The sequence below is a fragment of the Prochlorococcus marinus str. MIT 9201 genome, assembly GCF_000759955.1.
Lineage (GTDB): Bacteria > Cyanobacteriota > Cyanobacteriia > PCC-6307 > Cyanobiaceae > Prochlorococcus_A > Prochlorococcus_A marinus_G.
The window spans coordinates 1-57671 of record NZ_JNAL01000005.1 but is presented as its reverse complement, the minus strand read 5'-3'; the positions used below and the strand labels follow the sequence as shown (position 1 = coordinate 57671).

At 28.9% G+C, this 57671-nt stretch carries 59 protein-coding genes, 2 tRNA genes and 1 pseudogene (1 of these 62 running past the window's edge); 41 read left to right on the top strand and 21 right to left on the bottom strand.

Annotation, left to right across the window (positions count from 1 at the left end; all coding sequences use genetic code 11):
* From htpG to EU95_RS07815, 4 genes are all read right to left on the bottom strand, one after another.
* A protein-coding gene (htpG, locus tag EU95_RS07800; protein WP_032521435.1) for a molecular chaperone HtpG crosses the window boundary here: on the bottom strand, positions 1 to 1218 show its 5' portion. Its footprint begins 687 nt before the window's first position; 1218 of the gene's 1905 nt are visible here — the first part of the coding sequence; it begins with the start codon at positions 1216 to 1218; the stop codon falls past the left edge of the window.
* A 116-nt stretch (positions 1219 to 1334) separates the two neighbouring features.
* Entirely contained in the window at positions 1335 to 2486 is a 1152-nt protein-coding gene (locus EU95_RS07805) for an ATP phosphoribosyltransferase regulatory subunit (RefSeq protein ID WP_032521434.1), read from the bottom strand.
* An 18-nt stretch (positions 2487 to 2504) separates the two neighbouring features.
* On the bottom strand, positions 2505 to 3353 hold the full coding sequence (locus EU95_RS07810) for an inositol monophosphatase family protein (RefSeq protein ID WP_032521433.1): 849 nt from the start codon (positions 3351 to 3353) through the stop codon (positions 2505 to 2507).
* A 5-nt stretch (positions 3354 to 3358) separates the two neighbouring features.
* On the bottom strand, positions 3359 to 3733 hold the full coding sequence (locus EU95_RS07815; protein ID WP_032521432.1) for a 2Fe-2S iron-sulfur cluster-binding protein: 375 nt from the start codon (positions 3731 to 3733) through the stop codon (positions 3359 to 3361).
* Between the two features lie 49 nt (positions 3734 to 3782).
* Here EU95_RS07815 and EU95_RS07820 point away from each other — a divergent pair.
* The 5 genes from EU95_RS07820 (at position 3783) to EU95_RS07840 (ending at position 7879) form a co-directional block, all read left to right on the top strand.
* A tRNA-Ser gene (locus EU95_RS07820) sits at positions 3783 to 3869 on the top strand.
* Between the two features lie 212 nt (positions 3870 to 4081).
* On the top strand, positions 4082 to 6079 hold the full coding sequence (gene dnaK / locus EU95_RS07825; protein ID WP_032521431.1) for a molecular chaperone DnaK: 1998 nt from the start codon (positions 4082 to 4084) through the stop codon (positions 6077 to 6079).
* On the top strand, positions 6030 to 6989 hold the full coding sequence (locus EU95_RS07830) for a DnaJ C-terminal domain-containing protein (RefSeq protein WP_032521430.1): 960 nt from the start codon (positions 6030 to 6032) through the stop codon (positions 6987 to 6989). Before dnaK ends, EU95_RS07830 begins: the two co-directional genes overlap by 50 nt.
* Positions 6990 to 7022: 33 nt before the next feature.
* The gene (locus tag EU95_RS07835) at positions 7023 to 7406 is read left to right on the top strand and encodes a DUF3110 domain-containing protein (RefSeq protein WP_032521429.1); all 384 of its coding nucleotides are present in this window, start codon (positions 7023 to 7025) and stop codon (positions 7404 to 7406) included.
* Between the two features lie 35 nt (positions 7407 to 7441).
* A complete protein-coding gene (locus tag EU95_RS07840; RefSeq protein WP_032521427.1) occupies positions 7442 to 7879 on the top strand; it encodes a peptidylprolyl isomerase in 438 nt (145 codons plus the stop codon).
* Positions 7880 to 7883: 4 nt separating this feature from the next.
* On the opposite strand, the gene ribBA is transcribed toward EU95_RS07840, so the two are convergent.
* Positions 7884 to 9608, bottom strand: a complete 1725-nt coding sequence (ribBA, locus tag EU95_RS07845) for a bifunctional 3,4-dihydroxy-2-butanone-4-phosphate synthase/GTP cyclohydrolase II (RefSeq protein ID WP_032521426.1) — start codon at positions 9606 to 9608, stop codon at positions 7884 to 7886.
* Positions 9609 to 9696: 88 nt separating this feature from the next.
* On the opposite strand from ribBA, the gene argC reads away from it, so the two are divergent.
* Positions 9697 to 10752: an N-acetyl-gamma-glutamyl-phosphate reductase gene (gene argC / locus EU95_RS07850; RefSeq protein ID WP_032521424.1), complete on the top strand. Its 1056-nt coding sequence runs from the start codon at positions 9697 to 9699 to the stop codon at positions 10750 to 10752.
* On the opposite strand, the gene purN is transcribed toward argC, so the two are convergent.
* A complete protein-coding gene (gene purN / locus EU95_RS07855; RefSeq protein WP_032521422.1) occupies positions 10736 to 11392 on the bottom strand; it encodes a phosphoribosylglycinamide formyltransferase in 657 nt (218 codons plus the stop codon). The genes argC and purN overlap by 17 nt on opposite strands.
* A 177-nt stretch (positions 11393 to 11569) precedes the next feature.
* On the opposite strand from purN, the gene EU95_RS07860 reads away from it, so the two are divergent.
* Positions 11570 to 13153, top strand: coding sequence for a glucose-6-phosphate isomerase (locus EU95_RS07860; RefSeq protein WP_032521421.1), 1584 nt, complete (start codon positions 11570 to 11572; stop codon positions 13151 to 13153).
* On the opposite strand, the gene leuS is transcribed toward EU95_RS07860, so the two are convergent.
* The gene (gene leuS / locus EU95_RS07865; RefSeq protein ID WP_032521420.1) at positions 13150 to 15720 is read right to left on the bottom strand and encodes a leucine--tRNA ligase; all 2571 of its coding nucleotides are present in this window, start codon (positions 15718 to 15720) and stop codon (positions 13150 to 13152) included. The two genes, EU95_RS07860 and leuS, sit on opposite strands and share 4 nt — an antisense overlap.
* Before the next feature lie 107 nt (positions 15721 to 15827).
* On the opposite strand from leuS, the gene dapF reads away from it, so the two are divergent.
* From dapF to EU95_RS07885, 4 genes are read left to right on the top strand one after another with little or no spacing between them, the layout of a single operon-like run.
* The gene (gene dapF, locus EU95_RS07870; RefSeq protein WP_032521419.1) at positions 15828 to 16688 is read left to right on the top strand and encodes a diaminopimelate epimerase; all 861 of its coding nucleotides are present in this window, start codon (positions 15828 to 15830) and stop codon (positions 16686 to 16688) included.
* A complete protein-coding gene (locus tag EU95_RS07875) occupies positions 16688 to 17860 on the top strand; it encodes a cysteine desulfurase family protein (RefSeq protein ID WP_032521418.1) in 1173 nt (390 codons plus the stop codon). The genes dapF and EU95_RS07875 overlap by 1 nt, the downstream gene beginning before the upstream one ends.
* Positions 17860 to 18486, top strand: a complete 627-nt coding sequence (locus EU95_RS07880) for a DUF1995 family protein (protein ID WP_032521540.1) — start codon at positions 17860 to 17862, stop codon at positions 18484 to 18486. Before EU95_RS07875 ends, EU95_RS07880 begins: the two co-directional genes overlap by 1 nt.
* A gap of 7 nt (positions 18487 to 18493) precedes the next feature.
* A complete protein-coding gene (locus tag EU95_RS07885; protein WP_032521539.1) occupies positions 18494 to 19717 on the top strand; it encodes a D-alanyl-D-alanine carboxypeptidase in 1224 nt (407 codons plus the stop codon).
* A gap of 5 nt (positions 19718 to 19722) precedes the next feature.
* Here EU95_RS07885 and coaD read toward each other — a convergent pair whose 3' ends face one another.
* Positions 19723 to 20196 carry a pantetheine-phosphate adenylyltransferase gene (gene coaD / locus EU95_RS07890; protein WP_032521417.1) on the bottom strand — a complete coding sequence of 158 codons (474 nt, stop codon included), beginning with the start codon at positions 20194 to 20196 and terminating at the stop codon, positions 19723 to 19725.
* A 59-nt stretch (positions 20197 to 20255) separates the two neighbouring features.
* On the opposite strand from coaD, the gene EU95_RS07895 reads away from it, so the two are divergent.
* The 4 genes from EU95_RS07895 to EU95_RS07910 all read left to right on the top strand — a co-directional run bounded on the left by EU95_RS07895 (position 20256) and on the right by EU95_RS07910 (position 23976).
* Entirely contained in the window at positions 20256 to 20744 is a 489-nt protein-coding gene (locus EU95_RS07895) for a flavin reductase family protein (RefSeq protein ID WP_032521416.1), read from the top strand.
* A gap of 9 nt (positions 20745 to 20753) precedes the next feature.
* The gene (uvrC, locus tag EU95_RS07900) at positions 20754 to 22688 is read left to right on the top strand and encodes an excinuclease ABC subunit UvrC (protein ID WP_032521415.1); all 1935 of its coding nucleotides are present in this window, start codon (positions 20754 to 20756) and stop codon (positions 22686 to 22688) included.
* Positions 22689 to 22780: 92 nt separating this feature from the next.
* Positions 22781 to 23317: a menaquinone-dependent protoporphyrinogen IX dehydrogenase gene (gene hemG, locus EU95_RS07905; protein ID WP_032521414.1), complete on the top strand. Its 537-nt coding sequence runs from the start codon at positions 22781 to 22783 to the stop codon at positions 23315 to 23317.
* Between the two features lie 11 nt (positions 23318 to 23328).
* Complete coding sequence (locus EU95_RS07910) at positions 23329 to 23976, top strand: PHP domain-containing protein (RefSeq protein ID WP_032521413.1); 648 nt, start codon at positions 23329 to 23331, stop codon at positions 23974 to 23976.
* Position 23977: 1 nt separating this feature from the next.
* Here EU95_RS07910 and cobN read toward each other — a convergent pair whose 3' ends face one another.
* Positions 23978 to 27715 carry a cobaltochelatase subunit CobN gene (gene cobN / locus EU95_RS07915; RefSeq protein ID WP_032521412.1) on the bottom strand — a complete coding sequence of 1246 codons (3738 nt, stop codon included), beginning with the start codon at positions 27713 to 27715 and terminating at the stop codon, positions 23978 to 23980.
* 72 nt (positions 27716 to 27787) lie between these two features.
* On the opposite strand from cobN, the gene EU95_RS07920 reads away from it, so the two are divergent.
* Complete coding sequence (locus tag EU95_RS07920; RefSeq protein ID WP_032521411.1) at positions 27788 to 28702, top strand: branched-chain amino acid transaminase; 915 nt, start codon at positions 27788 to 27790, stop codon at positions 28700 to 28702.
* 19 nt (positions 28703 to 28721) lie between these two features.
* Complete coding sequence (metH, locus tag EU95_RS07925; RefSeq protein ID WP_032521410.1) at positions 28722 to 32288, top strand: methionine synthase; 3567 nt, start codon at positions 28722 to 28724, stop codon at positions 32286 to 32288.
* Positions 32289 to 32297: 9 nt separating this feature from the next.
* Here metH and EU95_RS07930 read toward each other — a convergent pair whose 3' ends face one another.
* Positions 32298 to 32516: a hypothetical protein gene (locus EU95_RS07930; RefSeq protein WP_025888346.1), complete on the bottom strand. Its 219-nt coding sequence runs from the start codon at positions 32514 to 32516 to the stop codon at positions 32298 to 32300.
* 99 nt (positions 32517 to 32615) lie between these two features.
* On the opposite strand from EU95_RS07930, the gene EU95_RS07935 reads away from it, so the two are divergent.
* The 3 genes from EU95_RS07935 to EU95_RS07950 all read left to right on the top strand — a co-directional run bounded on the left by EU95_RS07935 (position 32616) and on the right by EU95_RS07950 (position 35214).
* Positions 32616 to 32999: a DUF2237 family protein gene (locus EU95_RS07935; protein ID WP_032521409.1), complete on the top strand. Its 384-nt coding sequence runs from the start codon at positions 32616 to 32618 to the stop codon at positions 32997 to 32999.
* A 48-nt stretch (positions 33000 to 33047) separates the two neighbouring features.
* Positions 33048 to 33878, top strand: coding sequence for a DUF4922 domain-containing protein (locus EU95_RS07940; protein WP_032521408.1), 831 nt, complete (start codon positions 33048 to 33050; stop codon positions 33876 to 33878).
* Between the two features lie 325 nt (positions 33879 to 34203).
* Positions 34204 to 35214: a DnaJ domain-containing protein gene (locus EU95_RS07950; RefSeq protein WP_032521406.1), complete on the top strand. Its 1011-nt coding sequence runs from the start codon at positions 34204 to 34206 to the stop codon at positions 35212 to 35214.
* 422 nt (positions 35215 to 35636) lie between these two features.
* Here EU95_RS07950 and EU95_RS07955 read toward each other — a convergent pair whose 3' ends face one another.
* Both EU95_RS07955 and pheT read right to left on the bottom strand, forming a co-directional pair.
* The gene (locus EU95_RS07955; RefSeq protein WP_032521405.1) at positions 35637 to 35885 is read right to left on the bottom strand and encodes a hypothetical protein; all 249 of its coding nucleotides are present in this window, start codon (positions 35883 to 35885) and stop codon (positions 35637 to 35639) included.
* 105 nt (positions 35886 to 35990) lie between these two features.
* A complete protein-coding gene (gene pheT / locus EU95_RS07960; protein WP_032521404.1) occupies positions 35991 to 38435 on the bottom strand; it encodes a phenylalanine--tRNA ligase subunit beta in 2445 nt (814 codons plus the stop codon).
* A gap of 100 nt (positions 38436 to 38535) precedes the next feature.
* On the opposite strand from pheT, the gene rpmG reads away from it, so the two are divergent.
* The 5 genes from rpmG (at position 38536) to lptC (ending at position 42445) form a co-directional block, all read left to right on the top strand.
* A complete protein-coding gene (gene rpmG, locus EU95_RS07965) occupies positions 38536 to 38730 on the top strand; it encodes a 50S ribosomal protein L33 (protein ID WP_002805540.1) in 195 nt (64 codons plus the stop codon).
* Between the two features lie 47 nt (positions 38731 to 38777).
* A complete protein-coding gene (gene rpsR / locus EU95_RS07970; RefSeq protein ID WP_002806014.1) occupies positions 38778 to 38999 on the top strand; it encodes a 30S ribosomal protein S18 in 222 nt (73 codons plus the stop codon).
* A 44-nt stretch (positions 39000 to 39043) separates the two neighbouring features.
* Entirely contained in the window at positions 39044 to 40228 is a 1185-nt protein-coding gene (locus EU95_RS07975; RefSeq protein WP_032521403.1) for a ribonuclease catalytic domain-containing protein, read from the top strand.
* Between the two features lie 68 nt (positions 40229 to 40296).
* Entirely contained in the window at positions 40297 to 41832 is a 1536-nt protein-coding gene (metG, locus tag EU95_RS07980; protein WP_032521402.1) for a methionine--tRNA ligase, read from the top strand.
* Positions 41825 to 42445 carry an LPS export ABC transporter periplasmic protein LptC gene (gene lptC / locus EU95_RS07985; RefSeq protein ID WP_052046849.1) on the top strand — a complete coding sequence of 207 codons (621 nt, stop codon included), beginning with the start codon at positions 41825 to 41827 and terminating at the stop codon, positions 42443 to 42445. The genes metG and lptC overlap by 8 nt, the downstream gene beginning before the upstream one ends.
* Here the strand turns inward: lptC and EU95_RS07990 are convergent.
* A complete protein-coding gene (locus tag EU95_RS07990) occupies positions 42442 to 43068 on the bottom strand; it encodes a cofactor assembly of complex C subunit B (RefSeq protein WP_032521401.1) in 627 nt (208 codons plus the stop codon). The two genes, lptC and EU95_RS07990, sit on opposite strands and share 4 nt — an antisense overlap.
* A 111-nt stretch (positions 43069 to 43179) precedes the next feature.
* On the opposite strand from EU95_RS07990, the gene EU95_RS07995 reads away from it, so the two are divergent.
* From EU95_RS07995 to clpS, 5 genes are all read left to right on the top strand, one after another.
* Complete coding sequence (locus EU95_RS07995; protein WP_032521400.1) at positions 43180 to 43491, top strand: hypothetical protein; 312 nt, start codon at positions 43180 to 43182, stop codon at positions 43489 to 43491.
* Positions 43492 to 43501: 10 nt separating this feature from the next.
* Entirely contained in the window at positions 43502 to 44062 is a 561-nt protein-coding gene (locus tag EU95_RS08000) for a bifunctional adenosylcobinamide kinase/adenosylcobinamide-phosphate guanylyltransferase (protein ID WP_032521399.1), read from the top strand.
* A 1-nt stretch (position 44063) separates the two neighbouring features.
* Complete coding sequence (locus tag EU95_RS08005) at positions 44064 to 44546, top strand: tRNA (cytidine(34)-2'-O)-methyltransferase (RefSeq protein ID WP_032521398.1); 483 nt, start codon at positions 44064 to 44066, stop codon at positions 44544 to 44546.
* A 29-nt stretch (positions 44547 to 44575) separates the two neighbouring features.
* A tRNA-Met gene (locus EU95_RS08010) sits at positions 44576 to 44649 on the top strand.
* Positions 44650 to 44716: 67 nt separating this feature from the next.
* Positions 44717 to 45004 (top strand): ATP-dependent Clp protease adapter ClpS, encoded by a 288-nt coding sequence (gene clpS / locus EU95_RS08015; protein ID WP_032521397.1) that lies wholly within the window; start codon positions 44717 to 44719, stop codon positions 45002 to 45004.
* 318 nt (positions 45005 to 45322) lie between these two features.
* Here clpS and EU95_RS08020 read toward each other — a convergent pair whose 3' ends face one another.
* Entirely contained in the window at positions 45323 to 45721 is a 399-nt protein-coding gene (locus EU95_RS08020; RefSeq protein ID WP_032521396.1) for a hypothetical protein, read from the bottom strand.
* A 494-nt stretch (positions 45722 to 46215) separates the two neighbouring features.
* Positions 46216 to 46581: a hypothetical protein gene (locus EU95_RS08025; RefSeq protein ID WP_032521395.1), complete on the bottom strand. Its 366-nt coding sequence runs from the start codon at positions 46579 to 46581 to the stop codon at positions 46216 to 46218.
* Positions 46582 to 46656: 75 nt separating this feature from the next.
* Between EU95_RS08025 and EU95_RS09700 the strand changes: the two genes are divergently transcribed.
* Entirely contained in the window at positions 46657 to 46815 is a 159-nt protein-coding gene (locus EU95_RS09700) for a hypothetical protein (protein WP_193742423.1), read from the top strand.
* Here the strand turns inward: EU95_RS09700 and EU95_RS09695 are convergent.
* Positions 46812 to 46985 carry a hypothetical protein gene (locus EU95_RS09695; protein ID WP_193742422.1) on the bottom strand — a complete coding sequence of 58 codons (174 nt, stop codon included), beginning with the start codon at positions 46983 to 46985 and terminating at the stop codon, positions 46812 to 46814. The genes EU95_RS09700 and EU95_RS09695 overlap by 4 nt on opposite strands.
* Before the next feature lie 456 nt (positions 46986 to 47441).
* Positions 47442 to 47609 carry a hypothetical protein gene (locus EU95_RS09690; RefSeq protein WP_193742421.1) on the bottom strand — a complete coding sequence of 56 codons (168 nt, stop codon included), beginning with the start codon at positions 47607 to 47609 and terminating at the stop codon, positions 47442 to 47444.
* Positions 47610 to 47808: 199 nt separating this feature from the next.
* Between EU95_RS09690 and EU95_RS09685 the strand changes: the two genes are divergently transcribed.
* From EU95_RS09685 to EU95_RS08035, 3 genes are all read left to right on the top strand, one after another.
* Complete coding sequence (locus EU95_RS09685; protein ID WP_011818447.1) at positions 47809 to 47979, top strand: hypothetical protein; 171 nt, start codon at positions 47809 to 47811, stop codon at positions 47977 to 47979.
* Between the two features lie 63 nt (positions 47980 to 48042).
* Positions 48043 to 48264 carry a hypothetical protein gene (locus tag EU95_RS08030; protein WP_032521393.1) on the top strand — a complete coding sequence of 74 codons (222 nt, stop codon included), beginning with the start codon at positions 48043 to 48045 and terminating at the stop codon, positions 48262 to 48264.
* A 465-nt stretch (positions 48265 to 48729) separates the two neighbouring features.
* Positions 48730 to 49314, top strand: coding sequence for a peroxiredoxin (locus tag EU95_RS08035; RefSeq protein WP_032521392.1), 585 nt, complete (start codon positions 48730 to 48732; stop codon positions 49312 to 49314).
* 803 nt (positions 49315 to 50117) lie between these two features.
* On the opposite strand, the gene ftsH is transcribed toward EU95_RS08035, so the two are convergent.
* On the bottom strand, positions 50118 to 51872 hold the full coding sequence (gene ftsH / locus EU95_RS08045; protein ID WP_032521389.1) for an ATP-dependent zinc metalloprotease FtsH: 1755 nt from the start codon (positions 51870 to 51872) through the stop codon (positions 50118 to 50120).
* Between the two features lie 131 nt (positions 51873 to 52003).
* Here ftsH and rpmF point away from each other — a divergent pair, with 131 nt between their 5' ends.
* Complete coding sequence (rpmF, locus tag EU95_RS08050; RefSeq protein ID WP_032521388.1) at positions 52004 to 52174, top strand: 50S ribosomal protein L32; 171 nt, start codon at positions 52004 to 52006, stop codon at positions 52172 to 52174.
* A 3-nt stretch (positions 52175 to 52177) separates the two neighbouring features.
* Here the strand turns inward: rpmF and EU95_RS08055 are convergent, their stop codons facing one another.
* From EU95_RS08055 to psb30, 3 genes are read right to left on the bottom strand one after another with little or no spacing between them, the layout of a single operon-like run.
* Entirely contained in the window at positions 52178 to 52504 is a 327-nt protein-coding gene (locus EU95_RS08055; RefSeq protein WP_032521387.1) for a DUF565 domain-containing protein, read from the bottom strand.
* Complete coding sequence (locus tag EU95_RS08060; RefSeq protein WP_032521386.1) at positions 52491 to 53252, bottom strand: HAD-IA family hydrolase; 762 nt, start codon at positions 53250 to 53252, stop codon at positions 52491 to 52493. The genes EU95_RS08055 and EU95_RS08060 overlap by 14 nt, the downstream gene beginning before the upstream one ends.
* A gap of 15 nt (positions 53253 to 53267) precedes the next feature.
* The gene (psb30, locus tag EU95_RS10315; RefSeq protein WP_158462193.1) at positions 53268 to 53345 is read right to left on the bottom strand and encodes a photosystem II reaction center protein Ycf12/Psb30; all 78 of its coding nucleotides are present in this window, start codon (positions 53343 to 53345) and stop codon (positions 53268 to 53270) included.
* A gap of 82 nt (positions 53346 to 53427) precedes the next feature.
* On the opposite strand from psb30, the gene EU95_RS08065 reads away from it, so the two are divergent.
* The 6 genes and pseudogenes from EU95_RS08065 to EU95_RS0108675 form a co-directional block, all read left to right on the top strand.
* On the top strand, positions 53428 to 53775 hold the full coding sequence (locus tag EU95_RS08065) for a YkgJ family cysteine cluster protein (protein WP_032521385.1): 348 nt from the start codon (positions 53428 to 53430) through the stop codon (positions 53773 to 53775).
* The gene (locus EU95_RS08070) at positions 53772 to 54098 is read left to right on the top strand and encodes a TMEM165/GDT1 family protein (RefSeq protein WP_032521384.1); all 327 of its coding nucleotides are present in this window, start codon (positions 53772 to 53774) and stop codon (positions 54096 to 54098) included. Before EU95_RS08065 ends, EU95_RS08070 begins: the two co-directional genes overlap by 4 nt.
* Entirely contained in the window at positions 54099 to 54410 is a 312-nt protein-coding gene (locus tag EU95_RS09375; protein ID WP_072014825.1) for a TMEM165/GDT1 family protein, read from the top strand.
* Between the two features lie 71 nt (positions 54411 to 54481).
* The gene (locus EU95_RS08075; RefSeq protein ID WP_032521382.1) at positions 54482 to 56704 is read left to right on the top strand and encodes a S1 RNA-binding domain-containing protein; all 2223 of its coding nucleotides are present in this window, start codon (positions 54482 to 54484) and stop codon (positions 56702 to 56704) included.
* Between the two features lie 103 nt (positions 56705 to 56807).
* Positions 56808 to 57212 (top strand): hypothetical protein, encoded by a 405-nt coding sequence (locus EU95_RS08080; protein ID WP_342665513.1) that lies wholly within the window; start codon positions 56808 to 56810, stop codon positions 57210 to 57212.
* Between the two features lie 69 nt (positions 57213 to 57281).
* Positions 57282 to 57671 (top strand): annotated as a pseudogene (locus EU95_RS0108675) (DUF2996 domain-containing protein); the annotation flags it as partial.

Genomic DNA, 57671 nt, shown 5'->3' with positions numbered 1-57671 from the left:
TGTGAAATATTTATCATTTGATTTAATAAGTGATTTATTTTCTATATCTTTAGCTACGTCTTTTTCTGAATTTATGATTGTTTCAAAAATAATATTGTCATTAACTAAATCAGCAAATTTCTCATCTTCGATAGCACCAATTTTAATAAAAGCGGAAATAGAATCCCAAATTTCTGCATAAAATTCTGGAGAATTTTTTATCAAATCCTTTAATTTATTGGCAATTTTTTTTGATATAAATGATGATATAGACCTTACTTTTCTATCTGTTTGTAATGCACTTCTACTAACATTTAATGGTATGTCTGTAGAGTCAATAACTCCTCTAAGAGGTAAAAGGTATTTAGGTACTATCTCTTTAATTGAATCGCTTACAAATACTTGATTGCAGAATAGTTTTATTTCTCCCTTTTCCCAATCAGCTCGACCAGATAACTTAGGAAAATATAGTATACCTTGTATATCGTATGGATAATCTGTATTTAGATGAATCCATAGCAGTGGATCTCCTTGAAAAGGGTAAAGGTATTTATATAATTCAATGTAATCTTCATCTTTTAATTCACTAGGTTGTTTTCTCCATGGTGGATTTTTTTTATTAATTGTCTCACCTTCTAATAAGACATCTATTGGCATAAAATCACAATATTTCTTTATTAATGATTTAATCCTTTCAGGCTCAATAAACTCTTTTTCTTCTTCAAGTAGGTGAAGTATCACATCGGTACCAATTGTCTCTCTTTCTGATTTCTCTAAAGTAAAATTTGGAGATCCATCGCATGACCATTTGAAAGCATTTGATTCCCCAATGGCTGATTTTGTTAATATATCAACCTTATCTGCCACCATGAAACTTGAATAAAAACCAAGTCCAAAATGACCTATGAATTCATCGTTATCCTTTTTGTATTTTGTTAGGAATTCTTCTGCGCTCGAAAATGCTACTTGATTTATGTACTTCTTTATTTCTTCATCATTCATTCCGATTCCATTATCGGAAATTGTTAGGGTATTTTTATCACGATCAATTGTGATTTTTACTTGAGCCTCCTCAGTGCTATCACAATCACCAGCCATTGAAGCCATTCTTCTTTTACTTATTGCGTCTACACCATTACTTACAAGTTCTCTTAAAAAGATTTCATGGTCAGAATATACCGCCTTCTTAATAATTGGGAAAATATTTTCGGTATTGATACGAATTTCGCCTTTTTCCATTAAAAAAAAAATTAAACACTTAAATCCTATTTCTTAAAAACTAGTTAATCAAGTTTTATTAGGAGTATTGTCCGAACAATATATTAATTTAAAACTTAAATTGATTTTTAAGGATGTTATTTAACCCAAACAATCTCAGTACAATTATTTTCTTTCATTATTTGGTTGGCCTTAGCTATGTCATCACATGGATTTAGATGCAAGATCGCTATATTTCCACTTTTCTGGAGTTCTTTTTGTTCATTCATACCTTTTTCTAGAAAATAAGAATCTTTAAATATTAATAAAATTTTTTTTCTATCTGTCTTCTCTTCCTCAATAAAATTTCTTAAGATGTCTATTGAAATTGTAAATCCAATCCCATTTAGGATTTTCTCATTAGGACTAAAGTATCTTACTAATTCATCATATCTTCCACCTTTTGCAATAACACTTTTATTTTTTCCATCATCACCTATTAGTTGAAAAACTATTCCTTCATATAAATTCAAATGTGGTTGAAAAGTGGGATCAAGTTGTAATTTAACACCATATTTATTTGATATTTTTGATAATGTATCAAATAAAAAATTTAAGTCATCTAAAGTTTTACTTCTACCATATGTAGTTTTCAATTTTTTTAATATTGCAACTGGTTCTCCTCTTGTGAATAAGATATCTTTAAGAATATTCTTATCATTTTCATCAATTACTAATTTAGATAAATTATCTTGATCAAAATTAACCAGACTTTTCTTAATTTCTTCAAAATTATTATTCTTATATTTATTTAGGATTAAATCCATTATTTTTGTGGTGCTTACAAGTAGAAATAAATTACATCCATCCTTTAAATTTATATTATCGATTGCATCAAACAAAGTATTAATAACTTCAATTTCTGGGTATTTTGTGTCATATCCAATTAATTCAATTCCACTATGAAGTTTTTCTTGTAACTTAAATGAGTTTTGATTATTTTGTTTTTTATCAAAGACCATTCCATTGGTGAATAATCTTATAGGTCTATTTTTATTTATTAATCTAGTAGATGACAATTTGACAATAGATGTTGTCATTTCTGGCCTAAGACATAAAGAATCATTACTAACTATGCCAACAACCTGATTTTCTTCAATAACTCCACGTCCTTTTATCGTATCTAAAGTATTTATGAATGATGGTGAAACCTCTTCATAACCCCATAGTTTATAAATACTATTCAAATTATTTATGATATTAGAGTTATTTTTTACATCGACTAATTTAATTTCTTTTATATCTGTCATTTTAAAATTTAACGAATTTTAGGTATAGAGATTTTTTTTAAATGGGGAAACTTTATCTAGTTCATTTTTTAATTCTTTTTCAAGGATGGGAGAACAAGCTAAAATTCTTCCAGAACTTAAATTAAATTTGCCTGATGGATAATCAGAAATAATTCCGCCAGCCTCTTTTACAATGATAGCACCGGCCGCTAGGTCCCACACCTCCAATCCTCTTTCCCAGTATCCATCAACCTTACCTGAAGCTACAAATGCTAGATCAACTGCTGCTGCCCCACCTCTTCTTACACCTCTAGTTTTATGTGTTAAGTAACAAAATTCAGCATAATTATTATCCTCTGTCTCAAATCTGTCATAAGAAAAACCAGTTACAAGTAAACTATCAGAAAGTTTAGAGGGACTAGATACTTTAAGTTCGTTATCATTGCAGAATGATCCTAAACCGAGACAGGCTGAATATAATTCATTTAAATAAGGTACAGATATAGCACCTATAATTGGCTTGTTTTTATATACAAGGCCAATAGAAGTCCCAAAAAAAGGATATCCATGAGAATAATTTGTCGTACCGTCCAAGGGGTCTATACACCATGTTAAGTCTGAGGATTTATTTAATTTGCCCGATTCCTCTGCGTTAATAGATATATTTGGGGTCTCTTCTAATAAATATTCTTTTATTTTATTTTCAACTTCCAAATCTACATTGGTTACTAGATCACCTTTTCTACCTTTTGATGTTATTTTCTGAATTCTATTGTAATTAATATTTAGAATTTCATTGCCAATTTGAGCAGAGTTCTTCGCAATTTCATACAAACTGGATAAGTTTAATTGATTTGAAAGTTCCTCTATTTCATTTAATTCAAACATGATGATTAATCTTCCTCAAATTCCCAAGGTGGTGCAACTCTTGTATTTCCCCTCCCAAAATATTGTCCAAATTGTAAATCGTAAACTTCATCTTCATACGTAGTTTCCACCTCAAGATCTGAAGTTGCTTTAGCGACACAAAGAAGTGCATAACCTTTATCTCTTAAGGCTTTAGATACACCCATGGCTTCTGGTTGTCGCAAAGTACCAGAAATAATCTTAACCGCACAACTTGTACAGCAACCGTTTCTACATGAAAATGCAAGTTTGAAACCTTTCTTTTCAAATTCCTTAAGTATATACTCATCACTATTAACCTGCTCTTGATAGACCCTTCCGGTTTCCTTATTTTTTATCGTGACTGTGAAAGTATTTTTCAAATAACTTTACTCTAAAATGGGATGATTAAGGGTTAAAATAGAAATCTTGGGAGAGGTGGCCGAGTGGTTGAAGGCGCAGCACTGGAAATGCTGTATAGGGGCAACTTTATCGAGGGTTCGAATCCCTCTCTCTCCGTTTTATATTAGTTTATTTTGGTTAACTACATCAATACCTTTGTCTGTAAAGAATATTTAAAAAAGATAGTATTTTTTTTGACAAGTTATAAATAATCTTATTTATTTAAATTAAGTTGAAAATATTTGATTTTTACTATTATATGTAGATATCTAAGATAAAAATTAATTAAATTATTAGTAAATTTTGCTTTAATTTAGCGATCTAAAATCATGGGGCAAATAGTTGGAATTGATTTAGGAACTACTAACTCTGTTGTCGGAGTTATAGAAGCTGGTCGTCCAATTGTTATTGCAAATTCTGAGGGTTCCAGGACGACACCCTCAATAGTTGGATTTACAAAAGACAAGGAAATAGTAATAGGAGACCAAGCGAGAAGACAACTTGTTCTAAATCCTAAAAATACCTTTTATAACTTAAAAAGATTTATTGGTAGCGACTGGGATGAATTAGATGAGAATAGTATTTCTGTTCCTTATAACGTAAAGGCTAATACAAATGGAAGTGTTAGAGTTCTTAGTCCAAATACAGAAAGAGAGTATGCACCAGAAGAGTTAGTGAGCTCATTGATTAGAAAATTAATTAATGATGCTGAAACATATCTTGGAGATACTGTTGATTCTGCAGTTATTACTGTCCCTGCTTACTTTAATGAATCTCAAAGGCAAGCTACAAAGGATTCTGCAATATTAGCTGGTATTAAAGTAGATAGAATTCTAAATGAACCTACTGCTGCTGCCCTAGCTTATGGATTTGAAAAAAGTTCTTCTAATAATGTTTTAGTTTTTGATTTAGGAGGAGGAACGTTTGATGTTTCATTATTAAAAATTTCAAATGGTGTATTTGATGTTAAAGCCACTTGTGGTGATACACAGCTAGGAGGAAATAATTTTGATTCAAAAATAGTTGATTGGCTTGCAGAAAAATTTCTTGCTAAACATGATATTGATCTAAGAAGGGATAGACAAGCTTTACAGAGATTAACCGAGGCTGCTGAAAAAGCTAAATGTGAATTGTCAGGATTGCAAAAAACAAAAATATCTCTCCCATTTATCACAACAAGTAAAGAGGGGCCATTACATATTGAAGAAACCTTAAATAGAAAAATATTTGAATCATTATCACAAGATTTACTAGATAGATTATTAGAGCCAGTACAAATAGCTTTAGATGATTCTGGATGGAACGCAGAAGATATTGATGAAGTAGTTCTTGTAGGTGGCAGCACAAGAATTCCAATGGTTCAACAATTAGTAAAGACTCTTGTTCCAAATGATCCTTGTCAATCTGTTAATCCTGATGAAGTCGTAGCAGTTGGAGCTGCGATACAATCTGGAATTATTAGTGGTGATTTAAAAGATTTACTCCTAAATGACGTCACTCCCTTATCTCTAGGTTTAGAAACTATTGGTGGTCTTATGAAGGTACTTATTCCTCGTAATACGCCAATACCGGTTAGACAATCTGATGTTTTTAGTACTTCCGAAGCTAATCAATCATCAGTTGTTGTTCAAGTACGACAGGGAGAAAGGCCTTTAGCCTCAGAAAATAAATCACTTGGTAAATTTAGACTATCTGGAATACCTCCAGCTCCAAGAGGAATACCTCAAGTCCAAGTAGCATTCGATATTGATGCAAATGGTCTTTTAGAAGTAAGTGCAACTGATAGAACTACCGGAAGAAAGCAAACAGTAACAATTTCTGGAGGTTCTAATTTAAACGAACAAGAAATAAATTCGATAATCGAAGAAGCCAAAGAAAAAGCTAATGAAGATAGGAAGAGAAGATCTGTAATTGATAGAAAAAATAGCGCTTTAACTCTTATTGCGCAAGCTGAGAGAAGACTTAGGGATGCTACATTAGAATTTGGCCCTTATGGCGCCGAAAGGCAACAACGAGCTGTTGAATTAGCTATTCAGGATGTTGAAGAGTATATAGATGACGATGATCCTCAAGAATTAGAAATTTCAGTAAGTTCTCTGCAAGAAGCATTATTCGGCTTAAACAGAAAATTTGCAGCAGAAAAGAAAACTGATAATAATCCCTTGCAAAGCATTAAGAATACTTTTGGATCATTAAAAGATGAACTCTTTTCAGATGATTATTGGGATGATGATCCTTGGGATAATCAAATGAATAGAAATTACAGAAATTCGAGGTATGGTAATTCTAGGGACGATGATCCATGGGACAATGACTACTTCCTCTAAAAAAGACTATTTGTCGATCTTGGGTTTATCACCTGATTTCGATGATAAAGAACTTAAAAAGGCCTTTCGAAGGGAAGCAAGGAAATGGCATCCAGATTTAAATAAGAATGATCTTAATGCAGAAGAAAGATTTAAATTAATTAACGAAGCATACGAATATTTAAGTAATCCTAATATTAGTAAAAATCATTCGGATAAAAATATTCATGATGATTACGAAAATAATAATTTCAGGACAGGTTTTCCTGAATTTGAAGATTATCTTGATTCATTATTTGGATATGAATACTCACCAAAGAATTACGAGGAATATCATAATGAATCATTTGAGAATCAATCGATAGATACAAATAATAATGAATTTAGTAATCATGAATACCCTACAACCTCTCCAGAAGAACCGCCACCAGTTAAACTCCACCAAGATATTGAAACAGTTATTGAATTAACTCCAGATGAGGCCTTAAATGGAGCTTCTATTTTAATAGAGCTTGAAGATGAAACCGTTGTAGAAGTTGATACTCCTCCTTTCGCTGGAGATGGATGGCGATTAAGACTAGAAAATATTGCAAGAGGAGGTAAGGATCATTACCTACAGTTAAAAGTTCAAACGGAAAGTGGTCTAAGAATTGATGGTTTAAGAGTTCTTTACAAATTAGAGTTATTTCCTCATGATGCTCTTCTTGGTTGTGCAGTAGAGGTTCCAACTCTTGATGGAAATGTAACACTTCAAGTGCCTCCAAAATCATCCACGGGAAGAATGTTGCGTTTGAAAGGTAGGGGTTTAACTTTCGATGATAATGTAGGTGATCAATATGTTGAAATCTTGGTAGTGATACCTGCTGATATTAATGATGAAGAAATCGCTTTATATACAAGATTACAAGAATTATCACTTTCTGATTCTTAATCAAATATTATATATACAGGAAATTCTATACCTATGAATATATTTGTTCTTCTATACAATTCAGGAACAGATATGGAAGGAATCCATTCAATTGAACTTAAAGGAAGGACCATTGTTCTTATGTTTGAAGATAAGGATGATGCGATTAGATATTGTGGTCTACTGGAGGCTCAAGATTTTCCTTTGCCAACAGTTGAAATGATAAACATAGAGGAAATAAAAGATTTCTGCATTAAATTAGATTATGAATGCAAATTAGTAGAAAAAAATTTTGTACCTAAAACCGCAGAAGATAGGTTATTAATTTCACCACCTCAGAAAAACCTGGAAGTTGAAAAGTGGGAGGAAGACAAAAATAACAATAAAGATAACATTGATATAAATACCATTAAGGAAAACCTTGAAAAGTTGCTTTAGCTATTAAAATTAAAAAATAATCAAACGTATAGATCATGGCAACTGCATTATTTGAGACGGAAGTTGGAAACATTAATATTGAATTTTTCTCTGACGACGCGCCTAATACAGTTAAAAACTTCAAAAAATTGATTAGTGATGGTTTTTATGATGGTCTAGCATTTCACAGAGTTATTCCTGGATTTATGGCACAGGGTGGATGTCCAAATACCCGTGATGGAGCATCTGGTATGCCTGGTACTGGAGGTCCTGGATATAATATTAATTGTGAAATCAATTCCAATAAACATCTAAAAGGTTCACTTTCTATGGCTCATGCAGGAAGGAATACAGGCGGTAGTCAATTTTTTATAGTTTATGAACCACAGCCTCATCTCGATGGGGTACATACTGTTTTTGGTAAGACAGATGATATGGATGTAGTTCTAAAGCTTACTAATGGTTCAAAAATTCTAAAAGCAACATTAAAATAGTAATTTAGCTTTCAAAGACAATACTAAATGTCTCTTTATCTAGATTAAATTTTCTTGTAGATGAATATAAGATTTCATTATTGATTGTAAATTTAGTATTGATTAATTTTATGCTGCTTTTTGGGTGTAATGCTTGTTCAATGTTTCTAGAAACAATAATTCCGATTTTTGAACTGTTTTTATAGTTGGATAAAAACTGAATAAATAATTCTATATTCTTTATTTCTTCATCTGTAATGTTGGAATTGGTTCTATTCTGATCATGTAAAATTCGCCAAACTAATTTTGGTCGATTCCAAAAAGCCAATAATCTTGGAGTACTTTCCAGTTTAATATTAATTTTCTGATCAGAACAGAATTTAATAACGTTATTTTTTATTGGAACTAGATCAATAGATTTATATTTTCCGTCAAGAAAAATTGAAATAAATGGATCGATATTTCTGGAATTAGGATTATCTTCATCAAACATGTGCCCTAGCTTCGTTTTTTTTACGCTCAAATATTCTGCATTATTATCGTTTGGACAAATTACTAATGGAACTCTCTCTATAACCTCTATTCCATAACCACCTAATCCAGCAATCTTTCTAGGATTGTTTGTGAGCAATTTTAGTTTTTTTATCCCTAGATCGGTTAATATCTGTGCTCCGACTCCATAATTTCTGAGATCAGCTGGAAAACCTAATTTTTCATTAGCTTCTACTGTGTCTAATCCACCATCCTGTAAGCTATAAGCTTTTAATTTATTTATTAGACCAATTCCTCTGCCTTCTTGTCTTAAGTAAACAACAACTCCCTCTTCCTCCTTTTCTATCCTTGATAAAGCAGCCTCTAACTGAGGTCTACAATCACAACGTAATGATCCAAAAGCATCGCCAGTTAAGCATTCTGAATGCATTCTTACCAGTACAGGTTCGCTTAATTTTGATGATTTTTGTTTAACTAATGCGACGTGCTCTGAACCATCAAGTTCATTAATATATCCGTAAGCTTTGAAATTACCAAAAATACTTGGAAGAACAGCGTCTGATTTTCTAAATACAAATCTCTCAGTTTGAAACCTATAACTTATTAAATCAGCTATAGATATTAATTTCATTCCCCACTGTTTTGCATACTCTTTAAGTTGTGGAAGTCTTGACATAGAACCATCAGGATTTTGTATTTCACAAATCACTCCAGCGGGATAAAGACCTGACATTGCTGCAATATCTACAGCTGCTTCCGTATGACCTGCCCTTTTTAAAACTCCTCCTTTTTTAGCTCTTAATGGGAATATATGACCTGGCCTTCTTAAATCTTCGGGCTTTGTATTGGGATTTATAGCAACTTGAATTGTCTTGGCTCTGTCTTCAGCTGAAATTCCAGTAGTAACATTATTTTCAGGTCCTGCATCAATTGATATTGTAAAAGCTGTTTGATTTTCATCAGTGTTTCTATCAACCATTAATGGTAGATCTAAAGAGTCAAGTTTTTCGCCTTGCATAGCTAAGCATATAAGACCTCTTCCCTCAGTCGCCATAAAATTAATTTGTTGAGGTGTTGCAAACTGGGCAGCACAAATTAAATCCCCTTCATTTTCTCTTCTTTCATCATCAACAACAATTATGCATTCACCATTCCTTATCGCAGCTAATGCATCGCTGATGGGGTCGAATTCAATTTTAAATGATTCATTTATATCCAAAATTGTTCCATTATTTGATTTGGGACTTGTTTCTTTCATTATTCCTATCAATATAGAAAAATAGTGTTTTAGTTACCTTAAATTCAACACTTTATAATCCTATCTCAAAGTCTGCCAATTCAAAAAAATGAATGTTGCAATAGTAGGTGCTACTGGTTACGGCGGTATTCAAGCGGTAAATCTTTTAAAGAACAATAAAAATTACAAAATTTCATTTTTAGGTGGTAATAAAACATCTGGTTCAAAATGGAATGATCATTTTCCTTTTATTTTTCTAGATAATGATCCTTATATAGAAGAAATTTCTGTTGATAATATTTCAAATAATGCAGATGTTGTTTTGCTTTGCTTACCAAATGGCCTATCTTCCACATTGACAAGGAAATTATTAGATAGGGAAATTAAAGTTATTGATTTATCTGCTGATTACAGATATAAGTCCTTAGTTGAATGGGAAAAAGTATATTCCAAAGAAGCTGCTATTTATAAAAGGAATGATGATGATTTATGTAAAGAGGCAGTCTATGGACTTCCTGAAATAAATAAAGAAGCTATTTCAAAAGGAAGATTAATTGCATGTCCAGGATGTTATCCAACATCTTCTCTTATTCCACTCGCTCCTTTTCTTTCTCAAGGAATTATTGAAAATGAAGGTATAGTTATTGATTCTAAAAGCGGAACCTCTGGAGGTGGTCGGGAACCTAACCAAAAGCTACTCTTATCAGAATGTGGTGAAGGGCTATCAGCATATGGATTGATAAACCATAGACATACTTCAGAGATTGAGCAAGTAGCATCTTTAATTTCAGGAAATAAAATTGAACTACTTTTTACTCCTCATTTAGCTCCAATTTCAAGGGGTATGCATTCGACTATATATGGGAGATTAAGAGATCCAGGATTAACTTCTGATGATTGCAGAATTCTTTTGGATAATTATTATAGAAATTTCAAAAATATTAAAGTCTTACCTGTAGATATATTCCCATCAACAAAATGGGTTAAGAATACAAACCAAATTTACCTTTCTGTTAAGGTTGATATTCGAAATGGAAGGATTATTATTTTATCCGTAATAGATAATTTATTAAAAGGACAGACCGGGCAAGCAATTCAAAATTTAAATATTATGAGTGGATTTTCAATGGATGATGGTCTTGAGTTAACTAATAATTTTCCATAAAATCACTTCTTATCAAAAAACCAGCATGAGAGATAGAGTGAGGTAGTATTTTATGCTCAAGCATATGTATTCTTTTGGAAAGTGATTCAGCATCATCATCATCTCTAATTGATAATGCAGCTTGCATTATCAAAGATCCGCTATCTATCTCCTCATCAACAAAATGTACTGAACAACCAGTTATTTTTGAACCATTTAGTATAGAGTCACTTATCGCAGTACCTCCCTTATATGCAGGAAGTAATGATGGGTGAATATTAATAATTTTATTCCTAAACTTATTGATAAAGAAGGGCGTGACAATTTTCATCCAGCCAGCCATTACAATAAGTTCAACATTGTAATTATTTAATGTATTTATAATTTCTAATTCAAATAGCTCTTTTTGCGAAAAATCATTACCTCTTATTATTTTGTGAGGTATTTTTGCACTTTCAGCTCTTTTTATACAACCTGCATCATCTTTGTTAGTTATAAGAACTTTTATATCTATATCTAATTCTCCTTTATGTGAAAGATTAATTAACTCCTGAAAATTTGTTCCTTTCCCAGAAGCAAGTACACCTATCTTTAATTTTGGTGAAAATTTTCTAAATTCAGATATTTCAGGAGAAATTATGTAATTAAATGATTTATCCAAAGTTTTTTAACTAATAATAAATTCAAATGAAATAAAAAAAAACCTCAAGGATAAATATTTATATTCAAGAACATATTTATTTGAAGATAAAAATTTAAACAAATTTAAATGATTCAAATCTATGTAGTATTCGTATAGATATAATTAAATAATAAACAAAAGAAACAAATATATAAAATGAATGGCGATTTAAAATCTTGGGATAAATTTTGTAATTATCTTTGGTTTGATAAAAAATTAAATATTTGGTTAGACATAAGCAAGATTAATTTTACAAATAATGATATAAAAAATTTAGAGGATCAATTTATAGATGTTTTTTCATCAATAAAAGATTTAGAAAATGGTGCAATCTCTAATATTGATGAAAATAGACAAGTTGGGCATTATTGGCTTAGAAATCCATCAATTTCACCCTCTGCAAAAATTGAACAGGAAATTACCGCAGATATTAATGCAATCTCTGAATTTGGGAAACAAATTTTAAATGGAGATATTAAGAATAAGAATAATCAGCAGTATACTGATGTTTTATGGATAGGAATTGGTGGAAGTGGTTTAGGACCATTACTTATTACAGAGTCACTGCAGAAGTGCTCAAGAGGCTTAAGTTTTTCTTATATCGATAATGTTGATCCTTTTTTAATTAGCGAAAAGTTAGAAGAGTTATCTGAAAAATTATCAACAACATTATTTGTAGTAGTAAGCAAATCAGGTGGTACTCCTGAACCTAGAATTGCTATGGAAATTATTAAAAGTCACTGCGAAAAAAATTCTCTTGAATGGAATTCTAATGCTATAGCTATAACTATGAAAGATAGTAAGTTATTTAAAAAAGCCACTTCTGAAAATTGGTTAAAAATATTTAATTTACAAGATTGGGTTGGAGGTAGAACAAGTATTACAAGCTCTGTGGGATTACTTCCATTAGCTCTTATTAATGAAAATATTTTTGAGTTTATTAGAGGTGCATCAATAATGGATGAGGCTACTCGTATAAGTGATTTTAAAAATAATCCCGCAGCATTATTATCATCTGCGTGGTACTTAACTGGGGATGGCGTAGGAAGGAGAGATATGGTCGTATTACCGTATAGAGATAGGTTACAGGTATTTAGTAAATATCTCCAGCAATTAGTAATGGAATCATTGGGTAAGAAATTTAATAGGAATGGTGAAGTAGTTAATCAAGGTATTTCCGTTTTTGGTAATAAAGGATCTACAGATCAACATGCTTATGTTCAGCAACTGAGAGATGGTATTGATAATTTCTTTTGTATTTTTATTGAATTATTAGATTCTCCATCTACTAATATTTTTGATGAAGAGGAGAATCCTAAAGAATATCTTTCTGGTTTTTTGCAAGGAACCAGATCAGCACTATCTAGTGAAAACAGACAAAGTATCACTATCACATTAGAAAAATTAAATTGTTATTCACTTGGTGCCTTAATCGCTTTATTTGAGAGAGCTGTATCTTTCTACGCTGAATTAGTTAATATAAATGCATACGATCAACCTGGAGTTGAAGCTGGAAAGAAAGCAGCCGCTAATATTATTGAGTATCAACAAAAAGTAAGTGATTTATTAGACGAGGGAGGAGAATATTCTATAAATGACATAACATCATTATTTGATAATTCAGTAAGTGAACCTATATTTTTCATACTCCGTGAAATGTGTTTCGGTAATGATAATTATTTAGTTAAGGGCGATTGGTCAAATCCAAATTCATTAGTTATTCAAAAAATAAATTCTTAAACAACAATATTCATAATTTTTCCTTTAACAATAATTATTTTTTTTATTTCCTTATTATTTGTCCATTTTAATATGTTAGGTCTTTTAAGAGCCAATTCTTGAATTTGATCTTCACTCATATCATTATTAATATTTACTTTATCTCTAACTTTTCCATTCACTTGTATTACAAGTTCATATGAATCTTCCTTTAGTGCCTCGGCATTAAAGGAAGGCCAGTGTTCTAAATGCACAGATTTTTTAAATCCTAAAAGATGCCATGTTTCTTCTGCAATATGAGGAGCAAATGGAGCCAACAAAATACAAAATGTTTTTAAAGCCTCAATTTTTAAATTATTGTTTACGTAATTAATTGAAATTGATAATGAATTATAAAACTTCATCAGTTCTGAAATCGCAGTATTAAATTGGTTATTTAATATGTCATTCGAAATTTCTTTTATGGCTATATTCATTGACTTTATTAAACTTCTTTCTTTATCTGGATAGGGATTAGATTTATTATTTATATCGTTTGCAAAATTTATATAGAGCTTCCAAATCCTGCTTAAAAATCTAAATTGACCTTCAACATCTGTATCTCCCCATTCCAAATCTTTTTCTGGCGGTGCTTTAAATAATATAAACATTCTTGCGGTATCTGCTCCATATTTTTTAATTACTGATTCAGGATCTATTCCATTATATTTTGACTTAGACATCTTCTCGAAAAGAACATCGAGTTTGGTATTGTCAATTGGATCTGTTGGATTTGATAGGTCATTAATATCGGAAGGAGAAACATATTTACCCGTTTTATTGTTTTTATATGCTGCAGCCTGAACCATTCCTTGCGTTAATAGTTTTTTAAATGGTTCATCAATTTCAAATAGTTTATTATCCCGCAAAGCTTTAGTGAAAAATCTTGCATATAACAAATGCAATATTGCATGCTCTACTCCACCAACATACTGATCTACAGGCAACCACTTATTAATTTCAATCTTTTCAAATGGCTTATTTGAACATTTTGAAGATGGATATCTTAAAAAATACCATGATGAACACATAAAAGTGTCCATAGTATCAGTTTCTTTTTTTGCAGCTATTCCACATTTTGGACATGTTGTATTTATCCAATTATTACTATCACCTAAAGCATTAATCTTATTAGCCGAGATCTCTATATCTTTTGGTAATGAAACAGGTAAATCTGATTGTTGTAAAGGAACAGATCCACATTTTTTGCAATTAACGATGGGAATCGGACATCCCCAATATCTTTGTCTAGATATTAACCAATCTCTTAAACGAAATTGAATATTATTTTCAGCCCATGCATTATTTACGCCCTCCTCTGAAATTTTTAATTTAGCAATAGTATTTGCCATACCATTGTACTGATTTGAATTAATAAGATATCCATTTTCCACATAAGCTTGATCAAGCTCTTTAGTTTGTTCAATTTGATCCTTTATTATTACCTGTTTAATAACAATATTATTTTTCTTAGCAAATTCAAAATCTCTTTGATCATGAGCAGGAACGCCCATAACAGCGCCTGTTCCGTATTCATCGAGAACATAACTAGCAACCCAAATTGGAATAGGTTCAGAATTAACTGGATTTATAGCTATTAAGCTAGTTTTTATTCCAATTTTTTCAAGTTCATTATTTTTATTATTTTTCAAATATTCTTTAAGATTTTCAATATCTTGAATGGTCTCATTATCAGAAATATTTTTAATTAGTGAATGATTAACAGAAATTGCTAAATAAGTAACTCCAAATAAAGTATCTGGCCTTGTTGTAAATACAGTTATTTTGTTGTCTGGATTGGTGTTGATATTGAAATTAATATTTGTACCAATTGACTTTCCAATCCAATTATCTTGCATTATTTTTACTCTTTCTGGCCAGTTATCTAATTTTTCTAAATCCTTCAATAACTCATCCGCATAATTTGTAATCCTTAAAAACCATTGCTTTAATAATTTTTTTTCAACTACTGCTCCAGATCTCCAAGATTTACCCTCTGAGTCAACTTGTTCATTTGCTAAGACTGTATTATCTATAGGATCCCAATTAACTTCTGATTCCTTTTGATATACAAGACCCGCCTTGTATAACTCTAGAAATAGGTATTGTGTCCAAATATAATAATTTTCATCACAAGTTGCAAATTCTCTATCCCAATCAACCGATAGTCCCAAAAGCTTTAATTGTGACTTCATATGAGAAATATTTTTTTTAGTCCAAACACTTGGACTAATTCCTCTTTCAATCGCTGCATTCTCAGCAGGCAAACCAAAAGCGTCCCAACCCATTGGATGTAAAACAGATTTGCCCTTAAACCTTTGGAACCGAGCTATTAAGTCTGTAATAACATAATTCCTAACATGTCCCATATGAAGATTACCGGAAGGGTAAGGAAACATTGATAAGGCATAAAATTTATCGCTATTCTCAGTTAATTCATCTGTCTTGTATAAATTTTCATCTGTCCATATTGACTGCCATTTTTTTTCTATTTCAGAGGGATTATATAAATTGGTATCAGTATCATATTGTTTATCGGGAAAAATCACTTAATTTTTATTTGTTAAATTATTATTTTAATATCCATTGTATAAAATAGAAATACTTTGTTAAAAGGAATAATTTATAATTAAAATTTAAAATATATTATCTACAAATGAAAAATATAACTTTTGAAAAATATCAAGGTAACGGAAATGATTTCATAGTAATCGATTCTAGAGGAAATGATTTATTTAAAAATTACAAGACAAATAACATATTTGATATAAAAAAAATTTGCAACAGGCAATTTGGTATTGGAGCAGATGGTGTGATTTTCATAGAAGAACCTAATGAAGATAATTATGCAAAAATGATAATCTTTAATTCTGATGGTTCTGAAGCTCAAATGTGTGGAAACGGAATTAGGTGTTTAGTTGAGTATCTCCATGTAAATGATTCAATTAATAATAAAAATATAGAATATAAAATTGAGACTAAAGCAGGTTTAAAAATTGCAAAATATATAAATGATGAAATTACAGTAAAAATGGGAGTTCCAATTTTAGAAAGTCAAAATATTCCAACAACAATTGAAAAAAAAATCAATTCAATTCCTTCTCATGAATTTAATGAGAAAAATTTTAATAATATAGGTTATGCAGTAGGAATGGGAAATCCTCATTTAATATTTTTTTTACAAGACATAGAGTCAATTGTTATTTCTAGACTTGGTCCTATATTTGAAAAAAATGAATTATTTCCAGAAAAAACTAATGTGCATTTTTGTCAAATCTTAAATAGAGATAATATCAATGTAAAAGTATGGGAAAGAGGCGCAGGACCAACCTTAGCCTGTGGAACAGGTGCCTGTGCTATTCATGTAGCTGCTTATAAATTAGGCCTTTGTAATTCACAAACCATTGTAAATTTACCAGGAGGTAATCTTAAAATTGATTGGTCAAAAGACGATTGTGAAGTCATGATGACTGGTAATGCTAAAAAGGTATTCTCAGGATCAATGTTAGTAAATTAATGGAAAATAATTTTATATATTTAGATAATGCATCAACAACTCCATTATCTGAGAATGTTTTAAAAATAATAAATTCAACTTATAGAAATTATTGGCATAATCCTTCATCAACATATGAGCTAGGCATAAAATGCTCTATATATCTTGAAAAAATTAGATCCAAAATTGCTTATATATTTGAAGCAGATCCAGAGGATATAATTTTTACATCTGGTTCTTCTGAATCAATAAATATTGTATTTAATAATATTTATGAGAACTTTAAAAATGGTAGAATTGTTATTACAAATGTTGAACATCAAGCAACAACTATTTGTGCTAATAAACTAAGAAAACAAAATTGGGATATTTACGAATGGAGGGTAAATAATGATGGAATTTTAAATATTACTAATATCGATAGAATTTTGACAAATGAAACTAAGCTCGTATCAATTATTTGGGGACAAAGTGAAATTGGGACAATACAACCTGTTCAATTTATAGGTTCCAAATGTGAAGAATTAAATATATTGTTTCATTTAGATGGAACTCAAATATTAAGTAATGGAATTTTCAGTTGGAAAGATCTTAAATGTGATTTTTTAAGTTTATCTGCTCATAAATTTGGAGGTCCAAAAGGTATCGGTATTCTTTTAACAAAGGAAAAGTCTAGACAAATTTTAAAAAATAAAGACATATCACTTTCTCAGGAATTTTCAATTAGACAAGGGACACAAGCTTTGCCATTAATTGCTGGAATGTATGAATCATTAAAGAATATTAAAGGAAAAATAAATTTATATGATTACATAACTGAATTTCCTTCTAATAAAATTGATAAACTGAAAAAATATTTTTTTCAAAAAATTAAGGACAATAATCATATAAAAATTACGGGTAGTATTAACCATAGACTTCCCAATCATATTTCGTTTCTACTATTAAATAAACTATTTGAGCCTATAAGGGCCTATAAAATTGTTAATTTCATGTCAGAAAATAGAATAGCCATAAGTAGTGGAAGTGCATGTTCAAGCTCATCTGGGAAACCTAGCTCAACACTTAAAAATATTGGTTTAAAAGATGATGAACTATATTCAAATATTCGTGTTACCTTAGGTTCAATGAACAATAAGTCAGAAATAGATAAATTTTTAGAACTTATTCAAATATGCATTGGCAAATTTTAATGGAAACTAATTACAGACTACCTAAAGATTTAAATGAATCTCTTATGAATATGGAGGATGCAATTATTCCAAGTTTATTAGATTCAAATAAAAGATTTACTATAGAATTTAATTTTGAAGGATTGAAGTTTAATAGAATTGGAATAACTATCTACAAGATATTGTCTAAAAATAATAATGTATTCATAACATTTGCTGATCAAGGCGCTGTGGCCTTGGCTCAAAGAGACTATCCAGATATCAAAGATAAAATCTTTACTTTTAAATCATTTAATGAATCAAATAATATAAATAATATTAATAGTGCAATGATATCGATACTACCTCAGCCGTATGATTTCGATTCATTTGAACCTATGTCTGATAATTATCAAGGAACGCATTATTCATTAAATCCAAAATTTGAAGATGCCAATATTGGTATAGGAAGTGTTATTAGAGAGAGGCGTAAAAATTTTGTCAAAACTTGGAAAAATATTTATTTTCTTCAGCCTTTAAATAAAGCTGCTCTTATGCATATTTATCCAAACAACTGGTTACTTTTCAAAGAAGAAAACAAAAAATATTATTTTAAAAAAGAATTTGAAATTAAACCTGACAACGAATCTATTTTTGTAAATTTATAGATTGAATGTGATAAAAAAAATATATTCATTTTTCTTTATTATTCTTCTACTAGTAGCATCTCCTATCTTAATAAGATATTTACTAGCAAATCAGAAAATAACCATTTTAAATAGTATTTATTTTAATTTCCCTGGAATAATTACTAAAAATAAAAAATGTCCTACTTATGATGCTTTATTGAATCAAACCCTTGATGAATCTTTTAGTGTATCGATTATTAATAATAAAGGAGAAATAATTAGTTCCTATAATGATGAAGTTCCAAGATTGCCAGCATCAAATCAAAAATTATTCTCTTCAGCTTATGTTTTAAGTAAATATAAATTAAATGATAATTTAAAAACTTCCTTATTTAAAAAAAATAAAAACAATTATTATTTGCACGGTCAAGGTGATCCAGATCTGAATTACGAAAATATTATCGAACTAATTTCAAATATTAAAGAAAGTAAAATTATTAACTTTAATATTGTAGAAATTAATTCAAAATTATATTGGCCAAATGGTTGGACAAATACGGATAAACATTATGAATATGGATCTCCAATTACATCTCTTGCAATTGAAAGTAATCACAATAAATATGAAGACATTTATGCCTTAAAAAATTTTATTAAGAACTATTTAAAAAATAAATTTCCTAATTCCAAAGTATATATAAATTTTTTTGATTCAGAAAAAACATTTTATTTAAAAGATATTAAAGAGATAAATAAAATATATTCAACTCCAATTCTTTCATTATTAACTTTAACAAATTCTGAAAGCCATAATTTTACCGCTGAATCTCTCTTTAAAAATGCCTCAAATACATGGAAAGATAATAACTATACAAAATTGAAAAAATGGATAGAAAATAAGGGCCTCCCTGTAACTAATACATACTTTGCAGATGCTAGTGGGTTGTCTAGAAAAAATAAAATTACGACAAAGTTAGTTGCATTGTTTTTAGATAAAATGAGATATTCTAATAATTTTCAAGCTTTTCAATCTACACTTTCAATTATGGGAGTAAGAGGAACATTAGCTAAAAGATTTGTAAATAGTGAATTAAGTGGAAAGTTTTTTGGAAAAACTGGTACTCTTTCAAATGTCTTTGCATTATCTGGCTTTTTATATAAAAATGAAAAGCCTATAATTATAAGCATTATCCAAAATTCTAATAATATTAATAAAGAAAAAGCTTTTAAATTATTAAGTGATGTTTATTACTTAAAATCTTGTAAATAAAAATATTATTTAAAATATTCTTTTAAATCCTTTTCAACAGAGGGGGGTACCATATGATTAATTGAACCCCCAAATTTTGCAACTTCTTTTACTAAAGAACTACTGAGAAAACTATAATTTGTATTGGTTGATAAGAATATAGTTTCAATTTCATTATTAAGAGATTTATTTGTATGAGCAATCTGGAGTTCATACTCAAAATCACTCATTGCTCTTAAGCCTCTTAAAATAAGATTAGCTTTTAGATCATTTGCACAATCAACAGTGAGTCCGGAATAAGAAATAACTTCAATATTTGGTAAATGAGAAAGAGAATTTTTTATTTGTAAAATTCTTCTTTGAATATTAAATGTTGGAGTTTTGGAAGTATTTTCCAAAACAGCAACAACTAGATTGCCAAATATTTTTTCAGCTCTTTCTATTAAATCAATATGCCCGTTCGTTAAAGGATCAAATGTACCAGGATAAAGAATTTTCATGAATTTATTATGATCGAATAAGAAATTTAGTTAAAATAAGTTTATTAGATATATCAATTATGACATTAAATCTAGAAGCAAAAAAAATCTTATTAAGAAAAATACCTCACGGATTATTCATTTGTGGAGTTAGAGACGAAGATAAAAATGAAGTGAATGGATTTACTGCTAGTTGGGTCACTCAAGGTTCCTTCACCCCCCCATTAATAGTAATGGCAGTTAGAGCAGAAGGTTCTAGTCATGAAATAATAAAATCTACCAATAAGTTCTCATTAAATGTACTCAAAAGTGATCAAAAGGATCTAGCAGCTGTTTTCTTTAAACCCCAAAAAGCATTAGGAGGCAGATTTGAATCCGTTGAATTTAATTTAGGTGAACTTGGATTGCCTATTTTAGTTGATAGTGTTGGTGGAGTTGAATGTTATGTTGTTGGAAGTGTTACTTATGGTGACCATACCGTTTTTGTAGGAGAAGTTCAATCTGCTTATTTGAATAATGACGTTGACTCACTAAATTTATCTTCAACTGGTTGGAATTATGGAGGTTAGTCATTATAAATGAGTAATTCCTCTATAGAAACAATAGATAACAAATATAATTTTAAAATTGAATATAAATTAATTAATAATAAGGACCTACTAAAGTCAAGACTATCTGAAATTCCAAAATCTTCTGGTTGTTATCTTTTTAAAGATATTGACAATAATTTACTTTATATTGGCAAATCTAAAAAACTACGTAGTAGAGTAAGTAGTTATTTCAATAATTTTGCAGATTTAACTCCAAGATTAAGCTTGATGGTTCGACAAATAACTGAAATAGAAATTATACTTACAGATAGCGAATATGAAGCACTAAATTTAGAATCAAATTTAATAAAATCAAACAAACCATATTTTAATATTCTTTTAAAGGATGATAAGAAATATCCCTATCTTTGCATAACTTGGAGTGAGGAATATCCCCGAATATTTATTACTAGAAAAAGAAGAAATAGAAATAATTTAGATAGATATTATGGACCATACGTTGATGTAGGTCTTTTAAGAAATACCTTATTTTTAATTAAGAAAATATTTCCTTTAAGACATAGTAAATTATCAAAATCGTTTTATAGAGAAATTACTGGCGTTGATCTCGAAAAAATTTCATCAGAGGAATATAAGAAAATTGTAAAACAAGCTTCAATGGTTTTTCAAGGAAGAAATGATGATCTAATTAAAATTTTAGAGAATAAAATGTCTTACTTCTCTAATGACTTACAGTACGAAAAAGCGGCAAAAATAAGAGATCAAATTAGCGGACTTAAATTATTAACAGAATCTCAAAAAATATCAGTACCAGACTCTTCGATAAATAGAGATATATTTGGAATTGTTTCGGAGAAAAATATGGCAAGTATTCAAATATTTCAAATGCGATCTGGTAAATTAATAGGAAGAATTGGATATAGTCAAAAATTAGAAGGTATTAGCGAAAGTGAGATTCTGCAAAGAGTTTTTGAAGAACACTATATAAATGTTGACGGCATAGAAATACCATCTGAAATTTTAGTTCAATACGAATTCACAAACAAACAAACACTTGAAGAATGGCTTTCTCAACTAAAACAAAAAAAAGTAAAAATTTTAAATCCAAAAAGAAGTAATAAATTAAAAACCATAGAAATGGTTCAAAAAAATGCCAGCTTAGAATTAAATAGAATTTTAAATGGAATTCAAGATAATGAATCTGCTATTGAGGACTTATCTCAAATACTCGAATTAAATACTCATCCAAAAAGAATAGAGGGATATGATATTAGTCATATTCAAGGTTCCGATCCAGTAGCTTCTCAAGTTGTTTTTATTGATGGAATACCATCAAAACAAAACTATAGAAAATATAAAATTAAAGATAATAATGTTTATATTGGTCATAGTGATGATTATGCATCAATATATGAGGTTATTTATAGAAGATTTAAGAAATGGTCAAGATATAAGAAAGATGGAGGAGATCTCAGTTATCTTATGAATTCAAAAAATAATATTATTAATAATGAACTTTTTTCAGATTGGCCTGATTTAGTAATGATAGATGGTGGGAAAGGACAACTAAATTCTGCCATCAAAGCATTAGAAGATCTTAATCTAGATAAAGATGTAATTTTATGTTCATTAGCAAAAAAGAAAGAAGAAATATATGTTCCAGGATTATCAAAACCTCTTAATACAGATATGAATCAAAAAGGAGTTATGCTTCTTAGAAGATTAAGAGATGAGGCTCATAGATTTGCACTTTCATTTCATCGAAACAAAAGATCTAAAAGAATGAATAGATCACAATTAACACAGATACCTGGATTAGGTTCTTCAAGGATAAAAGATTTATTGGAGCATTTTAATTCTGTAGATGCCATTAGGATTGCTAGTAAGGATGATCTTATGAAAGTAAAGGGTCTTGGAGCTAACACTGCCAATGACATTTATAATTTTTTTAATAATGATTAAAAAGAATTTATGTTAAGTATTCATAGAAGTTGATATTGTGGATTATTGTGATAATTAGAATTAAAATAAGTTTTAAATAATTTGCTTTTATAGTGTTCTGGAGAAAATCAAAACTTCTTATTTTATATTCCACCGTTGATGGTCATACTAAAGATATTTGCAATTACATTTATAAAAAATTAAAAGGAAGAAAAAAAGCAATTATTATTTCAGTTGAAGATTCAGCTAATTTCAATTTAAGCGACTTTGATGAAATAGTTATTGGTGCAAGCGTAAGGTATGGATATCATAGAAAAAATGTTTACAAATTTATTCAACAAAATATAGAAAAATTAGACCATGTAAAAACTGCTTTCTTTTCATTAAACTTAACAGCAAGAAAACCTGAAAAATCAACTCCTGAAACAAATCCATATGTTATAAAATTTTTAAAAAAAGTCAAATGGGAACCTACAATCAAAGAGGTTTTTGCAGGGAGATTAGATTATCCAAGCTTAGATACTCTAAATAAATTAGCAATTTTATTTATTATGTTTATAACTAATGGTCCAAAAGATACTTCAAAAACTTATGAACTAACAGATTGGAAAAAAGTTGATAATTTAATAAAGTCAATATCTAAATTCTAAACTTTTTCTTCATGGATAAAGAAGAGTTAATAGATTTAACCTCAAAAATAGATAAATATAGTTGTCCTCATATAATAAATTTTCACTGTCATACAAATTTTAGTGATGGAAGTATGAGTCCTGAAGATTTATTAGATCAAGCATTTCGTAATAAACTTAAATTCTTATCAATAACAGATCATCATTCAATATTGGCTCATAAATATATATCTGATAACGATTTATTAAAAAAATATCCAATAAATTCATTCACATTGATTCCTGGCATTGAAATTAATTGTTTACTTAAGGGATGTTTAGTTCATGTTTTAGGCTTGGGAATTGATATAAATAGTGAGTCTCTTTCTCCCTATATTTTAGGTGAATCCCCAATAGGAAACGACTTACAAATAAATTCTGTCACCAAAGCAATTGAAATTGCTGGTGGTTTATCATTTCTAGCTCATCCTGCAAGATATAGAATCCCATTTGACATCTTAATTCCAGAAGCCTATAAAAATAAAGTTAATGGGATTGAAGTTTGGTATGACTATAACCTTAATCAAATATGGCAAGCTAGTAATTTTGTTTGTGAGAAAATCGATAAATTAACTGAAAGATATTCAATGCTGAAATCATGTGGTACAGATAGTCATGGATTTTCACTATTAGGCAGATAATTCAGAATTCATTCTTTTCAATTATTGAATCAGTATTAATTATTATGTCCTTTAAATTTTCAATAACGTCAGAAGAACAATTATTCCACATTTTTCTATTGATAATTTCAATAAATCTTTGTGCAATATCTCTTAAAGCCCATGGATTATTTTCTAGAAAGAAATTCTTAAGATCCTGATCACATAACCATGTTTTATAAACCTCCTCATAACACCAATTTGATACTAATTCAGTAGTTCCATCAAAAGCATATAAGTAATCTAGGGTTGCTGAAAATTCAAACGCTCCTTTATAACCATTATCTTTCATTCCATTTATCCATTTAGGGTTAAGAATTCTTGATATAACAACTTTATTAATTTCATCTTGTAATTTTGAAATTTTAGATAATCCAAATTTAGATAAATCACCATGATACATTTCAGGTGATTTACCACTTATTTTCTTTATCGCTGAATATAAACCGCCCTGGAACTGATAATAGTCATCAGAATCTAAAATATCATGTTCCTTATTATCTTGGTTATGAACAACTAACTGCACATTTTTAAGAGCATTTTCTAATGATTTTTTATCCTCTACAGGTTCAAGATTATCACTATAAATCCACTTACTCCAATTAAGAAAAGATTCTCCAAAATCATCAATATTTTCCCAATTAGAATTTGAAATTAGTTCTTGTAGACCAGCTCCATATGAACCTGGAGCTGAACCAAATATACGATTAATAGGATCACCAGCCTTTAAAGCTAGAGCAAGAGGGTTAAATTTATCATTCTCATTAAGATTAGAAATAAGATTTATTGCTTTAGAAGTTAATTTAACTAACTGAGGAAATGCATCTCTAAACATTCCAGAGATCCTTAATGTAACATCAACTCTTGGCCTATCTAGAACAGATAAAGGGATGATTTCTAAATCGATTACTCTTCTTGAAGGTCCATCCCAGACAGGTTGTACTCCTAATAAATATAGTATTTGACAAATATCTTCTCCTCCATTTCTCATTGTGGATGTTGCCCATACAGATATTGCTATATTTTTTAAATCTTCTCCATTTTCTTGTTTGTATAAATCAATAATTTGAGAAGCAGATTTACAGCCAACACTCCATGCTGATTCAGTTGGCAGTCCTCTCGCATCAACTGAAAAGAAATTTTTACCAGTCGGTAAAGCTTCAGTCTTGCCTCTCGTAGGGGCTCCAGATGGACCACTTTTTACATATTTGCCATTTAATGAATTAATAAATGATAATTTTTCATTATATGAAGAACTAATGATTGGAATTAAGATCTCATTTTTTAATAATAAAAAATAATTATTATGTTTTTTATCATTAAAGAAATAGTCTATTATTTTATGATTTTTATATTTTTCTAGATATTTTATTTTGGTTTTCTTTTTATAAAAACGCAAATATATTAGATATTTTGCTTGTTGTTCCAAAAACTCAATAGCCATTCTAAAGTTTAAAATTTTTTTGTTTGAAAATCTCAATAATATTTTTTTATCCTTTTCAGATAACATTTGATCATATTTATTTGTCCAAGGATTCAAATCTAGTTTTAAATTTTTTGCTATATATTGAACAAGACCAATTCGGTTGGCATTTGGTACTCTAGAAATACACAAGAATAAATTTATTTCATTAATGTCATTCTGCCTATCCCCAAAAACATGCAAACCTGTTCTAATTTGAGATTCTTTAATTTGGCAAAGAAAGGAATCAATTTCTTCTATTTGATTATTTTTATTGTTTAAAATAATTTCACTAAAATCTTTTTTAATTAATTCAAAAATGGATTTTTCTATTATTTCAATACGATTAGAATTTAATAATTTTGCTTCAAAATATTCGTCTAGATAATTTTCTAATATTGAATATTTTCCATATAATTCTGACCTATCTAAAGGAGGGGTTAAATGATCAATAATAGTTGCAGCAGTTCTTCTCTTAGCTTGGGATCCTTCGCCAGGATCATTTACGATAAAGGGATATATGTTAGGTATAGCTGGACAAATAATATTTGGGAAACATTTATTGCTGAGACCTATAGATTTGCCAGGTAACCATTCAACAGTCCCATGTTTACCAATATGGCATATAGCATTTGCATTAAATACTTTTTCAATCCAAAAATATTGTGCTAAATATCTATGGGGAGGTGGAAGATCAGGCGAATGAATATCTCTATCACTGTAAGCGTCATAACCTCGTTGAGGTTGAATCAATAATGTTATTTTCCCAAATCTAAGTCCATTTATCGAGAAGCCTTTATTATCAAGATCGATCGCTTCAGATGGTTTGCCCCAACGATTTACAATAATATTTTTTGGTTCAAGTTCTAGTAAATTCCAATATTGTAAATATTCACTAAGGGGTAAGTAATCTAATGGTTTATTATTTTGAGATTCAATATCATTAGTTCTAGTTTTTATAAGTATTGACATTAATTCCGAAGAATTTTGAGGGTAATTACAAGATCCAAGATCATAACCTTCTTCTTTTAACCAGTTAAGAATATTTATTATCGAAGATGGTGTATTAAGACCAACACCATTACCGATTCTTCCATTCTTTACTGGATAATTACTTATTACCAAACAAATTTTTTTATCAAAATTATTAAGTTTTTGAAGTTTCACATAATTTGTTACAAATTTAGAAATCCACTTGATACCTACTTGATCAACTTTATAACTAGTTATTTCACTGTAGAGTGTATTTTTTTCAGAAATTATTTCTTTAAATGCTGAAGGACAGGTAGTAATTCTTCCATCAAATTCAGGAATAATTATTTGCATTAATAAATCAGATGAATTCATTCCAATAGATGAATTTAACCAATTTTTTCTCGATCTATTAGAAGAAAGAAGCTGTAAAATTGGAATTTTAAGAGAAGTAAAAATATTTGTAGAATTTTCAATTAAATCGTTATTTTTGATTTGAGATGAAGAAAATGAAGTTGTGGTAATTATTAGTTTAATATCTTCTTTTTTAAAAATGTCTATCAATTTCTTTTGAATAATATGATCTTTTAGTGTTGAGATAAAAAATGTTTTAGGCGATAGACCACTTTTTCTTAACTGCAAGTTAAGCTTATCGTTTACTTCAATTTCATTAGCCAAAAAAAGCGATTTATAGGATATTATTCCTATTTTTTCTCCTTTTTCAATTTTCCAATCATACAAATAAGGATCTGCATAAAAAGAGATCTTCAAAAACTCATTAGGAATTAATGTTTCATCTTCTTTTAGGTAATTTAAACAATTAAGAAATTTTCTATAATTATCCAGTCCTCCAGATCTTAGTAATTTAGAAATATTTAATGCGACATCATTATCAATACTACTAATTTCACATAAGGAAACTTCCTGATCAAGGGTACCTGATAGGATTACTAACTTCCTATTTTTATCAATGGCTTGCCAATTTAATAGTTGTTCAATTCCATAGTTCCATGTACCTTTATCTCCAAATAGTCGTAGTACGACAACTTTTGCATGATTAATTGTTTTTAATATATAATTATCTATTTGAGCTGAGGAATTTAAATTAGAAATTTCTAACGCTCTAATATTATTTTTTAATGAAGCAAATTCTTTTTCTAATAATAAGTTTGATAAAAGATTTAAATCAGCTTTGACACTTGTTATAAAAATAAAATCTGCAACTGGCTGCTCTATTAAATCATCCTTATTCTTTTCATTTCCTGCTATATTCAATATCCTGTGCATTTTTATATATAAATAGGGTTTAGAATAAGTAAGTAGGATAAAACAAGTTTACCTTAATTAAATAAATTAAATATGCATGAATTTCTTCCATACGCCTGGTTCGAAGGTAAATGTATTCCATTTAAAGAAGCAAAAATATCAATAGCTACTCATGCACTACATTACGGTACTGCTGCATTTGGAGGAATGCGAGCAATACCTAACCCTAAAAATAAAGAAGAATTCCTTTTATTTAGAACTGATAAACACATAAAAAGATTATCTCAAAGTGCAAAATTTCTCTTAACTGATATTTCTGAAGAATATATTTATAAAGCCTTAGAGGAAGTTATAAAAAGAAATAAGCCAGAAAAACCTATTTATATTAGACCATTCGTATATACAAGTGATTTAGGTATAGCTCCAAGATTACACGATATTGAAACAGATTTCTTTATTTATTGTATTGAACTAGGAGATTATCTATCCCCAGATGGAGTTTCTTGTAGAATGAGTAGTTGGACTAGACAAGAAGATAGATCTCTCCCATTGAGAGGAAAAATAAGTGGAGCTTATATTACTAGTTCATTAGCTAAAACAGAAGCTAGTTTATCGGGTTTTGATGAAGCCTTGCTATTAAATTCAAGTGGTAAGGTAAGCGAAGCTAGTGGTATGAATTTATTTATTGTAAGAAATGGAGATTTAATCACTCCTGGTGTTGATCAAGATATCCTTGAGGGGATTACTAGAGCTAGTGTTATTGAATTAGCAAAATCATTTGGTATAAATGTAATTGAAAGGCCTGTTGATAAAACAGAATTACTAATAGCAGATGAAGTTTTTCTAACTGGTACAGCGGCAAAAATTACACCTGTTAAAAAAATTGAATCAAGTGAATTAAATAGTGAAAGACCAATAATGAATAAATTAAAAAGTAAGCTTATAGAAATAACAGAAGGTCGTTCTCAAGACTATGATAATTGGGTAACAAGAATTTCTCTAAAATAAATTAATTTTTACCTAAAAAATGGAATCTTTCAAAACCTATTTAAATAGAGATGAAAAGCCATTAATAATTTTTGACGGAGGTACTGGAACATCTTTTCAGAACTTAAATCTTACTGCAGACGACTTTGGAGGCAAAGAATTAGAGGGTTGTAATGAAAACCTTGTTTTATCATCACCAAAGGTAGTTGAAAAGGTACATAATTCATTTTTAGAAGCAGGTTGTCATGTTATAGAAACTAATACTTTTGGAGCGTCATCAATAGTTCTTGATGAATATGATATTGCGGATAAGGCATATGAGATAAATAAAAATGCTGCATTAATAGCGAAAAATGCTGCTGCCAAATATGCATCAGTAGATAAGCCTAGGTTTGTTGCTGGCTCAATTGGCCCAACTACTAAATTACCCACATTAGGACATATAGATTTTGATGAATTAAAGCAATCATATAAAGAACAAATATATGGTCTTACTGATGGAGGAGTTGATCTTCTTTTAATTGAAACTTGTCAAGATGTATTACAAATTAAATCTGCCTTATCAGCGTCTAAAGAAGTACTTGATAGTAAAAATATAGATATACCTATAATGGTATCTATAACAATGGAAACAACAGGTACTATGCTTGTTGGATCTGACATCGCCTCTGCATTAACAATATTAGAGCCCTTTAATATAGATATCCTTGGACTGAATTGTGCAACTGGTCCAGAACAGATGAAAGAACATATTAAATATTTATCTGAAAATTCTCCTTTCGCTATAAGCTGTATTCCCAATGCAGGACTTCCTGAAAATATTGGTGGTGTAGCTCACTACAGATTAAAGCCAATAGAATTAAAGATGCAGTTAATGAATTTTATATATGACTTTAATGTTCAATTAATAGGTGGATGTTGTGGTACAACACCTGAACATATTAAATATCTTTCTTCAATAATTGATGAAATTACTTATATCGAAAGGTCTAACAAAAATGGTAATAACAATTTAAGTGGTTATATTCCTTCTGCATCATCAATATATAATTCTGTACCGTACAAACAAGACAATTCTATCTTGATTGTAGGAGAAAGATTAAATGCAAGTGGATCTAAAAAGGTAAGGGAGTTATTAAATAACGAAGATTGGGATGGACTTGTTTCAATTGCCAAGCAACAACAAAAAGAAAATGCACACGTTCTTGATGTGAATGTTGATTATGTGGGGAGAGACGGTGTGAAAGATATGAAGGAAATAACTTCAAGACTAGTTACCAATACAAATTTGCCATTAATGATTGACTCTACAGATGCTGACAAAATGGAAAGTGGATTAAAGTCAGCTGGTGGTAAATGTATTATAAATTCAACCAATTACGAAGACGGCAATGAAAGATTTGATCAAGTACTAAATTTAGCCTTAGGGTATGGTTCAGGTCTTGTTGTAGGAACTATTGATGAAGATGGAATGGCCAGGAATGCAGATAAAAAATATAACATTGTAAAACGAGCGCTAAATAGAACTAGAGAATGTGGCTTGTCAGATTATGAGCTATTTTTTGATCCATTAGCTCTGCCAATATCTACTGGTATAGAAGAAGATAGATTAAACGCTAAAGAAACAATTACTGCTATATCAAAAATTCGTGAAAATTTCCCAGATATTCATATCATACTGGGGATATCAAACATTAGTTTTGGTCTTTCACCATTATCAAGAATTAATCTAAATTCAATATTTTTAGATGAATGCATTAAAGCAGGATTGGATTCTGCTATCATCGCACCAAATAAAATTTTGCCATTATCAAAAATTTCTGAAGAAACTAAAAAGCTTTGCTTAGATTTGATATATGACAAAAGAGAATTTGAAGATGATATTTGTATTTATGATCCATTAGTAGAATTAACAAAGGCTTTTCAAGATTTATCTATTCAAGATTTCAAAAAAGCATCCTCAGAAAATAAAAACCTAACTCTGGAAGAAATTCTAAAAAATCATATAATTGATGGAGAAAAAATAGGTTTAGAGGATCAATTAAATAAAGCTTTAAAAAAATATAAACCTCTTGAAATAATTAATACTTTTTTACTTGATGGGATGAAAGTTGTAGGAGATTTATTTGGTTCAGGTCAAATGCAATTGCCATTTGTACTCCAATCAGCAGAAACAATGAAATTTGCTGTTTCAATTTTAGAACCATATATGGAAACAGTAGATGAAAATATATCAAATGGAAAACTCTTAATTGCAACTGTAAAAGGTGATGTTCATGATATTGGAAAAAATTTGGTTGATATAATACTTACAAATAATGGTTATGACGTTATAAATCTTGGAATAAAGCAAGATGTTTCAGCAATTATAGATGCACAAAAAAAGCACAATGCAGATTGCATCGCTATGAGCGGATTACTTGTTAAATCAACTGCTTTTATGAAAGATAATTTAGAGGCTTTTAACAATGAAGATATTAATGTACCAGTAATATTAGGAGGCGCAGCCTTAACCCCAAAATTTGTAAATGAGGACTGCAGCAAAATATATAACGGGAAAATATTGTACGGAAAAGATGCGTTCACTGATCTTAAATTTATGAATGAATATATGGATAATAAAAAAAAGGGTAATTGGTCAAATACAGAGGGGTTTATTAACAATGAAGGTATAAATATTAATTTAGCCTCATCAAAATCCAACTCTCAAGCTGTTAAAAAATCAATATCTATAGATATAGAGACTTCTAAATTAAATTTAAAAGAAAATTTTATAAGATCTAAATTTATAAATGAAGAAGAGCCAATTCAAGCCCCTTTCTTGGGAACGAAAGTCTTGAACGACGTTGATATAGATTTAAATAAGTTAATTTTTTATTTAGATAAAAAAGCTCTTTTTAGCGGACAATGGCAAATAAAAAAAGGAAAAAATCAAAGCGTAGATGAATACAATATCTATTTAGATTCATACGCTAAACCATTGTTAGATAAATGGATAGATATAATTATAGAAAAAAAGCTTATCTCACCTAAAGCAGTTTATGGATATTTTAGATGTGGGAGAAAAGACAATAGTATCCTCTTATATGATGAGAAATCATTAAATAAAATTTCCCAATTTAATTTTCCAAGACAAAAATCTGGGAATAATTTATGTATAGCTGATTTCTATTGTGATTTAAAAAATGATAAACCGATAGATATATTTCCTATGCAGGCAGTAACGATGGGGGATATTGCTAGTGAATATTCTCAAAAATTATTTAAAGAAGATAGATATAGCGATTATTTAATATTCCATGGACTTACAGTGCAATTAGCAGAAGCTCTAGCTGAGTATGTCCATGCATTAATTCGAATTGAATGTGGTTTTAGGACTGAAGAACCAGACAAAAATAGAGAAATACTAGCTCAAAAATATAGAGGTGCTAGATATTCTTTTGGTTATCCTGCATGTCCAAAAGTATCTGATTCAAACATACAATTATCATTGTTGGATGCACAAAGAATAAACTTGACCATGGATGAATCTGAACAACTTCATCCAGAACAAAGTACTACAGCTATCATTTCACTACACTCAAAAGCTAAATATTTCAGCGCTTAAGATAAATCTTTAGTTGTTTTCTAAATATTCAATAATTTCTTCCTGTAGTTCTTCCATCGTTTCATTATCACCCAGATCAAGTCCCTCACCCGCGGCATCCTGTGTTAACTCAAGATAATATGAAGCACCGTCACTAGATAAAAATTCTAATGCGGATGTTTCATCACTATCTTTAAAAGCTTCATAAAGAGCTTTAAATGCTATGTTTTCAGTAAAGTCCCAATCCATAATGAAAAAAACCTTATTAGAATTATTACCTCCTTACCCCCCATACTCGTCAACCTTTTTTAAAGAAATGTTGGTGTTTTATTATTATTAAAAAAATCTATGACTATAAATAATCAAGATCAGTTAAATGTCCTAGGAGAAAAAATTGAGATTTGTAGTTGCGCACCTATGACAGGGTGGTTCAGAGATGGTTTTTGCAACTATGACAAAAATGATGGAGGGAATCATTCACTATGTTGTGTAATGGATGATAATTTCCTGAAATATAGTAAATCACAAGGTAATGATTTAATAACTCCCATGCCTATTTATTCCTTCCCAGGACTAAAGGATGGTGATCATTGGTGTATTTGTCTTGATAGGTGGAAGCAAGCATTATTAGACGGTCTTGCACCAAAAGTCATATTAGAATCAACTAATATTGTAGTCTTAGAATCAGTACCTCTGGAAAAATTGAAAGAATATCAATTTACTAAAAAGTAATTACAAGTTTATTTTTTTTTTTAAAATGGTTATGATAATTTTTTTTAAATGAGTTTAGAAATATATTGGAAAAAAGCACTAGAACAAACTCAATTATCAATTGATGATAAATCATTATATCCTCTCAAAACTGATATTATTACAAGAGAATTATATGAAAAAGACGACTTCATAATTAGGAAACTCGATACTTCAAAATTTAATAAAAAAAAAATTTATGGTCCTAAGCAAAATCCATTTTGTCCTTGGGACAAGATACTAGAAATTGATAAAATTGGTGATAATCATCAACTAATATTAAATAAGTACCCTGTACAAAAAGGTCATATTTTACTTATTACAAATGAATGGAAACCTCAAAATGGTTGGTTAGATATTAAGGATTGGAGAGCGATCCAACAAGTTAATAAAGATACTAGTGGATTATGGTTTTTTAATAGTTCTCCAATTGCGGGTGCAAGTCAACCTCACAGGCATTTTCAACTTCTGCGTAGATCTAAAGGTGAGATATCATGCCCTAGAGAAAAGTGGTTTTTAGAGATGAACTCATATCAAGATCCAAATAGTAAGCTTAAAAAAAATATTATTGTATCCAAATTTAATTTTTTAGAAAATTCATCGTGTCTTTTTGAATTTTATTTAGAATTATGCAAGAAATCAGGACTTGGGGACCCCATTAGTGATAAAAAACCACTATGTCCCTACAATATTTTAATAACTAATAAATGGATCGCTATTATAAAGAGAAAATATGATCATATTCATGGTTTTAGTATTAACGGATTAGGGTTTGCAGGATATCTATTAGTAACTGAAAAATCAAATATTAATTATTTAAAGGAATTTGGTCCTGAAAAACTTCTAGAAAATTTTGTTTAAAGCTAGTTGGTTACTTCAACTTCTTTATCCCTGCTAATTTGGCTTTCGAGAACATCTATAGATGCTTTTACGGAGGCGATTTTACGTTCAAGTGAATCCTTAATATAATTAAGCATTTCTAATTTCTTATGTTGATAAAAACTTTTTTTTTCTTTAGATGACTTGAAATTACAATTAAACATTTTTATTTTTATTATAAAAAGATACTTGATTGACTTGTGACATGAAAATAAATTGGTTTTAATTTAAAAACAATATTACGTATGGACTTTCAATTTTTTTTTAATAAAATTAGATAAATTCCATACTATTCAAAAAAATATTATTGAATATTCCTGAAAATTCAAATACAAAAAGAATTTCAATTGATTTACCTGAGGAACTAATTTCCAGGTTTGATCAATTACGAAAAGAGTGGGGATTAAGAGCAAGAGGACCTGTAATAGAAAAGATACTTAAAGAACTTCTTCAAGAAGATGATTTTCTACCTAAGAACCAACAGCAAGAAATAGACTTTAATGAGAAGAAGATTAATGAAAATTTAAACATTGATGAGGATACTGCATTGGTATTAATTAAATCAGACGTAATAAAAGAAGTAAATGAGACATCTTTGAATAAAAGATTTACAAATAACAAACAACATAAAGAAAAAGCCAACTCAAACATAAGCCTTCCCAATTTTGTTGAAAAAAAAGTAAAGAATCTAAGAAGAAGTATTAATAGTGAAAAATTAAAGGAGAATATTAATGATATTCAAATTAATACAATTAAAGAAACGGAATTAATAAAATGTCGAATTGAGTTAATTAGTCATTGGAAAACTTTATATGGATCGGTTCCTAATGATCATGTAGTAGAAGCTTCGATGGATTGGTTTGAAAGGGATATATGGCCAAATCTTGATGGAACTGAAAATCTACCCTTTACGTGGAGTGCAGCCAATAAATTAATGTCAGAATTATGCCCATTTTGGATAAAAAAAAATCCATCCCTTGAAATTGTTTTATTAATGATTGGCGTTTTAGAAGACCCATTTGCCACATCAGATCTGATAAATAGAATACCAACACTTATGAGAAGGTTTGTAAGCAGATTTAAGCGAAATAATAGATCAAATTCATTTCAAACATTGGATTCAACAATGACAGTACATGGAGCACTTAAATTATTGAATTTATCAACATCCGTAGGATCAGCTCATACGTTCCGTAAAATTAAGGAGGCCTATAAATCAAAAGCCTTAGAGACGCATCCAGATGCTGGAGGATCAACAGATCAAATGAGAAAATTAAATGAAGCGTATCAATTACTAAAAAATCTATATAGAAACTAGTATACTCATTCTTAAATAAGACTAGATATAGGTCTAAATATTAGTCCAATATAAGAAAACTAAGAGTTATAGTTTCCAATCTTTATCAATAATTTATTAGTTATTAGTTAAAATTAATTGATGTAGCTATCTTTAATAAACAGAATAAAATAAAATTTACTTCGAAATACTTTAAGAAATAAATTTGTGTAGTAATTCTTATATAAGACTCATTATGAGTCTATTATTTAGTCCTGTTTTAGATAAATTAGATTCAATAGATTGCCAATTACAATAGACTGCAAATTACTAAAGGTTCATAAATTTAAAATTATCAATAAATGCATAAATTATGTCCTTTCAATGTCCAAAAAAAATGTTACATCTAAGAAGCATTGCTATTATTAGGTTTTAAATATAGCTGTACTGCCTTATAGACAGTACTACTTTGTTTGCAGCTTTTGTATAGCCGTTTGTTTATCAATGCTAGGTACATCTCCTAATCCATTAGCGTCAAACCAAGGAGCGCTAGCCCAATCGAAACCTTCGCCAAATGTGTTATCTGGTGCAGTTATATACCAATGACATGAAGCGTCAGGAACATCCACAGAACATTTTGACCAATCATCAGACCACTGGGGGACTTGTACCCATAGCACTGAAGATAAAATTAGAGATAATAGATTGATCATGAACTCTATAATACAACATTAATCAGATTTATAGGATTATTACTTGTCTTATATAAGAATTATATATAGACTATTATTTAGACTCAAATAAGACTAGAAATACAATTAGCATCTCAATTTAGTGTTAAAATTTTTTTCGATATTAGAAATGATACTTGAGTGTACTGATTGAATTTCTGAATCTAGTAATGTTTTATCTTTATCTCTATAAGATAATCTAAATGTATAACTGATTTGGTCATCCCCAAGTTTAATATCTTCAAAAACATCAATTAAAAATACATCCTCTAAGAGATTTTTTCCTGTTTTTTTTATTTGTGATGTTATGTCGCTAATTAAAAATTTCTTACTGAATACAAAATTTATATCCCTTTCCATTTTCGGAACAATTGGGTATTGCTTAAATATTGGAATCCATTTATTTTTTCTTGTGCTAGCTCTCAAGAGATTAGCTACTTTTATGCTAAATAAATATACTTTTTTTAATGATTTCTTTTCTAATATTAATTTAGGGTGAATTTCACCAAAATATCCTGCATCTTTCCCTTCAATAATTATTTTTGCTGTTCTTCCTGGATGAAGAAAATCAATTGAATCAGTGGGTTTATCATCTATTTTTATATTCAAACATGATAAGGCTTCCTTTAACTTTCCTCTAGCCTGATAATAATTAAGATCATTATCCTTACCCGAATTAACCCATTTACCAAATTTTCTACTGCCATAAATTGCCCCATTAAGTACTTCCTCTTGAATAAACTCAGTATTCTTGTGAAAAACATTTCCAATTTCAAATATATAACAACTTGTTTGTCCAGCATTTATATTACGGTTCACAATCTCCAAATGTTCTTTCCAGATATTATCTCTTAGGCAACTTGTTTCTAATAACAAAGGATTAGAAATCTTTATAAGTTTTTCATTATCTTCTGGAACAAGAGAGTAGCTAAGTACCTCGTTAAAACCATTTTCTGTAAAACCATTTTTTACTTTTCTCAAGGCCAACTGTTCTGATGACAATTTCCCAGGCTTAATTGGATTAGGAAGGTTCAAGTCGAATCTGTCATACCCTATTAATCTCGCAATTTCTTCAATTAAATCTATTTCTCTTAATAAATCCTGTGATCTATTAGGAATTACTGCCACATCCCAGCCATATTCTTTACTTTTTAATGTACAACCTATTAGTGTTAATTTATCAACTATTTCATTATCAAATAAATTTCTTTTTTCAAATTTATCGTTAATGATTAATGGACCAAGAATTTTATGTATTCTATTTCTACGTAATTTAATAAAATTATCCTCATTATTATTAAAATTCGAAGTGTTGATGATTGGTAATTTAATAGAAAAATATTCTTCTAAAAGATTAATTGCTCTGGTAACTGCACTTATTGTGTTTTTTGATGAAATCCCTTTTTCATATCTGCTGCTAGATTCTGTTCTTATGCCAACCGCCTTTGAAGATTTTCTTATAGTAACTGGATTAAAAACAGCGCCTTCAAGGTAAATAGAAGAAGTAGTATTGGTAACAGAAGTCTCTAAACCACCTATAACCCCAGCAATAGCAACGGGTTTATCGCAACAAGTAACTAATGTAACATTTTCATTTAATTCATATTTTTTACCATCTAAACATACAAGACTTTCATTATCTTTGGCTTTTCGTACAGAAAAGTCTTCGGGAGAAACTTCCTTTCCAATTAAGTTAGATAGTTTTTCCTTGTCAAACGCATGCAAAGGTTGCCCTTGTTCTAAAAGAATATAGTTTGTTAAATCAACTAGAAGATTAATCGACTTTATACCTGATTTTTCTATGCGGTCTTTAAGCCATTTTGGAGATAATTTGTCTCCATTTACTCTATCAATGCAGCTTATCGTATAAATGCAATTAGATGTTATGGCATCTGGGCAAAGTTTAATTTCCTTGAGTAATTGAATATTGTATTTATGGTTTAATTCTGGAAAATTTAATGTTGATTCTAAGAGGGCAGAAATTTCGCGTGCTATACCTATAACCGACATTCCGTCAGGCCTATTAGCTGTAATTGCTAAATCATATATAAAATCATTTAATTGAAGTAATTCAGACGCTGGAGTGCCCAATTCATGTTTTAAGGCTAACTCTTCATCAATAATTTCTATCCCTTCGCTAGAGTCTTCTAAACCTAGTTCCTGCAGAGAGCATATCATTCCTTCACTTATGACGCCTCTAATTTCACTTTTTTTAATAGTTAAATCAACTGCATTTAATTTTGCACCGATAGTAGCAACATAAACATAAATATTTGATTTAATATTGCTCGCACCACATATAATTTGTAAATTTTTTGAAGTACCAATATCGACTTGGCAAATTGAAAGTTTTCGGGATCCTTCGTGTTTTAAAACAGATAAAACCTTACCTAAAACAACACCATTTACATTTTCAGAACAATCTTCTAACGATTCAACCTCAAATCCACCAATAGACAATTTCTCCGACAGATCTTCAGGAGTTGAAGTAATTTCTACTAAATTTTTCAACCAATTTTGAGAAACTTTCATATATATTTTTAATCAATGATGATAAAAGAAATGATTATATCTTCAAAAAAGTTTGTTGAAGATGTACAATAGAAAATTATACAATAAAGTATTAATTAAAATGGCTAAAAAAGGGACAAGAGTTGTAGTGACCCTGGAATGTACAGAAGCTAGGACAAGCACAGATCCTAAGAGATCAAATGGTGTCTCAAGATATACTACTGAAAAGAATCGCAGAAATACAACTGAAAGATTAGAACTAAAAAAGTTTAATCCTCATTTAAACAGAATGACAATTCACAAAGAAATAAAATAATCAAATCAAATCAAATCAAATTAAATCAAATTAAATAAAATTAAATCATGCCTAATTCAATTTTTAAAAAACAATTATCACCTATCAAACCTGGAGATCCTATTGATTATAAGGATGTAGAACTCCTAAAGAAATTCATAACTGAGAGGGGGAAAATCCTACCAAGAAGGATGACTGGTTTAACCTCAAAGCAACAAAGAGACCTTACATTAGCGGTAAAAAGAGCAAGAATTGTGGCTCTTCTACCATTTGTAAATCCTGAAGGATAATTTTTATTTAAGAAAGTTCTTACCATAGTTGATATCTCAAATATTTGAAAGATTTAACTAATTTAAAAACATATATTATTGACTCTGATAATCCACATGAAGTTGATGATGCTATTTCTTTAGAAATAAAAGAAGGAAATATTAAAAATTTATGGATACATATTAGTAATCCATGCAAACTCTTTATGCATGATTCTAATGTTGATTTAGATGCAAGAAAGAGAAATAGCAGTTTATATTTAATTGATCAATATGTCCCAATGCTACCTAAAGATATTCTTGAAAAGGCAAATCTAGCTCAAAATAAAATTTCAGAAACTATTAGTGCAGCAATAGAATTCAATGACGATGGATCAATAAATAATTATGAAATAATTGAAGCAATAATAAAACCAAAATATCAATTAACGTATGAAGATGCAAATGAAATATTAGAATTAGAACCTAAAGAAGAGATTGAATTGGTTGAGATTAAAAATTTATTAGAAAAAAGTATAACATTCAGAAAGAAACATGGAGCAATTATTTTTGAAAGTCCTAATAGTAAAATTAAATTATATAAAGATAAAGTTATAGTAAATAAAGTAGAAAAAACAATATCACAAATTATAGTTGCAGAATCAATGATATTAATGGGTTATGTTACAAGTTTATTTATAGATAAATATAACATAGCGGCTGCATTTAGGATTCAAAAATTAAATTGTAATCCATCTGAAATACTTAATAGATACAAAGATAGTGAAATTAAATATATAATATTAAAACAATATATGGGAAGAAGTTATATAACAACCAAGCCTGGTATCCATGAATCATTAGGCCTTAAAATGTACGTTCAATGTACTTCACCACTGCGAAGATATCTTGATTTAATTATACAAAGACAAGTATATAATAAAATTAATAATTACGAAAATTTAAGTATAAATTCAATCACCAAGATTATTGATTATTCAAAAAATAGACAAACAGAGAATAATAATATTTTTAAAAATGATAAAATTACGTATTTAAAATTATTTTTTAAGAATGAAAAAAAATCTTTTTATAAATTAATATTTGTTAAGTGGATCAATCATAAAAAAAATATTGCATTGGTTTATTTCCCAGATTATTCGCTAGAAATACTTATTACTTTTTTTGTATCTATAGAGATATATAGTAATAAAATATATAAAGTTAAATATATTATAAATGATAGTAATCTTTTAGAGTTTATTTATTAATTATATAATAAATATAATAGGTTTTTATTAGTTTAAAAAATATCTGTTAGTATTAATAAAAAAGCTTTATGACTTTTGTCATTACTACCCCTTTATACTATGTTAATGATAAACCTCATTTAGGAAGCGTATATACAACAATAATTTGTGACTCAATAGCTAGGTACAAAAGGCTTGTTGGTGAGGATGTTATTTTCATAACAGGTGTTGATGAACATGGTTTAAAAATACAAAGGACAGCTAATGAAAAGGGTATTGAACCAAAATCTCATTGTGATGAAATCTCAAAAATCTTCAATATCAATTGGAAAAATTGGAATGTATCTTTTGATAAATTTATAAGGACAAGCTCAAAAAAACATGAATTCGTTGTTAATGAATTTTATGAAAGAGTAAAAGAATCAGATGATATCTATATGGGAGTCCAAAAAGGTTGGTATTGTGTCGGTTGTGAAGAATTTAAAGATAATCCAGAAAACTCATCCACATACAAGTGTCCAATACATCAAAAAAACCTAGAATGGAAAAATGAAGAAAATCTCTTTTTTAGGCTTTCGAAATATCAAAAAGAAATTGAGGAAATAATAAACGAACCTTCTTTTATAGAACCAATAGAGAGAAAGAATGAAATTGTAAATTTTGTATCTAAAGGTTTAAAGGATTTTTCAATTTCAAGAACAAATGTCTCATGGGGAATTCCTGTCCCTGGTTACGATAACCATACCTTTTATGTATGGTTTGATGCTTTACTTGGATATGTAAGTGCCATAAGTTCTAATGAGACGGATAATTCATTGGAAAATTCAATAAATGGAGGATGGCCAGCTGATGTTCATTTAATCGGTAAAGATATACTGAGATTCCATGCTGTATACTGGCCCGCGATGCTCATTTCTGCCAATATGAAAATTCCTAAAAAAGTTTATGGACATGGGTTTCTTACAAGAGAGGGACAAAAAATGGGTAAAAGCTTAGGAAATGTACTCGATCCTGACTTATTGCTTTCAAAATATGGAAATGATCCTGTAAGGTGGTACCTCATTAAAGACATATCATTGGGAAATGATGGAGATTTTCAAGATAAAAGATTTGTTGACATTATCAATAATGACTTAGCTAATACAATTGGCAATTTATTAAATAGAACCTCATCTATGTCTAGAAAATGGTTTGATAATAAAGTACCAAATAATGGAAATATTATAAGTGAAAATAAATTAGAGAATTATGCCAAGATTGCAGTTGAAAATTATATTCATAACTTTGATATCTACAAATTAGATCTAGCAGCTAATGAGGTGCTTAGTCTAGCAATTAATACAAATTTGTATTTAAATGATAATCAGCCATGGATGTTAATAAAAGAGAAAGAAAATCTACCACTAGTCAAAGAAATTATTTATAACGTATTAGAAAGCACTCGAATAATAGGATTATTATTACTACCTTTATTGCCCGAATTATCTACAAAAATTAATGAACAACTTGGTTCTATATACAGAGATGAAATTCCTTGGAAAAAACAATTAAGTTGGGGATTATTAGTTAGTAACTCAAGTCTGCCTAAACCCACTCCAATAATAAATAAACTGGAGTATGAATAACATTTATAGACTAATAATTTTCTTTCCATTTTTTGTTCTTGGTTGTGCCCCAAATGTATTTGATGAAAATAAGGTAATACAAAAAATGGATAACTTAGATATGAATATCTTCTCTAAGACAGGAGTTAAAATATATTCTATAAAAAGTCCATATTCAACTTATAATGATGATTTTGAATTCCAGTTAAAAAATACAACTATAAATATATTTAATGGCGAAGAAACGAAGTATATTATATATTCAGATGAATCTACATTATCAGATAACAATAAACTACTAAAACTGAAGGGCAACGTAAAATTAAAAACTCTTAAGCAAGATGAAGATAATTTATATGCAGATAATTTTATATGGAATATAGAAGAGAATAAATATCTTTTAGAGGGAAATATAAGATTTGAAAATAAGAATATCATCTTAAATTCAGAAAAAGCCAAGTTGGGTTCTGATAACATTATTGAATTTTTTAATCCAGTAAAATATCTAGTAAAGGATAAAAATAAAGAAAATAAATATGAAATAAACTCAGAAAATGCCTACTATAATCTCAAAACAGAATCCGTTAGTTTTGAAGCGAAAGACAAAAGAGTTCGTTCAATAATTTATTTTTAAATATTATTTTTTGAAAAAATATTATTCATTTTCTTAGACCAATTGTTTATCCATTTTTCATCAGACTTAGTAAAACATTTTGTACTCCAACCTCCAATCAAGATAAAAGCCCTATTATTAATAGGCACAACTAAAACTGAAGGCACATTAGGACAAAAATTCAAAAATTCATCTTTTCCTGGATAAAATTTAGTGTTTGCCAATGATATTAATTTCATATCTTTTAGAGATCTCAGACACGTTTGCCCAGGTTTAAACTCATTATTCGAAGTAATTCCTCTTCTCAATATATTTGCACCATCATTGTGGATTAATATTGCTGCCGCGGCTGTAGAAGTTAATATCGCTTCAGAACCCCATGCAAGTTCATCAATAACTTCATCAGGAATGTTCCTATCGAAGAAAAACTTATTTTCTCCTTTTAAATCAGCTTTCTCGCCAGATAAAGGTTCGAATTGCTTAAATAAAAAACCTATCAAAATAATAATTAATGAAGCTATTGCTGCTAATACTTGTGCTCTTTCGAGCTCAGGCGTAATAGATTCTATTGAAATGAAATTAGCTATCTGAAAAATAAAGAGTATTGCACCGATTAATATTAATGATCTCCCGTTGAATCCCATATATTAAATATGTTAATCCTATTTAAATTATGCAATTATTATATTATTTAGTACATTTAAAATTACTCAAACATATGGTTTTTAATATATAATTAACCAAAACCTTTTAAAATGAATCTAAACATCAATAAATATATACTTTCGTTTATCATTACCGGCTTAATATTTATATTTATTCCCTCGACTACATACGCAAAAGAAATTAATATTACAAACAAATTTTTTCTTACCACCCAGCAGAAAACAATAATAAATTACGAAAAAAGTCAGCCTTCCTCAATTGACAACCCTGTAGTGGATCCAAATTTTAACACTATGAGAGCAAAAGATACTGAGAGTTCAACTGCAACTTATATAGTTATTGGCTTGTTAATTGCTGCCACAATTATTCCCTTAGCAACATGGTGGTATTTCTCTAAATAACGGAGAATTTATGAATGCCAAGGATCTGAGTATCAAAGATTATATATCCAATATTATTTTTGTAACAGGAGGAACAAAGAGTGGCAAAAGTGAATTAGCAGAGCACTTAGCTAAGGAGGTAAAAAAATTATCATATGTTGCCTTATCAGAAAACAATATTGATGATAAAGAATGGCAAGAAAAAATTAATTTACATCAAAAAAGAAGGCCAAAAGATTGGAAATTAATAGAAACGACAGATCTATTTAATACCTTAAGTAATGAAGATGGTCCATTATTAATTGACTCGATTGGTGGATTTGTTATGGAAAGTATTGATAAAGAAAATACAGAATGGTTAATGAGGATGAATTCACTAATAAGTCTTCTGAAGAAAAGAAGAAGCTTAACATTTATTGTTGGAGAGCAAGTGGGTTGGGGCTTGGTCTCAGAATATAAAATTGGTAATAGATATATTGAAAGAATCGGCCAGTTGCAAAGGAAAATAACAAAAATATCTAAAGATAATTGGCTTGCAATAAACGGCAGAGCAATCAAAATAGATGAAATAAGTTTAGAAATACCTACTTGAATTGGAAGTCGCTCTTTTTGAACCAAGAATTCCTCAAAATACTGGTAATATTGCCAGATCTTGTGCTGCATACAACATACCTTTGAACCTCATTGAGCCTTTAGGTTTTAAACTAGAAGATAAATATTTAAAAAGGGCTGGATTAGACTATTGGCCTCTAGTTAATGTCAATAATTACGAAAATTTTGATAAATTTTTGGAGTCAAAATTATCAAAAAGAATCATTTCTTTTAGTAAAAAAAATGGAATGTATTTAAATGAATTTAAATTTAAGGAAGATGATGTTTTACTTTTTGGAAGAGAAGATTCAGGATTGCCTGATTGCATTATTGATAAAAGTGACTTTTTAATATCAATATTTATGCCAAATATACAAAATGCTACAAAAGGTCATGCAGGAGTAAGGAGTCTCAATCTTTCAGTGGCATGTGGTATTGCTATATATGAGGCTCATAAACAAATAAATTTTCAAAATGATAATTAATTACAAACAATGTCATACAATATTCATAAGTCTCGGTAGCTCAGCTGGTTAGAGCGGCGGATTCATAGCCCGCAGGTCGCGTGTTCAAGTCACGCTCGAGACATTTTCAAATACTTAAAATAAAAATTTATCTAGTATTTTTAAACCTCCAAATCAAGAAAACAATAATTATGAATAATTCACCAAGTACAGTCTTAAATCCAAAAAAAGCAAAAGTAAAATATCCAGAAGTGAGATTGATAGTCCTTGATGATAGTTTTAATACTTTTCAGCACGTGGCAAATTGTCTTCTTTCAATAATTCCAAGTATGAGCGAAAAAAGAGCTTGGGACTTAACCATACAAGTTGACAAATCTGGTTCAGCAGAAGTATGGCGAGGCAATCTTGAACAGGGAGAGTTATATCATGAACAACTAGTCTGCAAAGGACTAACCATGGCCCCAATAGAAAAAGCCTAAATAAGTTAAAGATTAATACAAGATTATTAAATAAAAATCGAAATTATAAAATGCTGTTTTTTGTACTCCTAGAGCTGAAAAAAATTCGCGCAATATTATCAAAATTATTTTTATTAGCTTAATAAAAGAACTTAAAGCAATCACACCTAGAACAAAAAACATTAAAGGCTATATTTGGTATTACAATGCTTGCTATCGCTTAGGTGCAATTTCAAAGGAATTAATTAGCAAACCTTTTGAAGGCTGTGTGAAAGAATCTCAAAAATTGACTTTAAAAAGAAAAATAATAAGTACTATATCTAATAAATAGTTATTTTTTCAGTTCAAACTCTTTTTATATCCAGACAAATTAGATAATTCTTTTAATGTTTGTACACCAATAATTATTTTTCCATTTATTTCCCATGAAGGAAAACCCTGTATATTTTTATCAATACACAATTGTGTTTGACTGTTTTTTCCATCTCTTGCACATTCAACAACGTTGAGTTCCTTGTAAGCTTGCTTTCCAAAGAGTTCACCTTGATCAAGGCAATTAGGACACCAATAAGCTGAATATTTAACTACTCCATTATCTTTAAGGTACTTTGCAAACATAATTGATTCCTTAGTGCTTTCTGAAGTTAACATGAGCTCCTTCTGATTGCTTAAATGAGAACTATTGACAGTTTTTGGTAAAGCAAGAACAATAAATAATGAGATTAAAAATTGCTTCATTTTTTTACTTATATATCTTTCATACTATCTAACTATTTTATCTAACAAAATACTCATATCTTTATTTTTAAATTGTTCAACAAAGTTCAAATTATTAGAATATCAAATAGTTGATCTTCTGGGACAATATTTAATTAAGATGCTTTCAAAAAACATATTTTTAAGCTTCTAATTTTGTATAGAATGTAAATTAAATATTATTGTTTTTATTTTTTTTTATTGCTATTTTTTAATGCGGGCTAAGGTTCATTTCTCCACGAGGATTTAGTCCGCTTGATATTAATAATATTTAATTGATAAAAAATCTTTCTTGTCCAAATATTATTTATATATTTAAGGATTTTAAAAAATTTTATTTACTAATTTTTAAATAACAATTAATTTTTTAGATCTCTTTCAGCAATTTTTTAAAGGTAGTTTCAAAAATAATATTAATAATATATTTGCATATCAACAAACAATTCAATATATGCACAGCATTAGTGTGACACTTCTCATTCAAAAATATTATTATTTTCCTTCATGACTTTCTTAAAGTACTTAAACTCAATAAATTCATGCATCATTTTGATATCTTCTATGAATGATTTTTTATTTAAAGTGTATGCATCACTATTCCTTGAAGATTGACCATTTTTAATAAATATTTCTTGTTCAAAAGAATAATTAGAGAAATCACCCTTATCTATTGATTTTTTATTATAAGAGTCTCCTAAAACTCCTCTAGATCTTAATGCTTCTTCAACCAACAAACCTGTAACTTTTGACTGACTAAATTCATTAGCTCTACATATTTTATCGATAATATCGTGAACTTCTTCACTCGGCAAAAACCCAATTCTTTTTCGTTGAGAGGGCATAATAATAAAAAATTAGTGTCACACTTGCATATTATAAGTGTTGCACTATATTAAATTTAAGTCAACAAATTTACTATGCATATTTTAATATTGCCCGCAGGATTTATTCTTTGGTATTTAGCTTATGAAGCAAAACCCATCATTAATGATGAAGTAACACTTAATTGGGAAGAAAAGAAAATAAATAAAAGAAACAAACTTTTTAATATAATTAACGAAAGTATTTATAACTAACTATCAATATATTTTGACCATTCTTTATGTTTAAAATCTAAATCTGAGATTAACTGCTTTTGATAGGTATATTTAAGTTGATTTTCGTTAAGAGATTTTTTTGTAATAATCATCTCATTAGAGTAAAAATTTGAATTATTTGAACTCCCAATCTTTTTTTTGAAATCCATTAAATAAATTTGACCTATATTTTTTATATGTTTTAAAAACCTTAAGTTTAATTTTTTTTATATTTTTTTTATATTTCCTTAATGTATTTTTTATGTGAAAAATTACTTATTTATTAAATAAAAAGAGTATATTGAATAAAATTATCGTCTTGCTATGAATCTTAAGGATAGAGGTATAACTGTAGGAGATTTATTAATCATATTAATAATAATCCTCATAACCACAATTTTTTATAAGACATTTAGCAAGGATAAGAAAACTACACTAAGTCATAATTCGCACGAGTTAATTTCTTACAAAATTCCCTCTTTTTCAAGGATAAATATTTAAACAACCTTTCTAACTATAAAATTAAAATTTTTATAGTTAATTTCTCAAACATATAATTTATTTCTTTATCTATTCTTTAGTTTCTAGAAATTACTAAATAAAGCAAATATTATATATTTTGAGATTTAATTAAATGATTTGGAACTTTCCCATTTCAAATTATCCTTTAAATCATTGAAATCATTTGATATTGAAACTAAATTCACCATTTGAAGAATTTGAGTTTTATTTAGCCTATTAATAGCAATAAGTTTATTAAGCATTTCTAAAACAGATTTATCATTAATATTCATTGTTTGTATTAAAAACTATGATTCTTCAATTCCTATACCTTACCTTATAATTATAAAATTTACTTTTAAAATTCAATATTATATTTATTGATAAATATAATGAATATCTTAAAAATCATCAAAAATAAAACTTTTACTAATAAGTAAAAATCTTTTAGCTCACTTTTTTATAAATTCGTTTAATGTAAAAGAAAAAAAAATGAAAAAAAACTCCAAGAAAGAATATCTTAATAGAGATGAAGTAAATGAAATGATTGAATCAGCTTTAAGAAGACACAATAGAAGATCTACAATAATATCAAGTGTACTTGGCTGGATTCTAATAGGAGGTTATTCGTTTGGACTTTTTCAAGCGGTTCAAAATGTCTAATTAACCTTCTCTTTAAAGAAGAACTTGCTAGATGATAAATTACTATAAGATAAGCTATTAATTATGAGGGAATATATTGAGGCAAATCTTACAGTGATAAGAAAATATTTAAAAAAGCGAAAAAAATATACCTCAAAATTAAATAATGCCTCAATAATGGAAGAATTCAAAGAGTGGAGCAAAGATCCATTACCTGAAACAGAATCAATTTGGACTTTACCTGACTTAACGAGAAATGAAAGACTAAAAAATTTTTGTCGATCAATTAAAAAGGAAATAAGATGAATTATTAATTACCCAGTTGTATATGATTTACTTTTAAATAAAAATATCCTGCAAATCCCAATAAGTTTAATATTATAACGAAAATCCAAGCTCCAACTGGCTGGTTAGAATCAAATTTTTTTATTTTAACTTTGTCCCTTAGTCTCTCAATATATTTAGCCATAATTAAAGATATTAAAAAATTATCCCTAATTATAAAGTGTTAAATTTAAAGGAATCTTAAAAAAAATAAAATTTCTTTTAATTTGAATTTTTATTGTCAAGCCTGTTAATGGGATATTTAGTTAACTCCTTTTTGAGATTTTTTAAAAGTTTATTATGATTCAAAATTGTAAATTTTCTAGTAAAGGAATAATGCCATTTCATTGAAAAAAAAAAAAACTTGCTAATTCATTATTAATAAAATTATAATACTTAATACGGTCATTCAGACCACACATAATTTAAATAAGGACAAATTTTTTCATGAGCTTAAGAGTTGGCCAAGAAGCACCAGACTTTAGTGCTACAGCAGTATATGATCAAGAGTTTAAGGAGATTACACTTTCAGATCTAAGAGGTAAATGGGTTGTTTTATTTTTTTACCCACTAGATTTTACATTTGTATGTCCTACTGAAATCACTGCATTTAGTGATAGATACCAGGATTTCTCAGAACTTAATACAGAAATACTTGGGGTATCAGTTGATAGCAAACACTGTCATTTGGCTTGGATACAAACCCCAAGAAATGAAGGTGGAATAGGTGATATTAACTATCCGTTAGTTTCTGACTTAAAAAGAGAAATTTGCCAATCTTACAATGTCCTTAATGATGATGGAGAGGCCGATAGAGGTTTATTTCTTATCAATCCAGAAGGAGTAGTTATGCATACGACTGTTAACAAGGCTCCTGTAGGAAGAAATGTTGATGAAACACTAAGGATTCTTCAAGGTTATCAATACGTTGCAGCGAACCCAGACGAAGTATGTCCAGCAAACTGGACCCCTGGGGAGAAAACAATGTTAGAGGACCCCAAAGGTAGTAAGGAATATTTTTCTGCGCTATAAAAGCATTAGAAACATCTTAAGTAAGTATTGAGTAGTAAATAATTATAAAAAAATAAAAAATAAACATATTCAAAATGGGGATCAAATCCCCCTTTTGAGGTATGGCTACGATCCAATCGCTTAAATTAGTTTTATATGATATTAAGGACCACGTAAAAAAAGAAATTTCTATAGAGACTAATATAAAAAGATTAATTAAATTCAAGTCATTTAAACCAAAATATCTATAAATATGAAACTGATCATCAACACTAATATTATTAATTTGAAGATGCCAAAGATAGATAGAAATCAAAATAAAATTTACCAATATTATTTTTTTTAAAAGAAACCTAGATTTCTTAAAAATTAATAAAATAGAAATTAAGAATATGGATAAACTTAACTGTGGAATATCGGGTTTTGGTATATTAATTCCTTCAAGAAATAAATTAAATATGAGATCAAAATTTATATATATATATACAGCTATAAAGTAAGATAGAAATATTAAATTTATTGCTACAAAGAATAATAATCTTTTACCTTTAATTATTTTTTTACTATGAATCATATCCTTATTAAAATTGTAGTATGTATAGTTTTTTAAAGAGTTTAAACACACTAAAGATGGACATATTGCACCGCTCAAATAGTAAAGGATTGAATAAAATGAAACATTATTAATATTGAATGAATACAAATTAAACCATTGTTTTTGAACCAATGGAAGAATTAGTAAGAAAGAAATCGTAACTAATAACTTCGTTGTATTGTTTTTAATTATCAAGAAAATATTTTTTTTTAAATTTAAAACAGTTAAATCAAACTTTCAACAATTTAGAAGTTGTTAATTGAAAAACTTTTTTATCTATAGTTTCTTGATTTAAAAGTATATCAACTAATTTATCTAGTAAGACTCTATTTTTTTTCAATATTTTTATTGAATTATTTAATGAAATTTTAGAAATATTTATGATTTCATTATCTATTCTAGAACTAGTATTTTCTGCTATTAGAGGCTTTCTTCTAAATAATCCATCTCCTAAATACATTTCATTATTATTGGAATCCATTGAAATTGGACCAATAATTGAAAATCCATATTTTGTAACCATTTCCCTTACGATATTTGTCGCATAGGAGATATCGTTTAAGGAGCATTGTGTAATTTCACTTTCACCAAAAACTATGGTTTCTGCTGCTCTTCCAGCTAAAGCAATTTCAATTTTTGAAAATAATAATTTTTTTGAAATCAAGCCACTAGAAATTACATCTTCGTCAGGGCATATTTTTGTATATCCTCCTATAGATCCAGATCTAGGTAAGATCGTAATCTTATCAACTGATTCAATTCCATTCCTGACGGCAGATACAATCGCTCTGCCTACCTCGTTATAAGCAATAATTTTTTTCATATTTGGAGAAGTTATTAATGAACTTCTCAGGCCAATCGTAATCTTATCAAGAGCATTTTCTATATGAAGATCACTGATTAATTTAGATTCATCTCTTGCACAATGAATAGCACTCTCGTTCATCAAATTTGCAAGATCTGCTCCAGAAAATCCAACTGTTCTAGAAGCCCAATATCCTAAGTCAACATCGTTTGAAAGTGGTTTGGAAAGTGAGTGAACTGATAGAATTTTTTTTCTTCCATCTAAATCTGGAAGCATGACTTCAATTTTTCTATCAAATCTACCTGGTCTTAATAATGCTGCATCCAAAATATCTGGTCTATTTGTTGCTGCTAAAACAATAATCCCGGAATTATCAGCAAAACCATCTAATTCAGTTAGAAGCTGATTAAGGGTTTGTTCTCTTTCATCATTTCCACCTCCGATACCAGACCCTCTTTGCCTTCCAATAGAATCAATTTCATCAATGAAAATTATACAAGGAGATTTGTCCTTAGCCTTAGAGAATAGATCCCGAACTCGGCTTGCACCAACACCGACAAAAAGTTCTACAAACTCTGATGCCGATATTGAGAGAAAAGGCACTCCTGATTCACCAGCAATTGCTTTAGCCAATAACGTTTTACCTGTTCCTGGTGGGCCAATTAAAAGAACTCCCTTAGGAACTTTTGCTCCAAGATTTTCAAATTTCTTTGGTTCTTTCAAAAATGTTATTACCTCTTTTAATTCCTCAGCTGCTTCAGGGACACCAGCTACATCATCGAATCTCGTTTCTACATCATCAATAGTTACAAATTTAGCTTGATTTTTGGTAAAACCAAAGGCTCTGGAAGCCAATTTTGATGTACTCCTCAAGATTAAAACTATAGCTAATATGAAAATCAGTAAAAGGCTTATTGAAGCAAACGAATTAGCAGCTGAGGCTTCTTTTCTACTATTGTTAATAGTGAGATCCACCTTATTTTCGGTAGCCTTTTCAAGGATTAATTGATCGTTGTAAAGGATAGGTATTTTAAATTTATCGCCATTTTTATACAGAACATCAATTTCCCTCTGCCTAGGATAGAAAAAAATTGATTCTATTTTCCCCGTCTCTATATCTTCTAAAAGATCCGAATAACTTGATTTAGAATCTGAATATGAGAATTTTGGTCTAAACACTAATCTCTATAAGTGATTTATAAAGCATATATGCTTATTTAAAAAATTGACGTATATAAACAAAATATAGTCAAAAGTTTTGGAGATAACCAGTTAAAGGTTATATTATTATATGGAAATAAAGAAACAGAATGGCTGTACCAAAGAAGAAAAAATCAAAGAGCAAAAGGAACCAAAGGCACGCTGTCTGGAAAGGGAAAGCAGCAAGAGCAGCTCAAAAAGCTATATCTTTAGGTAAATCAGTTTTAACCGGTAAAGCTCAGGGATTTGTCTATCCTATTGAAGAAGAAGAAGAAGAATAGCTTTTAAGATCCTAATTTAAATGCCTCAAGTATAACGGCATAAATTGCACCAATTCTTAATTTATCAATTACGGTCCATAAATAATAAAATTTTGAACTTGCGGCGGGTTTAATTCTTATAATTATTTCAATAAAAAAAATAATTATTGGAACCATAATTAACTCATTTTTGCCTTCAGATATAAATTTTGTAAGAAAATTAGCGAACAAAAAATAACCTGTCAAAACAGAAATTAGACCAATAGATTTTGTTCTCCAAGTATCACTTAGAAAGCCAAAAAATATATTATTTAACTGGTAGGTAATTCTAGAAAAATTAGTTTTTTGCATTACTAAAAGACACTAAATAATCACTTAGAAAACTATAGTCAACATATGATTTTTTTAGTTTAGGGCCTTTAATTACATTTGCCACATTATTATCATCACCAAGACTGTCTAAAATACAATCTAAATGAATATTGTCTTCAAGAACAATTGGGATATTTGAAGGGACATAAATTGTGGGTAAGTTAGCTGCCAATGAAGATTTCAATCCTGGATTGGAGTCTTCGAAAACAATTGAGTTATTTTTGTTTATACCACTTAATTGAATAGCCTTTAAATAAGGCAAAGGATTTGGTTTCTTTAATTCCACATCCTCACTTGAAATAATGAACTCAAAAGGATTGAAGCCATTAAAAAGGTATTCAACAAGAAGATCAACTTGATTTCTTGAACTTGAAGTAACAATAAATTGTCTTACTTTTTTTCTATGTAATTCATTTATTAATCTAGATACACCAGTTTTGAAACTAACGCAATTTTTTTTTATAATTTCTAAATAATGAAATTGCTTTGTTTCATGAATTTTAAGAATTAAATCTTCTGAGAAATCATCATTATTCGATTTAGCGTAATAAGCAATCCTATTTTTGCCACCATTTATCTTCAAAAGTTTTATGTATTTATTAGCGTCCCAATTCCACTTAATACCAAGATCATTGAAAGCATTATTAAAAGCAGGTAAATGAGCCTCTAATTCAGTATTTGCGATAGTACCATCTAAATCCCAATAAACACCCTTAAGATAAGTCACCAAAAAGAATTTATTTTATTTACGGTAAAATATAAGCGCAATTATTGCTGGTCCTGCTAACGCAACTACAGCTAAAGGAATAAGTGTTGCCATGATTAATGAATATGTTTTGTGATACTATTTTTACAAATAAATGATGAAACTGTACTGATACGTTACAAGATTGAATTAAATCATGAAATCATGGACATGTATTGAAAATTGCGGAGCTTGTTGTAAATTCGACTTGAACGAAAGAAGCGATTTGGCTGACAAACTTAACAAAGAAGATATAGCTTTGATAAATTCGATGACTGCTAAAGACGGTTGGTGTAAAAACCTGGACAGAGAAAAGAAAAAATGCTTAATTTATGAAACCAGACCACATTTTTGCCGAGTAAGTGAATTTTCTACTGCATTTAAAGGATATTTGAAATCAGGTGACAAATTTCTTATAGATTGCTGCAAACAACATATTTCATCAAATTATGGATACAAAAGTAAAGAGATGAAAAATTTCAGAATAGCAATCTCAGGAAAATGAATAGTAAATTAGAAAAAAATGAGAACAATATAGAAAAAGGTTTTTTTTCTATATTTTTTACAACTTTCACAACAATTTTTATTGCTGAACTTGGTGATAAAACTCAGATAGCTACTCTCATGCTTTCCGCTGAATCGGGGAAGCCAATAAATGTTTTTCTAGGAAGTTCTTTGGCTTTAATAAGCTCTAGTGTAGTGGGAGTTCTTATTGGCAAATGGTTATCAAAAAAAATATCTCCTAGCAAATTTGCTTTATCTACTGGTGCTTTAATGGTGATTGTTAGTCTATTTCTAGCCTACGATACTTTTAAAAATTATTTATAAATGGTACTAAGTTTATTACTATCTACATTTCTAACTGTTTTCATAGCTGAATTAGGAGATAAAACCCAACTCGCCACCTTAACTATAAGCGGTACCTCTAACAAACCATTGGCAGTATTTTTGGGATCTTCTTCCGCACTTGTCTTCGCAAGTTTAATAGGAGCATTAACAGGTGGTTCTATTTCAAGTTTTTTACCCGAAGTTGTTCTTAAATCAATAGCCTCAATAACATTTTTTATAATTGGCATTAGACTTTTTGTAAATTCCTTCGCCATGGACAAAGAAGAAAAAGAAGATAAAGAAGATAATTAGTTTTAAGCTTGGATAAAAGGTGTAATAATGAAGTATATCCAACCTAATCGATTCATAATTTTATTAATCCTATGTTCTCAGCATCGTCAATAATTAATAATTTGGATCAATCAGAAGGATTAGAATTTAAAAAATTATGTAGAACCTTAAAAATAACAAAGAAATCTGAAAAGGATAAATTAGCAATAGCTTTAACGGCACTAGAAAAACTAGAAATAATAAATAAAAACGAAGACAATGAATATACTTGCAAGCAACATAGCAAGCATATTGTTGCCAAAATAAGGTGCAGCAGTAAGGGTTATTGCTTTGCGGTAAGGGGGAAAAACAAAGAGGATATCTACATTAAAGAAAATCTCCTTAATTATGCATGGAATGGAGATAAAGTTTTAGTAAGGATAATAAAAGAGGGGTATAGAAGAAGATCACCGGAGGGAATAGTCGATTGTATTCTTGAGAGGACAAATCAAATACTTCTCTCTAAAGTTGAAATAATAAACAATGATATATACGCTATTCCTATCGATGATAGGATCCTTTCTAAAATAAAACTTCCAAAAGAGGATAAACAATACATTTATAAACCAGAAAATAAGAATATAGTCAAAGTTGAGATTGATAGATTCCCTATATGTCAAGAAGAAGGCCTAGGCCATGTAATACAAGAACTACAACTTAATAGTAATGAGGAATTAGATACAGATTTTGTTTTATCAAAAAGCAATATCGTTAAATTAAAAAATGCGAAACTTATTGAATCTAAGAAAATAGAAAAACAGAAAAGAATAGACTTATCAGAAAAAAACTCTTATTTGTTCAAAAGTTGGAATTCTGATAATTCTCCAATGCTACCTATGATTCAAATAGAGCAGGAAAAAGACAGAAGTACTAAATTATGGATACACACGAATAATCTCGCAGAAAGAGTAGAACTAAATACTAAAAAATCCTTAGAAATATTCTTTAATAGCTTTGAATCATTACCCTCATTGAATTGTTGGCATAACTATCTTAGTGAAAACATAAGAAATGATTCTGAATTTAAATTAGGTGAAAAGAATGAAGCAATAAGCATCTGCTTTCATATAAACAGCGACAATGAAATAACTGAATGGTCATTTCATCTCACTTTGGTAAGATGCACTCTAGTTGTTGGGAGTGATCATACTGACGCACTTCTATCTAGAAAAAGTAAGACTAGAATAACCTCAAGATTATTAAAACCAATAAAGGAATACATAGAGGATTTAGATAAAATACTTGAGATTGCAAGTTCATTTAGACAAAGACAACTTTTAACAGGAAAGGTGGAAATTCCTGGTCCATTAAATAAAATAGATTCATTAGATGAATTTTTTATTCACAACCCAGCTGAATATTCAAAAGAATATTTTGCACCATTAATAAAAGAAGATTGCCAAACATACCTCTCCCCAATACTATATGAAGCGAATTTGATATGGTACAAACATTCAAATAAGTACGGCTTAAAAAGTGCAGGATACTTATTAAAGGGAATAGATTACATTAATGCAAATGAAATCATTAAATATTCAGAATTCGTCGATAATGATATACAACTAAATGAAGATGGTAATTTATCATTTAGTCAAGTAATTAAGTTATGCAGTGATGATAATAAAAAAAGAATCTTACATAAACTTTTGATCAATGAATTTAAGGAAAATCAAGTAAGTCTATTTTCTGAAAATACAAATAATGATGAATCAGAAAACATATTTATTTCTCCTTGGACAATTCCTGCATATGACTTTACTAATCTTATTAATCAGTACTGTATATTTAATATGATAATAAATGGCAAGAAATCAAAGAAAAATAATATTAATGAAATAGATTTAGCGAAAAGTAACTCCTTAAAATTAGTGGATTGGCATATATTTAATTCATCAATTTCAAAGAATATAGATACATTATTTAATAAGTTTGTAATAGATAAAATTAATGAATATAAGTATAAAGTTAATCAATATAAATCAAATATCATAAGTATAAAGAAAGTAAGAAAGGCTGAAAAATTATTAGGCAATATTTATAATGGAATTATTTTATCGGTTCAAAGTTATGGTTTTTTTGTCGAAATATCAGAACTAGACGTTGAAGGTCTTGTTCACGTCAGCACTCTAAATAATGATTGGTATGAATATAGATCAAGACAAAATCAATTGATTGGAAGAAAATCTAAGAAATCATATAAAGTTGGAGATGAAATAGAAGTTAAAATCATAAAAGTTGATATTCTTAAATATCAAATTGATTTAGAGTTAATTTAAATAAATTTCTAAAAATAAATAATGAAAATATCAACCCAAAAAAAACTGAAGATAACTTTATAGAATGATTTTCAAGAAAAAATATTTATTATTAACTTTTTTTTTGATAATAGTATTTCAAATTTTACTATACACAAATAATAAACAAAATACTTCATTTAGGTATTTTAAATGGGTTGTCCAAGAGGTAAGTATAGGTAAGTTAATCAGTATTTCATTTTTTTCTGGTTTTTTTATAAGTACACTATTAGGCACTTCATCATCTAGTTATAAGAAAAATACTTTCGAAAATTTTGAAGAAAATTATGAAACGCAAAATAATGAAGAGAATTTGAAATCTAGTATTGAGATGCCTCCACAAAGGGATATTAGAGATGCTCAACCAACGATATCTGTTAATTACAGAGTAATCAAAAATACAGAAGAAAATAATATTGAAAGGGATCAAAATTATTCAAATAGTTTTAATAATGAAGATGACTGGGATGATAATGATGATGAATGGTAGAAAAACCAAATTATATAAATTATGAAAATGGTTATTTTTATTTATAATAGGTGATATATAAAAATTCTTATGGAAGAAAATTTAGAACCTAATGCTGAAGTTATTAAAGGAATATCTGACAAGTCTAATAAACCAAACTCTGAGGTAATAAAAAAATCCATAACTGAAAAAGAAACTAATTCGGATGAAAATATTCCTAATTCACAAAATGACTCTACTTTTAATGTTGATCTAAAAAAAGAAAATGCTGCACCCTCTGAAAATAATCTTAAATCTCAAAATGAGTCTGCTCCTAATGTTGATTTAAAAAAAGAAAATGCTGCACTCTCTGAAAATAATCTTAAATCTCAAAATAAGTCTGCTCCTAATGTTGATTTAAAAAAAGAAAATGCTGCACCCTCTGAAAATAATCTTAAATCTCAAAATGAGTCTGCTCCTAATGTTGATTTAAAAAAAGAA

What these genes read in the sequence shown, in the direction of transcription:
- EU95_RS07805 (WP_032521434.1), bottom strand. Translation starts at nt 2,486, where the DNA reads ATGACAGATATAAAAGAAATTAAATTAGTCGATGTAAAAAATAACTCT.
- EU95_RS07810 (WP_032521433.1), bottom strand. Translation starts at nt 3,353, where the DNA reads ATGTTTGAATTAAATGAAATAGAGGAACTTTCAAATCAATTAAACTTA.
- dnaK (WP_032521431.1), top strand. Translation starts at nt 4,082, where the DNA reads ATGGGGCAAATAGTTGGAATTGATTTAGGAACTACTAACTCTGTTGTC.
- EU95_RS07830 (WP_032521430.1), top strand. Translation starts at nt 6,030, where the DNA reads ATGGTAATTCTAGGGACGATGATCCATGGGACAATGACTACTTCCTCT.
- EU95_RS07835 (WP_032521429.1), top strand. Translation starts at nt 7,023, where the DNA reads ATGAATATATTTGTTCTTCTATACAATTCAGGAACAGATATGGAAGGA.
- EU95_RS07840 (WP_032521427.1), top strand. Translation starts at nt 7,442, where the DNA reads ATGGCAACTGCATTATTTGAGACGGAAGTTGGAAACATTAATATTGAA.
- ribBA (WP_032521426.1), bottom strand. Translation starts at nt 9,608, where the DNA reads ATGAAAGAAACAAGTCCCAAATCAAATAATGGAACAATTTTGGATATA.
- argC (WP_032521424.1), top strand. Translation starts at nt 9,697, where the DNA reads ATGAATGTTGCAATAGTAGGTGCTACTGGTTACGGCGGTATTCAAGCG.
- EU95_RS07860 (WP_032521421.1), top strand. Translation starts at nt 11,570, where the DNA reads ATGAATGGCGATTTAAAATCTTGGGATAAATTTTGTAATTATCTTTGG.
- dapF (WP_032521419.1), top strand. Translation starts at nt 15,828, where the DNA reads ATGAAAAATATAACTTTTGAAAAATATCAAGGTAACGGAAATGATTTC.
- EU95_RS07875 (WP_032521418.1), top strand. Translation starts at nt 16,688, where the DNA reads ATGGAAAATAATTTTATATATTTAGATAATGCATCAACAACTCCATTA.
- EU95_RS07880 (WP_032521540.1), top strand. Translation starts at nt 17,860, where the DNA reads ATGGAAACTAATTACAGACTACCTAAAGATTTAAATGAATCTCTTATG.
- coaD (WP_032521417.1), bottom strand. Translation starts at nt 20,196, where the DNA reads ATGAAAATTCTTTATCCTGGTACATTTGATCCTTTAACGAACGGGCAT.
- EU95_RS07895 (WP_032521416.1), top strand. Translation starts at nt 20,256, where the DNA reads ATGACATTAAATCTAGAAGCAAAAAAAATCTTATTAAGAAAAATACCT.
- uvrC (WP_032521415.1), top strand. Translation starts at nt 20,754, where the DNA reads ATGAGTAATTCCTCTATAGAAACAATAGATAACAAATATAATTTTAAA.
- EU95_RS07910 (WP_032521413.1), top strand. Translation starts at nt 23,329, where the DNA reads ATGGATAAAGAAGAGTTAATAGATTTAACCTCAAAAATAGATAAATAT.
- cobN (WP_032521412.1), bottom strand. Translation starts at nt 27,715, where the DNA reads ATGCACAGGATATTGAATATAGCAGGAAATGAAAAGAATAAGGATGAT.
- EU95_RS07920 (WP_032521411.1), top strand. Translation starts at nt 27,788, where the DNA reads ATGCATGAATTTCTTCCATACGCCTGGTTCGAAGGTAAATGTATTCCA.
- metH (WP_032521410.1), top strand. Translation starts at nt 28,722, where the DNA reads ATGGAATCTTTCAAAACCTATTTAAATAGAGATGAAAAGCCATTAATA.
- EU95_RS07930 (WP_025888346.1), bottom strand. Translation starts at nt 32,516, where the DNA reads ATGGATTGGGACTTTACTGAAAACATAGCATTTAAAGCTCTTTATGAA.
- EU95_RS07935 (WP_032521409.1), top strand. Translation starts at nt 32,616, where the DNA reads ATGACTATAAATAATCAAGATCAGTTAAATGTCCTAGGAGAAAAAATT.
- EU95_RS07940 (WP_032521408.1), top strand. Translation starts at nt 33,048, where the DNA reads ATGAGTTTAGAAATATATTGGAAAAAAGCACTAGAACAAACTCAATTA.
- EU95_RS07955 (WP_032521405.1), bottom strand. Translation starts at nt 35,885, where the DNA reads ATGATCAATCTATTATCTCTAATTTTATCTTCAGTGCTATGGGTACAA.
- pheT (WP_032521404.1), bottom strand. Translation starts at nt 38,435, where the DNA reads ATGAAAGTTTCTCAAAATTGGTTGAAAAATTTAGTAGAAATTACTTCA.
- rpmG (WP_002805540.1), top strand. Translation starts at nt 38,536, where the DNA reads ATGGCTAAAAAAGGGACAAGAGTTGTAGTGACCCTGGAATGTACAGAA.
- rpsR (WP_002806014.1), top strand. Translation starts at nt 38,778, where the DNA reads ATGCCTAATTCAATTTTTAAAAAACAATTATCACCTATCAAACCTGGA.
- metG (WP_032521402.1), top strand. Translation starts at nt 40,297, where the DNA reads ATGACTTTTGTCATTACTACCCCTTTATACTATGTTAATGATAAACCT.
- lptC (WP_052046849.1), top strand. Translation starts at nt 41,825, where the DNA reads ATGAATAACATTTATAGACTAATAATTTTCTTTCCATTTTTTGTTCTT.
- EU95_RS07990 (WP_032521401.1), bottom strand. Translation starts at nt 43,068, where the DNA reads ATGGGATTCAACGGGAGATCATTAATATTAATCGGTGCAATACTCTTT.
- EU95_RS07995 (WP_032521400.1), top strand. Translation starts at nt 43,180, where the DNA reads ATGAATCTAAACATCAATAAATATATACTTTCGTTTATCATTACCGGC.
- EU95_RS08000 (WP_032521399.1), top strand. Translation starts at nt 43,502, where the DNA reads ATGAATGCCAAGGATCTGAGTATCAAAGATTATATATCCAATATTATT.
- clpS (WP_032521397.1), top strand. Translation starts at nt 44,717, where the DNA reads ATGAATAATTCACCAAGTACAGTCTTAAATCCAAAAAAAGCAAAAGTA.
- EU95_RS08020 (WP_032521396.1), bottom strand. Translation starts at nt 45,721, where the DNA reads ATGAAGCAATTTTTAATCTCATTATTTATTGTTCTTGCTTTACCAAAA.
- EU95_RS08025 (WP_032521395.1), bottom strand. Translation starts at nt 46,581, where the DNA reads ATGCCCTCTCAACGAAAAAGAATTGGGTTTTTGCCGAGTGAAGAAGTT.
- EU95_RS09700 (WP_193742423.1), top strand. Translation starts at nt 46,657, where the DNA reads ATGCATATTTTAATATTGCCCGCAGGATTTATTCTTTGGTATTTAGCT.
- EU95_RS09695 (WP_193742422.1), bottom strand. Translation starts at nt 46,985, where the DNA reads ATGGATTTCAAAAAAAAGATTGGGAGTTCAAATAATTCAAATTTTTAC.
- EU95_RS09690 (WP_193742421.1), bottom strand. Translation starts at nt 47,609, where the DNA reads ATGAATATTAATGATAAATCTGTTTTAGAAATGCTTAATAAACTTATT.
- EU95_RS09685 (WP_011818447.1), top strand. Translation starts at nt 47,809, where the DNA reads ATGAAAAAAAACTCCAAGAAAGAATATCTTAATAGAGATGAAGTAAAT.
- EU95_RS08030 (WP_032521393.1), top strand. Translation starts at nt 48,043, where the DNA reads ATGAGGGAATATATTGAGGCAAATCTTACAGTGATAAGAAAATATTTA.
- EU95_RS08035 (WP_032521392.1), top strand. Translation starts at nt 48,730, where the DNA reads ATGAGCTTAAGAGTTGGCCAAGAAGCACCAGACTTTAGTGCTACAGCA.
- rpmF (WP_032521388.1), top strand. Translation starts at nt 52,004, where the DNA reads ATGGCTGTACCAAAGAAGAAAAAATCAAAGAGCAAAAGGAACCAAAGG.
- EU95_RS08055 (WP_032521387.1), bottom strand. Translation starts at nt 52,504, where the DNA reads ATGCAAAAAACTAATTTTTCTAGAATTACCTACCAGTTAAATAATATA.
- psb30 (WP_158462193.1), bottom strand. Translation starts at nt 53,345, where the DNA reads ATGGCAACACTTATTCCTTTAGCTGTAGTTGCGTTAGCAGGACCAGCA.
- EU95_RS08065 (WP_032521385.1), top strand. Translation starts at nt 53,428, where the DNA reads ATGAAATCATGGACATGTATTGAAAATTGCGGAGCTTGTTGTAAATTC.
- EU95_RS08070 (WP_032521384.1), top strand. Translation starts at nt 53,772, where the DNA reads ATGAATAGTAAATTAGAAAAAAATGAGAACAATATAGAAAAAGGTTTT.
- EU95_RS09375 (WP_072014825.1), top strand. Translation starts at nt 54,099, where the DNA reads ATGGTACTAAGTTTATTACTATCTACATTTCTAACTGTTTTCATAGCT.
- EU95_RS08075 (WP_032521382.1), top strand. Translation starts at nt 54,482, where the DNA reads ATGTTCTCAGCATCGTCAATAATTAATAATTTGGATCAATCAGAAGGA.